Origin of the sequence: Aquimarina sp. Aq78 (assembly GCF_900299525.1) — a bacterium.
Taxonomy (GTDB): Bacteria; Bacteroidota; Bacteroidia; order Flavobacteriales; family Flavobacteriaceae; genus Aquimarina.
Map to the genome: position 1 here is coordinate 1 of NZ_OMKA01000031.1, position 57,671 is coordinate 57,671.

At 33.1% G+C, this 57,671-nt stretch carries 55 protein-coding genes and 1 tRNA gene; 14 read left to right on the top strand and 42 right to left on the bottom strand.

Annotated features, from left to right (window positions below; genetic code table 11):
* Positions 1–439 (top strand): T9SS type A sorting domain-containing protein (locus DG435_RS23085; RefSeq protein ID WP_159098272.1); only part of this gene is annotated, 439 nt, incomplete at its 5' end.
* Positions 440–529: 90 nt separating this feature from the next.
* Here the strand turns inward: DG435_RS23085 and DG435_RS23090 are convergent.
* Genes DG435_RS23090 through DG435_RS23105 form a run of 4 tightly spaced genes read right to left on the bottom strand, consistent with a single transcriptional unit; the run spans position 530 to position 4,563 of the window.
* Positions 530–1,933 carry a zinc-dependent metalloprotease gene (locus DG435_RS23090; RefSeq protein WP_106790639.1) on the bottom strand — a complete coding sequence of 468 codons (1,404 nt, stop codon included), beginning with the start codon at positions 1,931–1,933 and terminating at the stop codon, positions 530–532.
* 1 nt (position 1,934) lies between these two features.
* Positions 1,935–2,681: a hypothetical protein gene (locus DG435_RS23095; protein WP_106790640.1), complete on the bottom strand. Its 747-nt coding sequence runs from the start codon at positions 2,679–2,681 to the stop codon at positions 1,935–1,937.
* A 29-nt stretch (positions 2,682–2,710) separates the two neighbouring features.
* The gene (locus DG435_RS23100; protein WP_106790641.1) at positions 2,711–3,511 is read right to left on the bottom strand and encodes a hypothetical protein; all 801 of its coding nucleotides are present in this window, start codon (positions 3,509–3,511) and stop codon (positions 2,711–2,713) included.
* A 32-nt stretch (positions 3,512–3,543) separates the two neighbouring features.
* Entirely contained in the window at positions 3,544–4,563 is a 1,020-nt protein-coding gene (locus DG435_RS23105; protein WP_108840679.1) for a hypothetical protein, read from the bottom strand.
* A gap of 166 nt (positions 4,564–4,729) precedes the next feature.
* Between DG435_RS23105 and DG435_RS23110 the strand changes: the two genes are divergently transcribed.
* The 3 genes from DG435_RS23110 to DG435_RS23120 all read left to right on the top strand — a co-directional run bounded on the left by DG435_RS23110 (position 4,730) and on the right by DG435_RS23120 (position 8,206).
* A complete protein-coding gene (locus DG435_RS23110) occupies positions 4,730–5,101 on the top strand; it encodes a BlaI/MecI/CopY family transcriptional regulator (protein ID WP_024772519.1) in 372 nt (123 codons plus the stop codon).
* A complete protein-coding gene (locus DG435_RS23115) occupies positions 5,098–6,990 on the top strand; it encodes a M56 family metallopeptidase (RefSeq protein WP_106790643.1) in 1,893 nt (630 codons plus the stop codon). Before DG435_RS23110 ends, DG435_RS23115 begins: the two co-directional genes overlap by 4 nt.
* A gap of 115 nt (positions 6,991–7,105) precedes the next feature.
* Positions 7,106–8,206 (top strand): DUF4407 domain-containing protein, encoded by a 1,101-nt coding sequence (locus tag DG435_RS23120; protein ID WP_106790644.1) that lies wholly within the window; start codon positions 7,106–7,108, stop codon positions 8,204–8,206.
* A gap of 254 nt (positions 8,207–8,460) precedes the next feature.
* Here the strand turns inward: DG435_RS23120 and DG435_RS23125 are convergent, their stop codons facing one another.
* Positions 8,461–10,668: a leucine-rich repeat domain-containing protein gene (locus tag DG435_RS23125; protein ID WP_106790645.1), complete on the bottom strand. Its 2,208-nt coding sequence runs from the start codon at positions 10,666–10,668 to the stop codon at positions 8,461–8,463.
* 426 nt (positions 10,669–11,094) lie between these two features.
* Between DG435_RS23125 and DG435_RS23130 the strand changes: the two genes are divergently transcribed.
* Together DG435_RS23130 and DG435_RS23135 are read left to right on the top strand one after the other, a co-directional pair.
* Positions 11,095–12,741 carry a helix-turn-helix domain-containing protein gene (locus tag DG435_RS23130; protein ID WP_106790646.1) on the top strand — a complete coding sequence of 549 codons (1,647 nt, stop codon included), beginning with the start codon at positions 11,095–11,097 and terminating at the stop codon, positions 12,739–12,741.
* A 132-nt stretch (positions 12,742–12,873) separates the two neighbouring features.
* A complete protein-coding gene (locus DG435_RS23135) occupies positions 12,874–13,053 on the top strand; it encodes a hypothetical protein (RefSeq protein WP_106790647.1) in 180 nt (59 codons plus the stop codon).
* Positions 13,054–13,127: 74 nt separating this feature from the next.
* On the opposite strand, the gene DG435_RS23140 is transcribed toward DG435_RS23135, so the two are convergent.
* From DG435_RS23140 to DG435_RS23160, 5 genes are all read right to left on the bottom strand, one after another.
* Complete coding sequence (locus DG435_RS23140; RefSeq protein WP_106790648.1) at positions 13,128–14,375, bottom strand: FAD-binding oxidoreductase; 1,248 nt, start codon at positions 14,373–14,375, stop codon at positions 13,128–13,130.
* An 80-nt stretch (positions 14,376–14,455) separates the two neighbouring features.
* Positions 14,456–15,466, bottom strand: a complete 1,011-nt coding sequence (locus tag DG435_RS23145) for a 4-hydroxyproline epimerase (protein ID WP_106790649.1) — start codon at positions 15,464–15,466, stop codon at positions 14,456–14,458.
* Complete coding sequence (locus DG435_RS23150; RefSeq protein WP_106790650.1) at positions 15,459–17,195, bottom strand: DUF885 family protein; 1,737 nt, start codon at positions 17,193–17,195, stop codon at positions 15,459–15,461. The genes DG435_RS23145 and DG435_RS23150 overlap by 8 nt, the downstream gene beginning before the upstream one ends.
* A 41-nt stretch (positions 17,196–17,236) precedes the next feature.
* The gene (locus tag DG435_RS23155) at positions 17,237–18,820 is read right to left on the bottom strand and encodes an aldehyde dehydrogenase (NADP(+)) (protein WP_106790651.1); all 1,584 of its coding nucleotides are present in this window, start codon (positions 18,818–18,820) and stop codon (positions 17,237–17,239) included.
* An 89-nt stretch (positions 18,821–18,909) separates the two neighbouring features.
* Positions 18,910–19,836, bottom strand: a complete 927-nt coding sequence (locus DG435_RS23160) for a dihydrodipicolinate synthase family protein (RefSeq protein WP_106790652.1) — start codon at positions 19,834–19,836, stop codon at positions 18,910–18,912.
* 137 nt (positions 19,837–19,973) lie between these two features.
* Here DG435_RS23160 and DG435_RS23165 point away from each other — a divergent pair, with 137 nt between their 5' ends.
* On the top strand, positions 19,974–20,834 hold the full coding sequence (locus tag DG435_RS23165) for an AraC family transcriptional regulator (protein WP_106790653.1): 861 nt from the start codon (positions 19,974–19,976) through the stop codon (positions 20,832–20,834).
* On the opposite strand, the gene DG435_RS23170 is transcribed toward DG435_RS23165, so the two are convergent.
* The 22 genes from DG435_RS23170 to DG435_RS23275 form a co-directional block, all read right to left on the bottom strand.
* The gene (locus tag DG435_RS23170; protein WP_159025404.1) at positions 20,831–22,078 is read right to left on the bottom strand and encodes a phytanoyl-CoA dioxygenase family protein; all 1,248 of its coding nucleotides are present in this window, start codon (positions 22,076–22,078) and stop codon (positions 20,831–20,833) included. The two genes, DG435_RS23165 and DG435_RS23170, sit on opposite strands and share 4 nt — an antisense overlap.
* A gap of 8 nt (positions 22,079–22,086) precedes the next feature.
* Entirely contained in the window at positions 22,087–22,506 is a 420-nt protein-coding gene (locus DG435_RS23175; protein ID WP_106790655.1) for a DUF3995 domain-containing protein, read from the bottom strand.
* Positions 22,507–22,573: 67 nt separating this feature from the next.
* Complete coding sequence (locus tag DG435_RS23180; protein ID WP_106790656.1) at positions 22,574–23,062, bottom strand: hypothetical protein; 489 nt, start codon at positions 23,060–23,062, stop codon at positions 22,574–22,576.
* A gap of 239 nt (positions 23,063–23,301) precedes the next feature.
* Positions 23,302–23,799, bottom strand: a complete 498-nt coding sequence (locus DG435_RS23185) for a GNAT family N-acetyltransferase (protein WP_106790657.1) — start codon at positions 23,797–23,799, stop codon at positions 23,302–23,304.
* Positions 23,789–24,232, bottom strand: a complete 444-nt coding sequence (locus DG435_RS23190) for a MarR family winged helix-turn-helix transcriptional regulator (RefSeq protein ID WP_106790658.1) — start codon at positions 24,230–24,232, stop codon at positions 23,789–23,791. Before DG435_RS23190 ends, DG435_RS23185 begins: the two co-directional genes overlap by 11 nt.
* 86 nt (positions 24,233–24,318) lie before the next feature.
* Complete coding sequence (locus DG435_RS23195; RefSeq protein ID WP_106790871.1) at positions 24,319–24,684, bottom strand: cupin domain-containing protein; 366 nt, start codon at positions 24,682–24,684, stop codon at positions 24,319–24,321.
* Between the two features lie 155 nt (positions 24,685–24,839).
* Positions 24,840–25,244 (bottom strand): OsmC family protein, encoded by a 405-nt coding sequence (locus DG435_RS23200; protein WP_106790659.1) that lies wholly within the window; start codon positions 25,242–25,244, stop codon positions 24,840–24,842.
* Positions 25,245–25,266: 22 nt separating this feature from the next.
* On the bottom strand, positions 25,267–25,872 hold the full coding sequence (locus DG435_RS23205) for a TetR/AcrR family transcriptional regulator (protein ID WP_106790660.1): 606 nt from the start codon (positions 25,870–25,872) through the stop codon (positions 25,267–25,269).
* 320 nt (positions 25,873–26,192) lie between these two features.
* Positions 26,193–27,962 carry a DNA mismatch repair protein MutS gene (locus tag DG435_RS23210; protein ID WP_106790661.1) on the bottom strand — a complete coding sequence of 590 codons (1,770 nt, stop codon included), beginning with the start codon at positions 27,960–27,962 and terminating at the stop codon, positions 26,193–26,195.
* A gap of 113 nt (positions 27,963–28,075) precedes the next feature.
* Positions 28,076–28,432 (bottom strand): MmcQ/YjbR family DNA-binding protein, encoded by a 357-nt coding sequence (locus DG435_RS23215; protein ID WP_024772499.1) that lies wholly within the window; start codon positions 28,430–28,432, stop codon positions 28,076–28,078.
* A 9-nt stretch (positions 28,433–28,441) separates the two neighbouring features.
* Complete coding sequence (locus DG435_RS23220; protein ID WP_106790662.1) at positions 28,442–28,846, bottom strand: GNAT family N-acetyltransferase; 405 nt, start codon at positions 28,844–28,846, stop codon at positions 28,442–28,444.
* 6 nt (positions 28,847–28,852) lie between these two features.
* Positions 28,853–29,470 (bottom strand): DUF4230 domain-containing protein, encoded by a 618-nt coding sequence (locus DG435_RS23225; RefSeq protein ID WP_106790663.1) that lies wholly within the window; start codon positions 29,468–29,470, stop codon positions 28,853–28,855.
* Between the two features lie 48 nt (positions 29,471–29,518).
* Complete coding sequence (locus DG435_RS23230; protein ID WP_106790664.1) at positions 29,519–29,890, bottom strand: hypothetical protein; 372 nt, start codon at positions 29,888–29,890, stop codon at positions 29,519–29,521.
* Positions 29,891–29,995: 105 nt separating this feature from the next.
* Positions 29,996–30,352: a DUF4260 domain-containing protein gene (locus DG435_RS23235; protein ID WP_106790665.1), complete on the bottom strand. Its 357-nt coding sequence runs from the start codon at positions 30,350–30,352 to the stop codon at positions 29,996–29,998.
* A gap of 2 nt (positions 30,353–30,354) precedes the next feature.
* Entirely contained in the window at positions 30,355–31,101 is a 747-nt protein-coding gene (locus DG435_RS23240) for a cyclase family protein (protein ID WP_106790666.1), read from the bottom strand.
* Positions 31,102–31,131: 30 nt separating this feature from the next.
* Positions 31,132–32,268: a radical SAM family heme chaperone HemW gene (gene hemW / locus DG435_RS23245; protein WP_106790667.1), complete on the bottom strand. Its 1,137-nt coding sequence runs from the start codon at positions 32,266–32,268 to the stop codon at positions 31,132–31,134.
* Between the two features lie 61 nt (positions 32,269–32,329).
* On the bottom strand, positions 32,330–32,887 hold the full coding sequence (ruvC, locus tag DG435_RS23250) for a crossover junction endodeoxyribonuclease RuvC (RefSeq protein ID WP_074407176.1): 558 nt from the start codon (positions 32,885–32,887) through the stop codon (positions 32,330–32,332).
* Positions 32,888–32,941: 54 nt separating this feature from the next.
* Positions 32,942–33,421, bottom strand: a complete 480-nt coding sequence (locus DG435_RS23255; RefSeq protein ID WP_106790668.1) for a hypothetical protein — start codon at positions 33,419–33,421, stop codon at positions 32,942–32,944.
* A 57-nt stretch (positions 33,422–33,478) separates the two neighbouring features.
* Positions 33,479–34,648, bottom strand: coding sequence for a tetratricopeptide repeat protein (locus DG435_RS23260; protein ID WP_106790669.1), 1,170 nt, complete (start codon positions 34,646–34,648; stop codon positions 33,479–33,481).
* Positions 34,638–36,305, bottom strand: a complete 1,668-nt coding sequence (locus tag DG435_RS23265) for a M56 family metallopeptidase (protein WP_106790670.1) — start codon at positions 36,303–36,305, stop codon at positions 34,638–34,640. Before DG435_RS23265 ends, DG435_RS23260 begins: the two co-directional genes overlap by 11 nt.
* Positions 36,306–36,310: 5 nt before the next feature.
* Complete coding sequence (locus DG435_RS23270) at positions 36,311–36,670, bottom strand: BlaI/MecI/CopY family transcriptional regulator (protein ID WP_106790671.1); 360 nt, start codon at positions 36,668–36,670, stop codon at positions 36,311–36,313.
* A gap of 169 nt (positions 36,671–36,839) precedes the next feature.
* Positions 36,840–37,292, bottom strand: coding sequence for a hypothetical protein (locus tag DG435_RS23275; RefSeq protein ID WP_159025405.1), 453 nt, complete (start codon positions 37,290–37,292; stop codon positions 36,840–36,842).
* Positions 37,293–37,462: 170 nt separating this feature from the next.
* Between DG435_RS23275 and DG435_RS23280 the strand changes: the two genes are divergently transcribed.
* The 3 genes from DG435_RS23280 (at position 37,463) to DG435_RS23290 (ending at position 40,421) form a co-directional block, all read left to right on the top strand.
* A complete protein-coding gene (locus tag DG435_RS23280; RefSeq protein WP_074407182.1) occupies positions 37,463–37,963 on the top strand; it encodes a DUF456 domain-containing protein in 501 nt (166 codons plus the stop codon).
* Positions 37,964–38,404: 441 nt separating this feature from the next.
* A complete protein-coding gene (locus DG435_RS23285) occupies positions 38,405–39,277 on the top strand; it encodes an AraC family transcriptional regulator (protein ID WP_159025406.1) in 873 nt (290 codons plus the stop codon).
* Between the two features lie 271 nt (positions 39,278–39,548).
* A complete protein-coding gene (locus DG435_RS23290; protein ID WP_159025407.1) occupies positions 39,549–40,421 on the top strand; it encodes an AraC family transcriptional regulator in 873 nt (290 codons plus the stop codon).
* 211 nt (positions 40,422–40,632) lie between these two features.
* Here the strand turns inward: DG435_RS23290 and DG435_RS23295 are convergent, their stop codons facing one another.
* From DG435_RS23295 to DG435_RS23330, 8 genes are all read right to left on the bottom strand, one after another.
* Complete coding sequence (locus DG435_RS23295; RefSeq protein WP_106790675.1) at positions 40,633–43,512, bottom strand: M4 family metallopeptidase; 2,880 nt, start codon at positions 43,510–43,512, stop codon at positions 40,633–40,635.
* Positions 43,513–43,845: 333 nt separating this feature from the next.
* Positions 43,846–44,577, bottom strand: a complete 732-nt coding sequence (locus DG435_RS23300; RefSeq protein ID WP_106790676.1) for an SIMPL domain-containing protein — start codon at positions 44,575–44,577, stop codon at positions 43,846–43,848.
* A gap of 265 nt (positions 44,578–44,842) precedes the next feature.
* Positions 44,843–44,916, bottom strand: a tRNA-Asp gene (locus DG435_RS23305).
* 86 nt (positions 44,917–45,002) lie between these two features.
* Positions 45,003–45,932 carry a DUF58 domain-containing protein gene (locus tag DG435_RS23310; protein ID WP_106790677.1) on the bottom strand — a complete coding sequence of 310 codons (930 nt, stop codon included), beginning with the start codon at positions 45,930–45,932 and terminating at the stop codon, positions 45,003–45,005.
* A 142-nt stretch (positions 45,933–46,074) separates the two neighbouring features.
* The gene (trxA, locus tag DG435_RS23315; protein WP_024772480.1) at positions 46,075–46,392 is read right to left on the bottom strand and encodes a thioredoxin; all 318 of its coding nucleotides are present in this window, start codon (positions 46,390–46,392) and stop codon (positions 46,075–46,077) included.
* 187 nt (positions 46,393–46,579) lie between these two features.
* Positions 46,580–47,266 (bottom strand): hypothetical protein, encoded by a 687-nt coding sequence (locus DG435_RS23320; protein ID WP_106790678.1) that lies wholly within the window; start codon positions 47,264–47,266, stop codon positions 46,580–46,582.
* Positions 47,267–47,546: 280 nt separating this feature from the next.
* Positions 47,547–51,932 carry a DNA polymerase III subunit alpha gene (dnaE, locus tag DG435_RS23325; RefSeq protein ID WP_106790679.1) on the bottom strand — a complete coding sequence of 1,462 codons (4,386 nt, stop codon included), beginning with the start codon at positions 51,930–51,932 and terminating at the stop codon, positions 47,547–47,549.
* A 215-nt stretch (positions 51,933–52,147) separates the two neighbouring features.
* On the bottom strand, positions 52,148–52,987 hold the full coding sequence (locus tag DG435_RS23330) for a DUF6252 family protein (protein ID WP_106790680.1): 840 nt from the start codon (positions 52,985–52,987) through the stop codon (positions 52,148–52,150).
* A gap of 344 nt (positions 52,988–53,331) precedes the next feature.
* On the opposite strand from DG435_RS23330, the gene DG435_RS23335 reads away from it, so the two are divergent.
* Genes DG435_RS23335 through DG435_RS23345 form a run of 3 tightly spaced genes read left to right on the top strand, consistent with a single transcriptional unit; the run spans position 53,332 to position 55,187 of the window.
* Positions 53,332–53,874: a 30S ribosomal protein S16 gene (locus DG435_RS23335; protein ID WP_106790872.1), complete on the top strand. Its 543-nt coding sequence runs from the start codon at positions 53,332–53,334 to the stop codon at positions 53,872–53,874.
* A 15-nt stretch (positions 53,875–53,889) separates the two neighbouring features.
* Positions 53,890–54,414, top strand: a complete 525-nt coding sequence (gene rimM, locus DG435_RS23340; protein WP_106790681.1) for a ribosome maturation factor RimM — start codon at positions 53,890–53,892, stop codon at positions 54,412–54,414.
* 59 nt (positions 54,415–54,473) lie between these two features.
* Positions 54,474–55,187 (top strand): tRNA1(Val) (adenine(37)-N6)-methyltransferase, encoded by a 714-nt coding sequence (locus tag DG435_RS23345; protein WP_106790682.1) that lies wholly within the window; start codon positions 54,474–54,476, stop codon positions 55,185–55,187.
* 107 nt (positions 55,188–55,294) lie between these two features.
* On the opposite strand, the gene DG435_RS23350 is transcribed toward DG435_RS23345, so the two are convergent.
* Positions 55,295–55,612, bottom strand: coding sequence for a hypothetical protein (locus DG435_RS23350; RefSeq protein ID WP_106790683.1), 318 nt, complete (start codon positions 55,610–55,612; stop codon positions 55,295–55,297).
* 441 nt (positions 55,613–56,053) lie between these two features.
* On the opposite strand from DG435_RS23350, the gene DG435_RS23355 reads away from it, so the two are divergent.
* Positions 56,054–57,232, top strand: coding sequence for an acyl-CoA dehydrogenase family protein (locus tag DG435_RS23355; protein WP_106790873.1), 1,179 nt, complete (start codon positions 56,054–56,056; stop codon positions 57,230–57,232).
* A 190-nt stretch (positions 57,233–57,422) separates the two neighbouring features.
* On the opposite strand, the gene DG435_RS23360 is transcribed toward DG435_RS23355, so the two are convergent.
* Positions 57,423–57,665 (bottom strand): hypothetical protein, encoded by a 243-nt coding sequence (locus DG435_RS23360; RefSeq protein ID WP_106790684.1) that lies wholly within the window; start codon positions 57,663–57,665, stop codon positions 57,423–57,425.
* Positions 57,666–57,671: the final 6 nt, after the last annotated feature.

Sequence of the window (57,671 nt, forward strand, 5' to 3'; positions counted from 1 at the left end):
TACGAATTGGAATGGTAAATCAGGCTACATAGGATTTACTTTTAAAATTAGTGGCAATACACATTATGGATGGTTTTATGCTACTGTAGCAAATGATGGATTATCATATACTATATTGGATTATGCATATAACACTAATGCAGGTCAAGGACTTACAACCAAAAGGCCGGCGGCAGCAGGTCCAGAAAAAGCAGAGAATTTGGTTAAGGTATACCCTAATTCATTTACCGAAACTACAAATATTGACCTGACAAAATTAGGTAAAGAAAGGTTTACTATGAGTGTATACGATCTTTTAGGAAGACGTATTTATCATAAAAAATATGACAGAAATCCTGGGGTACTTCCTTTTGGAGGAGCAATAACCGAAAAAGGAAATTATTTTGTAAAAATAACATCAAAAGGAGCTTCAGAAATACACACGATTGTAAAAAAATAACCTAATAAACCTGGTTATAGATTAGATAATATGAAGCGGGTGTCAGTTACCAATACTGCACACCCGCTTTTTTATTTAGAAATAAATTTGTTATCGTTTGATCAGTAATTTTTTAGAATATATTTTACCTTGATTATCGTCAACGATAACATAATAAAGTCCTTCTGCTAATGAATTTACATTAATTTCTGAATTTCTAGACAGTACTTTCTTGTGTACTTGTAGTATTCCTATTGTATTGTAAACTTTAATAGAAACCTCTTCTTTTGATAACACACCGTCTAAGGAAACAGTAAATGTATTATCCGCTGGGTTAGGATGTAATTTAAATAAAGTTTTGCCTGCTACAGCAGAAGAAGTTTGCGTAGTTTCTAGAACTACCTCTTTTTCAGGATGTATCGCTATTTCTGTTCTACTGGTATTACAATCCTCTATTTTTGCAGTAAAACGAGATCCATTTTTGGCTCTGAAACCAGATTTAAGTACTAATTTTTGACCACCCGTATACGTTGCAATTCCTCCATTAGCAATTGTATTTGTAGCTGTCAAAGTATTTGAAGCTTTTTGAATATCTGTAGTTCCAGATGGAACGTTTTGAGTAACCGTTAAATTTTCTGGACAATTATTACCACAATCTACAACAGCATTTTTAAGATGAGTTAACGTTGCAATTGCATTACGTATACGTTGCCCTTGACCAGCTGTAAAAAGCGACATGCAATCAGGATGTGTATAAGCCATAATGATTCGCTCATTGGGATTATAACTGTCTCCATTGGCATCAGTACCACTAGAAGTCCATGTACATGCCGGATGGTTTACATTAAATCTAAGATGAGGATCTGCCGGAGTATCAGCTACATAATCTCCACAAGTAGTACCGTTGGATCCGTTTACCAATTCGGCACATTGTCCGGTATCACTTCCTCCTTCATTCACAGTTCCATGATGAGTATGCCATAAAAATAATACATGCCCCATCTCATGCGAAATAACGCTAGATCTTACTAATGATCCAAAGGGAGCTTTCCAATAACTTCCGGACACCCAGAATTCTGAGGATTCTCCAACACCATTTGCTCTGCCTCCAGCACTGGAAGCATCATCAAATATGTACACATCGATCCCATCGGTATGATTATTTACACTATATATTGCGGTTGTAGGACTGCTATAGTAGGTATCATTGTCGATGTAGTCGATAACATTATCCCAAGCAAATGAAACCCCATGAGGATTAAAATCTTGATTTAGGATATCAATTGCCTGATTGGTTTGTGCGACACTTTGGCCACCTGTTGCATTACTTCTTCTAATGACATGTACATATAAGCGTAAACAATAAGAATCAGCAACTTTAGCACTTCTTAATGCCGAGGCATATGCGTTTTGATTAAAACTTTCTGATGGCGTAAAACAAAATGTCTGTGCTTGTATTTTCGAAATAGCTAATAACGCTATTACTACTATTAGGTTTTTTAAAAATGTTTTCATGTTATTTTTTTAGTAGTTGGTTTTCCTTTTCTAACAGCTCTATTCTCTTATTCATTTGGATAATATATAAGGTAAGTTCTTCTATTTTTTGAAGAAGCTTAGCATCCATTTCTCCTAAGAAAATTCCATTTTCTTGTACTTCTGAAGCGCTGGGAATATCCTGTAAATGTCCCTTTTGGTTGATATGATTTTCAACTTCTTGAAGAGTAGGTAATTTGTAATCGTCATAGAAAACAAAATCAGACCAAGTCCCAGCTTCTACAACCATTTCTCTTGCTCCTATGGATCCTTCAACAGCTAATCTATGCGATCCGGTATTTGTTGTTCCTATTCCTACATTTCCTGTTTCTCCATCTATAGTCATTCTAGTGATGCCGCAACAGGTATTAGTTCCTCCTATTTGAAAATTCATCCTAGCTGGATAATTGCCAGGTGTAAAGGCACCTGTTGTAGTAACCGCTATTCGTCCTATTTGTACGTTTGATTGTCCATCAAATCCAGAATAAATGATTGTCCCTAATAGTCTATTTGCCGGAGTAGATGTTGGTGTAGTTGAATTTCCTCCCGTATTTAAAAAATACAAATGAGGGTGTCCTCCATTAAATAAACCTTGTCTAGTTGTAATATTTAAAGATGGATATTTATTGTTTAACTGATTGATGTATATTTTATCATCAACAGTTTGCTGACTGTAGCAAGTCGTTTGAATTGTTATGATTAGTAACAAAATGTTTAATATTCTTTTCATCTGTTATTTTATTAAGTTTAATTAGACTTTTATTTTTTAGATTCTATTAGCTTTTCAAGCTGATCTAATCTTTCCTCAATAGATTTTAATCTTTTGATTTCTTTTTCTTGTTGAATAGTGTAAAGCGTTAATTCTTCTACTTTCTGAAGAAGTTTTGCATTCATCTCTCCTATCGAAATTCCTTTTTTTAATACTTCTTTTTCTGAAGGAATATCTTTTAGATGTCCGTTTGTTTTTATATGCTGTTCAACTTCTTCTAAACTCGGTAGTATATAATCAGATTTGAATACAAAATCTGACCAAACATTGGGCTTTACTACAACTTCTTTAGTTTTTGTGACTCCATCAATGGCTAAATTTCCTCCAGAAACTCCAAGAGTGTTATTATCTCTTAAAATAAGCCTCATGTCATAGTCGGTAGTAGGATCATTAGAGAAATCAAAATAAGGAACTCCATTACCTCTTAGTTCAATAGAAGCCCCTTGATCTGTATTTATAATGGCTCCGGTATTTCCCCAACTAATGCTTTGCCCTGTAGATAGTTTATTACTCATTTTAATATCACCTCCTTCAAAAGAAAGCAAGTCGTTATTCCTAAGTATTAACCTCATATCATAGTCGGTAGTAGGGTCATTAGAGAAATCAAAATAAGGAACTCCATTGCCTCTTAGTTCAACAGAAGCACCTTGGTCTGTATTTAGAACAGCTCCTGTGCTTCCCCATTTGATTTGCTTAGTCACAGTAAGTTTGCCATTAATAATTTGATCTTGAGCCGTAAGGTTAAGTACAGCTATAAAAAAACATAGAATTAAACTTGATAATTTTTTCATCGTTTTGGTTTTAAGAGTTATCGAATGAATTTTTATTTGCTAAGATTTTCGACTTTATTTTGAAGAGTAGATATCGTTTTTCTTAAAGTTTTGAGCTCTTCATCCTGTTGAATTGTATAGAGCATTAATTCCTCTATCTTTTCGAGTAATTTTGCTTGCATATTCCCTACTTGAATACCGTTCTCTAACACTTCTTTTTCACTCGGTATATTGGGAAGATGCCCTTGAGTTTTAATGTGTTTTTTTACTTCATTTAAAGAAGGTAATTTGTAATCAGAACGAAATACATAGTCAGGCCATGGTGAAGCTTCTACTACAACCTCTTTGGCTCTAATATTACCATTTACAGCAAGTTTATAACCTCTGGTATTGGTAGTTCCTATACCAACAGTTCCATCAGTATCGATAATCCTTAAACGTTCGACTCCTTTGGTTTTTAAAATAAGATCGTTATTATAAGAAGAAAATGCATTTGTAGTTGTGTATACATCTTTGTTAAAAATAAACTTTGGCATATCGGTATAGATATGTGCCCAACTACTGTTAAGAGGCCCAACATCTATATATCCAAAAGTTCCATTAACTCGTAATGCTCCTCCTGCAAGATTTCCTCTAATGCTTCCATTAATATGGAGTCTAGTTTGAGGATTAGAAATACCGATACCCATATATCCGTTTTCATCTTTAATCCTTAAACGTTCAGTTCCTTTGGTTTTTAAGATTAGATCATTGTTGTAAGAAGAAAATGCATTTGTAATAGTGTATACATCTTTATTAAAAATAAACTTTGGCATATCGGTATAGATATGCGCCCAACTACTGTTGAGAGGACCAACATCAATGTACCCATAGGTTCCGTTAATGCGCAGTGCTCCTCCTGCTAGGTTTCCTCTGATGTCTCCGTTGATATGTAGTTTGGTTGCTGGATTAGTCACTCCAACGCCTACATTACCACTTAGGCTGTAAATGGTGTTCTGATTGTCGTAATTGTGTTGTGCATGCAAACACATGGTGATACAGAGTATCACCAATGAAGATAGTACTTTTTTCATTGAGTATATATTTAAATGGTTAATGTTATAAAGTTAAAATTTCCCCGTTTCATGACAATGTTTTAAATGTGAAATAAATGTTATAATGATGTTTTATAGGGTGGTTTTTTTGTTATTCTAAATTTTTATTCTACATTTGTAGAGTTAATTCTAATAACGTAGAGCAATGCAATTATCAAAAACCGAAGAACAACTAATGCAATATCTCTGGAAATTAGATAAAGCCTTTATGAAGGATTTATTAGACTCTTTTCCAGAGCCTAAGCCTGCGACTACTACTGTAGCTACGCTCTTGAAAAGAATGATTGATAAAGGTTTTGTAAATTATACGTTATATGGAAAATCAAGAGAATATTATCCATTAGTAAAAAAGACAGATTATTTTTCTAAACATGTAAATGGACTGATCAAGAATTTTTTTAATGATTCAGCATCGCAGTTTGCATCATTTTTTACGTCAGAAACCAACTTATCTACTACAGAATTAGAAGAGCTTAAAAAGATAGTAGATAAACAAATTCAAAAACAAAAGCAATGATTATATATATAATAAAATCATCTCTTTGTTTAGTTCTATTATGGTCATTTTACAGGCTGTTTTTGGAACGAGAAAATATGCATCATTTTAAAAGATTTTATCTTCTTTTTAGTTTGATTTTTGCATACACGATCCCTTTAATTACTATTACTTATGAAACAGATATAGTACACAATCAAGAAAACTTACAACAATCTGTAGATCATTTGATTATAACTGATAATCCGCAGGTAGAAGCTACATCATCAAACTATCTTTCGGTAATAGTATGGATCATTTATGGGGTAGGTGTTTTGATTTTTGCAGTTAGGTTTATAAAAAATATGTATCATTTGATTAAGAAGGTAAGAAGAAATGAGAACCTGAAAGAGTTCTCGCACATTAATGTACTTCTTACGAATTCGATTATTCCACATACATTTTTACATTACATATTTGTTCCTAAAAAAGAGTTTCAGAAAAATGCTATTCCACAAGAAGTATTATTACATGAGAAAACACATGTTCGACAAAAGCATACTCTAGATATTCTGTTTGTAGAGATTTTTCAGATGATTTTTTGGTTCAATCCAATATGGTTTTGGGTAAAAAAATCAATTAAGTTAAATCATGAATTTCTTGCTGATCAAAAAGTATTGAAGCAACAGTTTTCAATACATCAATATATGGATCTACTCGTTAATTATCCAAACAGTTCTCATCAAACTGCGTTAGCGAGCCCTATCAATTATTCATTAACCAAAAAACGAATCGTTATGATGTCACAACAATTTTCTAAAACAAAGACTGCAACTCGGTTGCTGCTATTTTTACCAATTCTTTTTGCTTGTATTCTTTTATTTAACAATAAGATGGTAGCTCAACAAAAAAGTACTACAATCAGCACTACCGTAGCACCAACTCACCCTGATAAAAAAATCAAGATTAGAGTTAGTGGAGAACAAATTAACATTAATGGAATTACCACTGATTTATCTGGTGTGGCTGCCGTTATAGATAATGCTACAAAACAGTGGAAAGACCATGAGTTAACAGAGTTTCAATTTAGTGTCAAACTAGAAAACACGAATGATAAGTTTCTCAAAAAACTCAATAAGGTATACCGAAAAACAAGGTTGTATAAAGCTAATCCAGATGGACATGATCTTATTCCACCTTCACCTCCGGCACCACCAAAAATGAGAACAAGTGTCGTTCCTGGACCTCCTCCTTCTCCTAAAGCACATAAAAAATTAAAAGCTCCAAAGCCTCCAAAACCACTTAAGGCACCAAAAGTGTCAAAGCTTCCTAAAGCACCTTCTTATTCTCATGCAGAATATGAAGAAATTGAAAGAGAAGCAGAGCTTGCTATGCAAGAAGTTGAGGTTGCAATGGAAGTCGCAGAAAGTGAAAGAGAAACCTTGATGGAACAAGTAGAAGTAGAAAGAGCCTTGGCAATGGAGCGGGCAGAAGCATCAAGATATGAAGCAGAAGAAGTAAGAGAAATGGCGATGGAACAGGCTGAGAAAGCCAGAGTAGTTGCTATGGAAGAATCAAATAGGGCTCGGGAGCAATCGTATAAGATAAGAGAAGAAGCAATGAGAAATGCTGAAAGAGCAAGGTTTGAGGCCGAAAAACAGGTAATGAGCCATACTAAAATGGCTCGAGAAGAAGCTAGACTGGCTATGCAACAAGCCGAGAAAGCAAGAGTGATGGCACGAGATAATGTTGAGAAATCAAGAAGGCAGGCAGAACAAGCTCGTAGAAAAGCTATGGACGAAGTTAAAAGAGCTCGCAATGTAGTAAGAAAAGAAGCTATCAAAGAGAGAAAAGAAGCGCGAAAGCGTATACAAGAAGCCAGAAAAGAACAACAAAGAGCTCGGGAAAAAGCACAAAAAGAGAATAATTAACAGATCAATTTTCTGATAATTTTAAGAACGAAAACTCCCCTTAGGGAGTTTTTTTGTGCAACATATCGCTATAAATCAGCGTTATATTTATAATCAATCAAAAAACCCTTAGATGATGTTAAAACGTTTTTTTATTTTATGCTCCGGCGCAGATGCCGATATATTAGCAGATAGTTCTGATGGAGAACAGAATAAATATGCTGGTATCGGAGCAACAGTTTTCTTTACTGCAGTAATGGCTTTTATTGCTGCTAGTTATGCCTTATATACCGTATTTGACACTTATTTTGCAGCCATCTTCTTTGGCTTAATCTGGGGACTATTGATCTTTAATCTGGATCGATTTATTGTATCTACTATTAAGAAGAAAGATAATTTTATGGATGAACTCTTACAAGCTTCACCAAGAATTATTCTGGCCGTTATAATAGCTGTTGTGATTTCTAAACCATTAGAACTAAAGATTTTTGAAAAAGAAATTGATCGTGTTTTGCTTGAACAGAAGAATGATTTTACTTTAGCTAATCAAGAGCAAATTGCAACACAATATACTCCGGCTATTGCTGCAATTGATTCTGATATTAATACACTTAAACAGGAAGTAACAACCAAAGAAACCGAGGTTAACGATCTTTATGAAACCTATATTGCCGAGGCAGAAGGAAGAAAAGGTACAGAGATTATTGGAAAAGGGCCTGTATATAAAGAAAAACGTGAGAAACATGATGCAGCTTTGGCAGAATTAGCCGAATTGAAAAATGCGAATGCAGAGAAAGTTACTGCTTTAGAAATTCAAAAAACAGAATTGGCTACCGAATATGATGATCAAGTGGCTACATCACAACCTGTTATTGATAATTTTGATGGATTAATGGCTCGAGTGAGTGCTTTAAATGAGTTACCCTGGTTGCCTTCATTTTTTATCTTTTTATTATTCCTAGCAATAGAAACCTCGCCTATTTTTGCAAAATTATTTTCACCCAAAGGAGAGTATGATTTTAAATTAGAAGATGTAGAAAGTGAAATAAAAACATGGGTTGCACAGAAAGAAGATCAGCGAAAAGTACTATTAGAAACAGATCATACGATTAATGATAGAGTATATGGTGATCTTTCTGAAGAAGAGGAATTATATGCATATAAGAAAAAGATTGCTCGAGAAATGATGAAAAAACAGCAAGACGCTTTTTATAAAAAGCAAACAGGAATTTTATAGGTTTTCCAGTTTAGATAAAAAAACAGACCTCACAAGCTTATACTATGGCTCGTGAGGTCTGCTCGTTTAACATTGCTCTATATAAAAATGATTAGTCTATACCATCTGTAGAAAAAAAGGTTGTGAATATGTATTCTTCATCATATGACAGGCATTTTTACAAATTGCATTTGTACTTCTAACTCAACCTCTTTTCCTGATCATTTACAAATAATAGCTAATAACACAACCTCTTTTCTTTAAGTAGTATCGATTTAGTTTTTAATAAATTTAGTGGTTAATAATCCTTTGCTAGATTGAAGATGAAGAATGTACTGGCCAACAGGTAATCCTGTAACATCAATCAAAACAGAATTAAGACCCATTAATATATCATTTGTACCTTTTGGAATTGGAGCAGCAAAAGGATCTTCTCGTATAAGTTCTTCTCTAGGGTCAACGATAAATTTAACGACTACTTTCTTTACAATTTCTCCAGAAAGTCTTAGTATCGTTACAGTTGCATTTCCTGTAGTTGTAGGATCTTTTGGGGTTATTGCTAAATAATTGCTTGCTGGATTTGGCGAAAGTATAAAGTGATTATCAAAAGCACTTGTTTTGGTAGGTTTACAACTAGTATTGACGTTACATGTAGAATAACCTAATGTAAATCGTATATAGCTGTTAATCTCGTTTAAAAAAGATACCGAATTAACACAAACAAAATTTAGTTTTGGGCATCCATCTAAGTAAAGACGTCTGGCATGATGAACTACGCCAGAGAAATGCTGGTAACTTTGGTAAAAAGAGTGATTTCCTGTTAGATATGCTTCTCTTAAATTTGGATTGTTGCTAATGTTTAATTTATTTACAGATTTACAATTTCTAATATCAATTTTGGATATTAAGTTTCTACTAACATCCACAGTTTCTAAATTAGTATTTGATGTAATATCTAATGTGGTTATTTGGTTATTAGACAATTGTAGTACTTGTAAATTTATACTGCTGTTTAGAGATATTTGCAATAATTGATTGTTATCAAGAGTAAGATAGCGTAATAGAACTTTATTTCTAAGGTCAATAGAGATTAGTTTATTATTGGCTAGATCTATCGTGTTTAATTGATCATTCTTATTAAGGTTTGCAATAGTAATTTGATTGTTTTTAAGAAGAAGAACCTTTAGATTTGTAAAATGCTCAATCCCGGTAATATCAGTGATATTTCTATTTTCAAGATTGATATGAGTAACTTTTTCTGCTTCGTCTTCAGAGATTTCATTATCACTGTCAATATCATACTTTGATACGAGTCCAGCTTTAAAATTTGGATCATTAAAATTAATGATTTTAGAAGTAGGAGCTAAGCTACAATCACTACTGATAACACAATTATAACCTAATGCATTAACTCTATTTTGTATGTAGGCAGTATCAGAATAGTATTTGTGTAAGCAAATAAATTCTAGTTTTGGACATTTTTCGACCTTAATATATTTACTTAGGTAACGATGTGTTAAAAACATGGTTTTTAACTCGCTATTATCGTTCACATCTAGATATACAATTTTACAATTTCTTGCATCTAGCCTAGTTATCTTGTTTTTTGAACAGTTTAAATTGACCAGATTAACATTTTGAGAAAGATTTATTTCTGTCAAAGCATTAGAACTTATATCTAATCTTTCTAGATTTGGATTCCCAGTAAGATCTATAGATGCTAATTTGTTTTTCTCAACGTTTATACGTTTCAATGTTGAGGTTACTGGCAGATTTATATTAGTTAGTAAACTATTTCGGACATCTAAATGGGTAAGCACTGTATTTTTAGAAGCATCTATAGATGTTAGTAAGTTGTTACCGATATTTAACTCATCTAATTTTGTGTTTTTAGAGACATCTAATGTTGTTAATTGATTTCCCCATACATATAACCTTGTTAAATTTAGGTTTTTAGTAATACTTAATTCTACCAACTGGTTGCTCCATGCATGAAGTATTGATAACCTAGCGTTATGATCTATGTTAAGTCTTTTAAATTTATTACTTATTACTTTTAGTTCAAATAACTCCACATTTTTAGATACATCCAGTTGTGCTAACTGGTTATTATTAGCATCTATTCGTTCTAATTGTGTACATGTGGATATATTTAGATTAGTCAACTGATTTTGGCTAACATCCAAGTATTGTAGTTTTGTGTTTTTTGTTAGATTTAAAGAGGTTACCTTATTCTTAGGAATAGTAAGGTGTTTTAGATTTATAAAGTGCTCTATTCCGGTAAGATTTTCAATATTCTTATTTACAGCTTTTATGGATACAGCTTTTTCTGCTTCTTGCTTACTTATATTTACGTCATTATTGGTATTTATTGATGATGCCAGTAAAGCATTTTTAAAATTAGCATCGGGAATATGAATATTTTGAGCATGAGAGGTTAGGGTAAGACATAGTAGTATACCCAAAAAGATAATTTTTTTCATAAGTATGAATGAGTTAGTTTTAGTTTGATAAATTATTAAATAGGATTTGTTTTTTAGGCTTTGTATTGAGGATGTTTTTTGATTATCTATATCAAATTTTGTGTAGGTCTGTTGTTTTAATTTGAAACAAAGATAAAGGCGAAAACTACACTATAACAAGAGGAGTAACTTAGGATTTATAAATCTTGACAGGTATATTTATAAATCTTAACCATTGTTTTTAGCTTCAAAATGCTTTTTATCAGAGTGTTTGTTTTTTCAAGAAGATTTTATGATTTGTTATTAAAATTATACTCTATTTATATGGTTATCCCTTATATTGTTAACAACTTTTAACTAGGCATTTTGAATATAAAACTGAAGAGCATCTATCGTATTATTTTAATTTTTATAAGCTTGATCTTTCTCCCGAACAAAGGAGTAGGTATGATAACAAAAAACAAGATTAGTGAAAAGCAATATTCAGTTTCAGATTCTTTAAATCATAAAACATTTGATGAATTACGATCGCTCTTTATTAAACACTATAAAGATTCAGTTTTTATAAAAAAATTATCGAATACATATCTTACCAGAGCAAAGAAAGACAAGGATAGTATTGAGATAGCAAATGGATATCAAATATTCTTTGAAATGAATATAAATAATCCAAAAGTGGCTTTGGCATACACAGATTCTATGATTGATGTTACCAAAGGCGTAAAAGATGAGTTTTATCCAGCAAGGGGCTATCTTTTAAAAGGCTATCTTTTGCAAAAACTAGAACGGTACAATGAAGCTTTAACCTCGTATTTGATTTCAAAAAAACATGCAGAGATCAATAAGAATATTGGTCATATTATTGCTATAACACATAATATTGCAATACTTAAGACCATCTTAGGAAAAGATGAAGAATCTTTAGAAATCTATAAAAAAAACTTAGACCTCTTATCGACTCAGGATACTATTAATAAATTCAGATCACATTATATAGCTACTCTCTGTAAGCTATCGGATAGTTATAATTTATTTAAAAAATATGATACTGCGCATTTCTATTTGAAAAAAGGGATTACATCTACTCTATCAGGAGATATTCCGCATTTTTATTCTGAGTTACTTTCATCTTATGGGATTAATAGTTATTATAGAAAAGAATATAGTACAGCACGGGATAGCTTAAATAAATCTCTTTCTCTATCCAAAAAAAGCCCCTATACAAATGTACTTGTTACCTATTTATATTTAGGAAAAACACTTTTACAACTAGAAAAGGAAGAAGAAGCTATTGGATATTTAAAAAAAATAGACTCTGCGGTACATGTTTCTAACTATATCTTAGAAACCCGAGAAGCATTTACGTTGCTCATAGATCATTATAAAAAGGAAGACGATAAAGCGAATCAATTAAGAATCATGGAAAAACTGATAAAACTAGATAGTGGTTTTTCTGTAAAGTATAAAAAGTTACATATAGATATTGAAAAAAAGTATGATAATGTACAACTTATTAAAGACAAAGAAATATTAATAGATAGCATCAAAAATCATAGTAAAACAACCATATATCAGTTATGGGCTTTTGGAGGAGTAATCATTGTATTGATAAGTCTAGGATATTTTTATTATTATAAAAAAAGAAAGAAAAACTATGAAAAAGTATACCAAGAGAAATTAATACATGCAGAACATCTAAATAAAAAGAAAACACAGAAAACAAAAGATGTTGAACTAGCACCAGAATTAAGAGACGATATTTTAAAAAACTTAGAAGAGTTTGAAAAAAATGAAGTCTTTTTAAAAAACGATTTAACATTATCTATAGTTGCCAAAAAACTAAAAACCAATTCGACATACTTATCCAGGATTATCAATATGGATAAGCAAAAAAACTTCGCAAATTATATTAATGATTTACGTGTTGAATATTGTATAGAGCAAATAAAAAATGATAAAAAATTTAGACATTATTCTGTTACATCTATGGCAAAAGAGGTAGGATTTAATAATATTCAGTCTTTTGTTAAAGCATTTTATAAAAAAAATGGTTGTAATCCTGCTGAATACATAAAAGAGTATGGTGGTGAGTGAGTTATGGGGCTTCAATGCTTGATAAATACCACTAAATATTTATAAATCTTACCCAGAACATAAAGGGATATGTCTAACAATTAGTGTTTGTTAGTTACATTTACATTATAACAAAGTTCAAATTAACTCATCATGAAAACGAATAAAAAAGTAAAACTCGAATTAAAAAAAATTAATGTAACCAAACTTACCGATTCTAATATCGCCAGAATAAAGGGAGGAAATAAGGAAGACTTTATTAGAGTTGACGGTACAGTTGGTAGTTTAATATCTCGTATTATAAATGGCGTGAATCATTCATGTAATAGATAATAAAATTTTATTATCTATTACGAATATTATTTGTAGAAAATAAAAACCTTCTTTGACTATTGAAACTTCTTTGATTAAAACTTACGATCAGGATGATAAGCTTCTAGATTCAAAGAAGGTTTTTGATCAGAAATAATTTCTGAAACCAGTTTCCCTGTAGAGGTTCCCATAGTCCAGCCCATCATAGCATGCCCTGTAGCAATAGTAAGATTGTTACAAGTATTAGATTTACCGATATATGGTAACCCATCTGGAGAAACAGGCCTAAGGCCAGATGTAGCTGCCTCTTTTTCTGCATTAGAAAGTTTAATATCGGGATAGTATCGCTGTGTGGCGTTTGCGATAGTTTCAACTCTTACCTTATTAATCTTATGGTTAATACCCGCTATTTCCATAGTACCGGCAAATCTGGTAAATCCCTGCATTGGGGTTACTGCAATTTTAGCTTCAGTTAGTATAGCCGGCATGGTTATTCCTAAATCTCTTTCAGAATTTATACGGTATCCTTTTCCGGCTTCTAGTAATAGTTTGATTCCTAGTTTTTTACTTAACAAATTTGACCATGATCCTGCCGCTAATACAAACTCATCTGCTGTGTATGATGTATTCTTAGTATGTATCGAAGTAATTTTATTGTTCTGTATACTAATATCTTCTACCTTTTTATTTTTGTGAATCGTTACCCCCGAAGCTTCAAGGAAAGCTTTCATTTCATCCATAAAGGTTTGTGGGGTGGTATGCCAATCACATTCATACAATACTGCTCCTTTTGCTTGCAATTGTACATTGGGTTCCATTTGTTTTAATTCGTCAAATGAAAGCTCTTTTACGGGCAATCCTTCTTTGGTTGCCATCTTACCAACATGAATTTCTTCTTCGAGCATTTTTTCGGTTTGACAGATCATTAAAAGTCCCTTTTTTTCTAACTGAAACGAAAAATTTTCATCAGATCTGATTTCAGAATACAAATCTCTACCTAATACTGCAATATCTTTAATGGCAGCAATACCTTGATTTACATTTTTTACCGAGCAAGACTTGTTAAATGCCCATGTCCAACGTAAAAAATCTGAATTGAGACGAGGCTTTATAAATAATGGGCTAGTGGGGTTAAACATCCATTTTAGTCCTTTTTTCATTACACCAGGTGCCGCAAGAGGGATAATATGACTTGGAGAAAGATAGCCCGCATTAACGTAAGAAGCACCAGAATCCATTGCAGATTGATCTATTATAGTAACATGATGTCCTTCTTTATGTAAATAATATGCAGAACATAATCCTATGATTCCGCCTCCTATGATAATAACTTCTTTACTCATAATTGTATACACTTAGACTAGCTTAGCGTGGTATTCTGTTATGTTTACTAAGTTTTTTATTATGTTTTATTTAGAATTGACTAAATAACCTGAAACCCATGTGCATAGGGATCATCTTCATCATCAATAATGATAGTGTTGTATCCATAAACTTTTGCCCATCCTTGAATACTTGGAATGATAGCTTTTATGTTACCTAGTTCTGTTTCTTCTTCGACTCTACCTATGAATGTACTTCCAATAAAACTTTCATGAACAAATTCTTCTCCTTGTTGTAGTTTTCCTTTAGCATATAATTGTGCTATTCTTGCAGAGGTTCCTGTTCCGCAAGGAGAACGGTCAATAGCTTTATCTCCATAAAAAACGGCATTTCTACCCGACGAATCTGGGTTGATAGGATCTCCTGTCCAAAGCATATGACTTACATCTCTGATCGTATCATTTTCTGGGTGGATAAATGCGTTGGGGTATTTTTTGTTAATACGTTCCCGAACCACTTGAGAGTATTGGATTAGCTTACTTGCAGTAAAATCATGAACCCCGCTAAAGTTTTTTTGAGGATCTACAATAGCATAAAAATTTCCACCATAGGCAACATCAAAAACGAGTTCTCCCAATTCTGGGCATTCTATAGTTAAACCCTCTGCTGCCAGATATGATTTTACATTTTTGAGTTTTACCCAATCTACTTTTTTATTTGTTTGCTGGTATTCTATTTCTACCAGTCCAGCCGGAGCTTCCATTCTAATTTTCCCTGGGGTTTTGGGTTGTATTAAACCTTCTTCTATGGCTATGGTGATGGTTCCAATAGTACCATGTCCACACATAGGCAGACATCCAGACGTTTCTATAAATAGGATAGAAAAATCATTATCGGGGTGGTGTGGTTCGAATAAAAAACTGCCACTCATCATATCGTGCCCTCGAGGCTCATACATTAATCCTTTTCTTATCCAATCATATGTTGTAAGAAAATGCTGACGTTTTTCGCTCATCGTTTTTCCAATTAGATCAGGTCTGCCCGTCGTAACAACCCTCACTGGGTTTCCGCAAGTATGAGCATCGATACATTTGAAAGTGGTTCTAGCCATTTTTTGTTTTTTCGATATAAGTGTTAATTCTGTTTTCTAAAATTGAAAGCGTAACAGTACCCTGCTCAAGGACTATTTCATGAAATTCGCGAATGTCAAATTTACTTCCCAATGCAGTTTCAGCTTTTTTACGCAGTTCTCTAATTTTTAATTCACCAATTTTATATGACAAAGCCTGACCTGGCCATGAAATATATCGATCGGTTTCTGTATGTATTTCATGTAATGATAATGCTGTATTCGAAGACATAAAATCGATAACTTGTTCACGTGTCCATCCTTTGGCATGAATCCCTGTATCTACTACTAAGCGACATGCACGCCACATTTCATAGGTTAGTTTCCCAAATTGCTCATAAGGTGTAGTATACATCCCCATTTCCTCTGCCAGAAACTCAGAATATAATCCCCAGCCTTCTCCATATGCAGATAGATATAAATCTTTTCTAAACTGTGGTATACTATCACCTAATTCGTTGTTTAAACTGCCTTGCAAATGATGCCCAGGTACAGCTTCATGTACAGTAAGCGATGGTAGTGTGTATAATGTTCTGCTAGGCAAATCATACGTGTTCACCCAATAATACCCCGGGTCTGTGCTATTAGCTTCTGTCCCTACGTATCGACCACTAGTGTATTTTGGAGCAATTGCATCTGGTACAGGGGCTACTCCATATGGTTTTCTGGGTAATGTCTTAAAAAAACGAGGCAGCTGTTCATCTGCTCGCTTAGCCATATCTCGGGCAATCATAAGCAGTTCTTCAGGCGTTTTTGCATAGAATTGCTCATCGGTACGAAGGAATTTAAAAAAATCTGCAAAACTACCCTGGAAATTAAGCTCTTTTATGATGATCTCCATTTGAGCTTTTATTCTGGCAACTTCTTTTAATCCGATATTATGAATCTCGTCTGCAGTATATGTAGTACTCGTGGTATAAAAATTTATCTTGTTTTGGTAGTAAGCCTTGCCGTTTGGAGTTTGAGATACACCAATGGCTGTTCTTGTCTTAGGTAAATATTCGGTTTCAAAGAATTTTTTTATTCTTTTAAACTGTGGAATAACCTTGTTTTTAATTATTTCTTTCGCGGCATTACGTACCGAATCCTTTTGAGTTTGAGTTAAAATCTCTGGTAAACTTTTAAAAGGAGAATAAAAATAACTGTTTTTAACACTATCAACGATATGGTCATTATATGTTGATTCATATCCTTTAAAAATGACTCTTGGTTGAGAAACTCCTTTTTCAAGACCTCCCCGTAAGTTTATAAAATGCTGATCTACAAATTCTGGGATTGCATTAAGTTTGTTCAGATATTTTTTGACCTGCTTGTAATTGGCAAATGGCCTAACCATATAATTGAGATTACTATGAAATCCAGAGTCGGATAATAAAGGATTAAGATACCCCTCGAACTCATAAAAATCAACAGTTCTCTGCAAAGTAAATTTTAATAACTCAAGAGATATTTTATCAGTCTCCTTGAGTAGTGTAGCATCAATACCATTTAGTTCTTCTATCTTTTTTTGTGCAAAATCAGCTTCTTTTTTGAAATACTCTTTGGTAAAGAGACCTAGAGGGTATACATCTTCATCATAACCTTTTCTTTCTTCAATTTCTGCAATAATTTGATGTAATGAAGCTGATGGGTCTTTCTCTTTCTCTTTTTGTTCATTACAACTAAAACAGAAAAGCAATATTAGAATTGCTATGATTTTAAAAAATTTCATTCTAAACAGGTATTAATTTTTTTAGTATTGATTATAAAAAATCAGATTTTAGAATCTGTATGCTTACCATCAACCAATCTTGAAATCCGTAAAGAGTTTTCATTCTTAAGTTCGTTTGGTAATAAATTATTTGGCCAACTTTGATAGCTAAATGGACGTACCCAACGTTTAATAGAATGAATACCAACTGCTGTAAATCTACTATCTGTTGAGGCAGGATATGGACCACCATGTAACATAGAAGGGCATACTTCTACTCCTGTAGGAACACCATTAAAGATGATTCTTCCTACCCTGTTTTGTAATGCATCAATAACTGTATTGTATTGTAGCGCTTCTTCGTTTTCTGCTATAATGGTTCCTGTAAGTTGTCCTTCTAAGGTATTGATTATAGTTTCTAATTGTTCAACATCTTTACATTGCACAACCATAGAGAATGGCCCAAATACTTCTTGATGTAAGGTTGTATTTTCTAAAAATGTTTTTCCTTCTACTGTGGTAACTGTTTGTCTTGCATAATTCACGGCAATATCACTATCAAGCTCTGCGGTGACAGATAATCCATTTTGTTGCAATGCATTTGTTTTGTTTCTTTCAAAATTTCCAATAATGTTGGGATGCAACATACATGAAGGTTCAATTTTTACAATTTCTTCAGAAAGTGCTGTTATAAAATTAGTTAAGGCTTCTCCTTTAATACCGATAAGCAAACCAGGGTTTGTACAAAACTGTCCGGCTCCTACTGTTATTGATTTTGCATAGGTTTTAGCTAAATCGACTCCTTTGGTAATTGTTGCTTCGGGTAACAGGACTACAGGGTTTATACTTCCCATTTCTGCAAATACCGGAATTGGTTCTGGTCGTTTTGAAGCCAAATCAAATAGTGCTCTACCTCCTCTAATGCTTCCTGTAAAACCAACTGCTTTTACTGCAGGATGTTCTACTAATTGAACACCTACTTCAATTCCTGAACTATTAAGATTAGAGAATACTCCATTTGGCATCCCTGTTTTTATAGCAGCTTTGATAATTGCAGCAGATACTAATTCTCCAGTTCCTGCATGCATTGGGTGTGATTTTACAATCACAGGGCATCCTGCAGCAAATGCGGCAGCAGTATCACCTCCAGCTGTAGAATAGGCTAAAGGAAAATTACTTGCTCCAAAAACAACAACAGGTCCTAAAGGAACCAGCATTTTACGAATATCTTGTTTAGGAATAGGGCTACGATCTAAATCGGCAGTATCTATAGAAGCTTCTACCCATGAACCCTCGGCTACCAGATCGGCAAAAGTCCTTAATTGCCCTATAGTTCTACCTCGTTCACCTTTTGCTCTTCCTTCTGGTAAACCAGTTTCTGACCTATATGTTTCTATTAGAAGATCGTCTAAAGCCAGAATCTCATCAGCAATTGCATTTAGAAATTCTGCCTTTTTAGCACCAGAAACCTTTCTGAAAATTTCAAAAGCTTCTGAAGCTAATGATACGGATTTTTCGATTTCTTCTTCTGAAGCTTCAAAAAATGTATGTTCATTTTCAATATTTAGCTTAGGGTTAAAAGTTGTGTAGGTTTTATTTCCTATAGCCGAGAGCTGATTTCCTATATAGTTTTTACCTGTTATCATAATTCTAAATGATTTAATGTGAAAATAGATCAATTTCTAATGAAAGAATGATGCCATCTCTATTATTTTTGATTACATCATTTTAGAGATTAATCTATTAATTCAATGTTTTTGTATTCGGGTAATTGTGGCCTTGTTTTTAAACCAGTTTCAATAATTTCCAATACTTTTTTACGTTCATCTCCAACAAGTGGTAACCTGGGAGGACGTACATGTTCTGTGCCGATTCCGGTAGCTACTTCTGCTAGTTTTATATTTTGCACTAATTTAGGGTTTATGTCTAACTCCAACAAGGGTAAAAACCAACGATAAATAGCAATAGCTTCTTTAATTCGACCTGCTTTTTGAAGTTCATAAATAGCTACAGTTTCTTCTGGGAAAGCATCTACTAATCCAGCAACCCAACCATCAGCACCCATTAGTAAACTTTCGAGAGCTAATGTGTCTACTCCACTCAGAATTTTTAACCTGTTGCCAAAGCGATTTTTAATTCGTGTTATATTAGAAATATCTCTTGTAGATTCTTTTACTGCCTGTATATTATCCAGTGCTAATAGCTCTTCGAACATATCCAAAGAGACTTCTATCTTATAGTCGACAGGATTGTTGTAAATCATTATGGGTAGATCAGTACTTTTAGCTACCTCTTTAAAGTAAACTACAGTTTCTCGATCTCCTGCTTTATATCGCATTGGTGGGAGCATCATCAAACCACTAGCTCCATCTTCTTTTGCTTTTTTTGCAGCTTCAATAGCACCTTTTGTAGTTTGTTCTGCAATATTAATAATAACTGGAACTTTGTTTTTAACGATATCAACTGTGGTTCTAACCAAAATTCTTTTTTCGTCATCACTCAATGTACTTGCCTCACCCAAAGTCCCGCCTAGTATAATTCCGTGTACTCCAGCTTCAAGTTGTGCATTGATATTAATTTCAAACATTTTTAAGTCTAGTGTATCCTCTTTGGTGAATTTTGTAGTCACTGCAGGCATTACACCTTTCCAATCTATTACCATATTTAAAATTTTATTCAAAGATATTATGAAACCGATGAAAGATACATTGAGAAATTATCTATATGTGATACTATATTACCTTTTATTGTTAATATATGCATAATTATGATTAATATTGATTCATAGATGAATTAGAAATGAAAGCATTACCTTTTAAAATACCAAAATCCTCGACTGACACTTTAATTGTACAGGAAGATAAGGAAGTTGTTTTTTATGATAAATTTCATCAACATGAGGAGATACAAATATCAATTATAATATCGGGAGAAGGGAGTTTAATTGTTGGAGATACTATAACTGATTATAAGGCTAATGATATTTTGATTTTTGGAAGTAACGTTCCTCATGTATTAAAGAGTGCTTCTTCTGCAGTAAAGTCTTATATGATCTCACTTTTTTTTACCAAAGAGTCTTTTGGAAATCTATTTTTTAAACTTCCTGAGTTTAATGATTTGTCAGGATTTTTTAGAAATTCGGTATATGGGATTAAAGTATTCTCTAAAAAGGAAAAATTAAAAAAACAATTTCTAAAAATTGTTGAGAAAAAAGAAAAACTAGATCGGTTTACCATTTTTTTGAAGATTTTAAAAATACTGAAAACATCAAAAACCGAAACCATATCATCTTTCATTTCAAAAAGGGCGTATACTGATAATGAAGGAAAGAGAATGGCTAAAGTTTTTCAGGTGGTGATGAATGAGTTTAATAGAGATTTTTCTCTAAAAGAAGTTGCTGATTTGGCTAATATGACACCAAATGCTTTTTGTCGATATTTTAAGCAACGAACCAATAAAACGTTCTTTCAGTTTTTGATCGAGGTACGAATTGAGAATGCCTGTAGATTAATATCCAGAGAATCGGACATCACCATTTCTGAAGTTTCTTATCGTAGTGGTTTCAAAAACCTCTCTAACTTCAATAGAAAATTTAAGGAGATTAAAGGAATGACTCCTTCAGATTATAAAAAAAGATTACATGAGCCAAGTTTTGGTTAATCATGACTTCTTTTAGGATAGGGATATTCTGCTATACTATTATTGGTCTTTGGATGTTTAGGATTACCACACACGGGAATAGAAGATTCTTTATGTACATTATATGGGATACCACCACTTTTGGTTGGTAATACAGAAATTGACTCATGTTTGAATATATGAACATCTGATCGGGTATATCTTCCTGCCAAAGCCAAACGCACACGATCATCAGAAGTATTTGCATAAGATGCATGAGTGTTTAAAGAAGTAAAAATGATTGCTTCGCCTGCTTTCATTTCCAGATCTCTAATGATGACATTTTCAAAAAGAGAGGGCACCTTTTTTTTTATCTTTTCGAAAACTAATTGTGCTTTTTTGAAATTGCCTGTAGTATACCAAATGGTTTTTAAGGTTTTGGTAATTTCTGAGTAGGGCAGGGACATTAAATAACCAGATAAATCATCCTGAATATTAGTTACAATTCTTTCAAAACGGCCATCACGAAAAGAGCCTTCTATCATGCGTAAGCATCCTGTCTCTTTATTGGTATCTCTTAGAGCAATCCATACAGATAATTGTGCAATAGCTGGATGTGTAAGACGAGTGGGTTCTAATTTTGGCTTTTCATCAGATTCTCGAAAAGTACCAGTTTGATGCCAAAATGTACCTTCCTGTCCTGGTTTTTTTTCAAAAAACTGGGATCTCCAACATAATAAATCATCACCTAAAATACTTTGAAGAGGCTGTGATAATTTGGGATGTTTTAATACATCCCAAAGCCTTCTGTATTTTGATCCCTGAAAAAAACCTAGATAATTTATAGAGTAATCACCAGATGCTTTTAGCGAATTCAAAATATCTTTACCAAATATAGTAGTTTTATGAAAGTGTTTTTTAAATAGGTCATCACTTTCATTTGCAAGGTTTTCGGCTTCAATAGTGTCTAATACACGAAATGGCCCATGAATACCACTGTTTATAAATTCATCTATTTCTGGTTGCGTAAGATAATGTTGTCCAAATTCTTTTTTTCTTTTACGTCCTAATATATCGAATTCACCTAAATCCTCATCAATATTTGCAAGTAAATTAAAGTTTTTACCAAATAAGAATCTGATAGGTTTAATGATACATTTGAATATGGTAATTAAAATAGCAGCAGTATGTATTTTTAATTTCTGTAACAAATTTAATTTTGTCTTTGTCCAGTAATCATCCAGGCTTTCATAGCCGTCCATCATTAAATTATCTTTTGTGTTCACTTGTTTTATTACTTTGTTATGGCTATTATCAATCCGATTGATCCCATAATTAGACACAACGGAGAAAAAAAGATAGTGTCTAATCTACCAAATTTTGTTTGTTTTATTCGTTTAAAAAAACCAACATATTTAAAGTCCCCCAAAGCTCTGAGTATAAAAATAGAAGGGATAATCCATTTTACATATTTCAGGAGCCATTTAGGCAACTCATAAGCTATAAGACCAGATTCGAGTACATAAAAAAAACCAAAAACAGTTAGTCCAAGTGCTACTATAGCACTATCAATTTTTTTGGGATTCAATACACGTTCACCACTTTCCTTAGTTGGTAATGAGGCTTCAAATCCAAATGTTCCTCCGACAACCCAATTAAAATGAATAATCCCAAGGATAAAAAAGATAAGACTTAGTAGAATAGGTAATATCATTGGTATTGATTAATTATATTAACTAGAGGAGACGGTATATATTCAAAGATATAACTCATGTTTGAGACTAAAAAATAATAGGTATTTCAAAACTTATTGATTCCCCTGCTTCATCACCGTCTCCTTCTCCAGGATCGTTGTGAACTATAAGTTTACCGGTTTTTATATTTTTTGAATCAAATGTTAAGGTGGTCGAAAACATTACAGGGCCACTTTTCATCCAATCACCATCAGCGCTTAATATACCTTTTGCCAATTCATTTCCTTTGTCGTCAATTAGCTCGATCCATCCAAGCTCCCCTTCATTGGCATACCAAACCCCTTCAGAATTCACTTTTATTTTGATGGGTGAATTTATTCGATCATTTGGCTTTATGTTTAGTGTTGGGTATTTAGGTTGTTTTGGTTCCTCTTCTGTTAGTGTAGTATTTTCTTTATCTATTTGTTGAGGTGTAGGGGTTTTATTTTCCTGAGGGGTCGAATTGTTTTTACAAGAATGCAGAGAAATATGAGCGATACAGATTAGTACTATATAGTTTAAGTTTAAGTTTTTCATATCATTATTTATTTACTATGATGTTTTGACTATAAAAGCATTACTACCTTAGTGCCGGTATTTCTTAGTTATACAATTGTATGAAAATTTAATTGAACTATAGACTCGAGTGATATATAAAATTTCTGAAAAGGAGGGTAGGTTAAATCATTACTGCCAAAAAGGATAGAATTAATGATAATTTATCATTACCGTTGCTTAATTTCTTTAATTGGTTTTTATTAAAATTTGACTTTAACTCAAGGTGTAGTTGACAAATCATAGCGATTTTCTATCAAAGGTTTCTCAAAAGCAATTGATTTTTTTGACTCTGTTAATTTAAATCCATGCTTTGTATAAAGCGAAGCAGCAGCGGATAATTCATGAGTTGTCCATAGATAGGCAGATTGATATCCTTTTTTATAAAAGAAATCCATAAAAAGGGACATTAATTTTTTTCCAAGTCCTAACCCTCGATATGCTGGTTCGAGGTAGAAATATCGAAGTTGGGCGGTTTTATTCTCTCTGTGCATCAATAAAACAAAACCAACAATCTTGTCATTATGCTCACATATCCAGGCTCTATCTATTTCGGGATTGTAATTTTTATAAAATTCATGCATTCCCTCCCCCACATAGGTTTCGAATGCTACTCCATAGTTATATTCTTCACCATATAGTTTGCCATGACGATGAATGATATACCCCAAGTCACCGGGTTTGATAGTTGTTCTGATAGAAATGTCATTAATCTGCATTTTGATTTCCTTTTTTGGTTAATAAAATTTCTATTTTTTTATATAATAGAATTAATTCTTCTTGCTCTCCTTTGTTAAGATGTTGAATTATCTCAGAAATAGCATCTGATGAGCGCTGGTTAAGGTTTAAAAATATTTTTTCACCATTTTCTGTGAGCTTTAGGTATGATATTCTATGATCGTCTTGTGATTTTATTTTATTGACGATATTTAGGGTAACCAACTTTTTTATCAAGCGACTTAAGTAACCTTCATCAACCTGAATAATCTCTTTTATTTGTCGAGCTGTAATTTTAGGATTATGATAGATCTCGTACATAACCCGAACTTCTGAAAGTGAATATCGACTTTCTAATATGTGATTATTGACTACCCCGATGATTCTAGTATAAAAGCGATTAAACCCACGGATTTTGTTAACTATGTTTTCCATAGTATAAATATAATAAATACTTGCCTATAGCAAGTATTTATTATAAAATATTTTAAACTAATGAGTTTGCATTTACAATAGATTTTTCATGATTCTAATTGTTGTTCTTGGATATTTTTGGTGATTTCGGATTTTACTTTTCCTGTATGCGCTGCTGTTTTGTTTTCTATCAGCATGATTTTGCATTCTTCTATTGAGGAAACCCTATGATTAACACCACGTTTTACAATAAACAGATCTCCTTGATTCATGGTAAAAGGATCTTGTCCTTCTATTTCAAAAAGAAGGCTTCCTTCAATGATATAGAAGAGCTCATCTTCATGTTCATGGTTATGCCAGGGAACTTTATCACCTTTTATTTTTGCCAGCTTAACGTAAGTATCATTAACTTCTCCAATTATTTTTGGAGAGAAGTAGTCTGTAATGTCCTTAAATTTTTCTATTAGTTTCATATACTGCATTAATTTTGAATACTATAATTGATCGTTATTACTTATAAATATTATGGTTTTTACATCAATAGCTACTTGTCCTGATTTCCTTTCAGGGTTGCTTGACTAAAAGAGGCAATTCTTCCCCGGTGTGTCTTTGTTGTACATAACTTATTTCATTTTTGATTTACTTTAAATCCCATACCTTCTTTAATGGTGTTAATTGATAAACAACCCATTTCAGCAATTCTGAGTAATTTTTTAAATACTATAGGATCACTGCATTTTTTATAGGATACATCAAGGCGTATGTCTGTAAAACGTTTAGGTAAATCTTCGCTTTTGATTGCAATTACATCCACTTGAAAACCTTCAATTTCTAAATCTCTAGATTGTGCTGCGGCAAAAAATGTACTACAGAAACAACCTCCAATACCTGTCAATAAGTATTGCCCACCCATTAATCCATTGCCGCCACCACCTTGGCTTAGAGGACGATCTACAATGACTTTTACGGCCTCATTGTTTAATTGCATTGCTGTATTTGATATTTGTTCTAGTGTAATTTGAATTGTTTCCATTTTATTTTTTTTGATTAAAAGATTATGCTAATTGCTCAATGTAGTTTTTTACAGCTATAAGATATTCGTCTAATATTTTATCATCATCATATACTTTTCTAATACCTCTTACGCCTTCAAAGGCACTTATTAGAAAAATAGCTGTTGCCGATGTATCAATATTTTTTCTAATTTCACCTTTTATTTTGCCTTGCTCTAATAGATTGATCATAACCAGTTGCCAATTATCGATTATACCCCTGAGCATTTTCCTGAATGAATTTTCGGAATATCCAATTTCATTAATTAAGTTGTTTGCTGGACAACCTAAATCTTTTTCCAAATCAGAATAGCCTTCAATACGCTTAATAAAAACATCACATAGCAATGGTATTACGGGCGCATCATCAGGGTTTTTGAGAGGGACAACCATCCTTTCATAGACTCTTTTTCTTACGGTAAGATCAATTACTTTTTCTCCAATATTTTTCTTGCTGTTAAAGTGATGATAAAAAGCACCTTTAGAAAGCCCCGTACCCTTTATAATTTCTGGAATACTGGTCTTGTTATAACCATGCTTGTAGAATAGCTCAAAAGCATTATTAATGATTAAATTTTGGGTTTCTTTAGATTTTATTTTTTGATCCATATAACAAATATACAAAAAAACATTCTTATCAGTATGTTTTTGTTGAAACTCATATTTTAAAAAAATATGTAGATAGAACTATACTATTTTTTTAATTTCTATTAGTAATAATAATTAAGAGTATTTGTATTCTTTTACGGTACTATCAAAAAACCTGAATAGAATTGGGATGCACGTTTTTTTGATTGAAGATATTGTGCTTTCTTATAAATTTAAGAATGCTCTTTATTAGAAAGGTTAAGAAAATACTTTTGTAATTCGGTGGGTTACATAAAGCTTTTGTATTGTTAAATTCTATTATTCTAAGGTGTTAACCTTAATTATACAATTCCCATCTTTTTTAACAGGAATGAGGCATTCATATTTTGACAAACCCCATCTTTAAATTTATAATCAAAGTATAGTTCATCATTTACGATTTGAGCATCAAAAAATCGATTTTCTACTTGATGTAGCTCTGATGCAATCTCACATAGACTTAAGTCATGGGTTGCTATAATACCTGTTGCTTTTGCTTTAACCAGTTTTTCTACAAATTTACGGGATCCTGCAGCTTTATCTTTGCTATTGGTACCTTTTAGGATTTCATCAAGAATGATAAAGTACTCGTCTTTTTCGAGGGCATTTACAATTTTTTTAAGCTGTGTTAATTCTGAAAAGAAATAAGAAGCATCATCACTTAATGAGTCTGATGTTCTCATACTACTAATCAATTTGATAGGGCGATATTCGCATGATTTTGCGCAAATAGGCAATCCTATGTTAGACATCACAATTTGTAAGGCAACGGTACGCAAAAAAGTACTTTTCCCAGCCATATTAGCCCCTGTGATGATTAAAAACTGCTCTTTGTCTATCGTAATGTCATTATCTATTCTTTTATGAGCATTAAGCATAGGGTGACCCAGTTCTTTGGCTTTGAGTATACTATTGTCTGATGTTATCTTTGGATATATATAGTCGGGGTGATTAAAAGTAAAGTTTCCAAGGGAATTATAAGCATCAAAAAAGGCAATAACCTCGAACCATTGTGCTACTTTATCGTGATTTTTGGCGATCCATTGTTCGATACGATAACTCTGTAGAATATCCCATAATATTAGTCCATTGGCAAGAACCCCGAACATCATATTATTGCGTTGATCAAAAGCATTAAGAATACTGGCAAACTGTTTTAGGGTTTGCGAAGCTTTTTCTCGTTCGCTAATTACCAATTGTTGTTTTTCTTGTAATAAGACAGCCTCAAAATTTGCATGTTCAATTTTATCTACGAGCTTATAATACTGTTCAAAGGTATCTTTTACTTTATTGGCATTGCTATATAACTTGTTGATTTTCTTAAGTTGTGTCCCGGTTATTCCCAGGCCAATAAAAAACCAAACCAAAAACATAGTAAAAGTGATTATATCCAGAAATAGTAATGTTAATAATATCAACGAAATACCAGAGACTATTGCAGGAAGTATACGCATAATCTTGGGAACAAAAGCGCTGTAATTTTGCAACCACTTTTGTATTAAAGAAACTGAAACACTTACATTAACCATTGATGCAATGGCACTAAATTCTTGTCTCCATTCGGGGAGTTCTGAGACATTTTTTATAGCTTCTTGTTTTTTCTCAATATGATCTATAGCATTGGCGCTAAGTATGGTTGCTAGTTTATTTTTTCCAGCCAGAGTAGTTGTACGGTTGGCATATTGAAAAAAAGACTGCTTTCCAAACAGGTCGATATCATGACTATAAGGGTGTGTAGCGTCGATATATTCTTTTCCTGGAGTAAGGTTGGTTACGTCTCCTTTAAAAACGTCAAGCTCCAGTGTATTGATATCAATTAGTTTTTGCAGTTTATTTTTAGAATACGAGAGATCGGTATGCCGGTTTACTAAAAAAATAAAAGCAACAGTCCCTATAACAATACTACCAATGATAATCTGGGTATTAGGGTACCCAAAATATATGCCGGCTACTATCGCCAAAAAAACAAACAGACGTATGGTGCTGGAAATGGTGAGTTGTTTTTTTATTTTTTTTAGTGATACAGTATGAAGAGAAATTTGCTCTTTATAAAATTGTTGTGGGTTGTTCATTTTGTACTTATCAAATAAGAATATTGAAAACCTCTCTTTTAAAAGGATTAGAGATACAAAACTCCTTTATTATCCCTCGAGAAGGTAATTAATGATTCTACTATTTTTTACTATTAAAGATTTTCTAATTCTTGTTTTACTTTTTTGGTCAGACCGCTTACTACTAAGTCATAAGAGTGATTGATCAATTCGAGTATCATATTAGTAGGTAAACCACCAGAAAAGTTAACAGTATTCCAATGTTTTTTACTCATATGGTACCCAGGAGTTATTTCTGGGTGATATTCACGAAGTTCGATAGCACGATCAGGATCACATTTTAGGTTTACACTAAAAGGCATTCGATCTAATCCTGTTAAAGCAAACATTTTACCCATTACTTTAAAAACCAAAGTGCTTTCATCAAAAGGAAATTCTTCTGTAACTCCTTTTTTTGATAAACAATATTCCCTGAATGCTTCGATGTTCATTTTAAAAGTTTATATATTTAATTTCCCCATCACCCATGAAGGGTTGTCTATACTATCGAACCCAAATTGTTGATATAGATTATGAGCATCTTTTGTGAGTAGCATCCATCTTCGAATAGCTTGCAGTTCTGGATGATCCATTATTGCTTGCATTAACTGCTTCGAATATCCATTTCCCCGTTGTTGTTCGATAATAAATACATCCATTAAATAGGCAAATACTACATGATCTGTTAACACCCTTGTAAAACCTATTTGTCTTTCATCAAGATACAGTCCAAAACACATCGAATGTTCAATAGTGGTCTTCACTTGTTCTTTAGTTCTTCCTGTTGCCCAATATGAGCGAGTTAAAAACTCATGGATAAAATTGATATCTAATTTTTCTTTATCGGTAGAAATAACTATGCTCATTGTTCTTTATTCTAACTGTTTTGAATCTTGATTATTGTCGTCGATTTTTAAAGCAGAATAATCTAATGTCCATCCAATAGATTCTGCAAGAGTTTCCATAAGTGAAATAGCTGTCAGGGCTTCCTTTTTTGCAGATTCCATAAGTCCACTCTGGGGGATTTTATCTTTTATAAATTGCTTAGCTTCTTTGTTAAGATCTGTAAGGTCACCAGAGGTAAAAGGATTTAACCAGCCTTCTTTTTTGTCATAGTACTTAAAATCAGTTTCTATAGTTAAGAGTTTTGGTTGCGGAAAATGAGTCAGGACAATTCGCTTATTTTTGGTATCACTCTCTAGTGCTATCTGGGATAAATCAAATCCTACATATGCTTTGGCTTCAATAATGATTAATGCTTTCTTGGTTCCCGATAGTAATTTGAAGAACTTTTCTTTTACGCTTTCATAATGGTAGATTTCAGCAAAATCACCTTCAACAGTAACTAATTTACAAACGCTTTTAATTTTTTCTTTAAGTACAACAGACTGTGTTCGTACAGATGATTTATTTTTAGCAGCACTAAATCTTGCAAAAATAAAATATGCTACAATAGCTCCCCCTAAAAGTCCGATAAACAATAACTCCATGGCGTAAAGATATGAAGAATATCGTTTAAGAAAATAGAGGTATTTATATTAATTTGGGACTAGAGAAAATCCTTCTTTAATCAAACGATCGATATGAGTTTTATCTACTTTTATAGTAATTGTAGGACCAGAACATACCTCACAGGCTTCACACATTGCCAATTCTTTTGTGATATTTTCAAAATCTTTAAGTTCAATATTTAAGTCTTTTAGGTAGTTGTAAACTTTATTTTCTAATGTATTTCCTTCTGAATGTAACCAGGGTTCTTTACATTGTTTAGGCGTTATTTTAAGTTTTGCCAAACTAGTATTGAGATCTGGTTCTTTGGTATCATCACCAGAACAGGAGAATGAAAAAGAAGCTAATAAAAAAAGAATACTAAAAATTTTTAATGAGTAAGAGAATGGTGTTGTTTTCATGATTTTTGAACTTTTGATCTATTACCTAGATGAAATGTTACCAAAAAAGTTGTCTTTGGATGTTGTTATATTTTAGTTAAAAGTTATATAAGAAATAACTTTGTTCTATTCCTTTTCGCCTATTTCACCTAGATGTGTGAATTTGAACCCTTTTTCATATTTCAAGCCGTATCCCAGAATTCTATCGAAAGCAGCGTGCGAAAAAAGAACAACTCCAGAAAGCTGTAATAGTTCGTTAGAGATGTATATTCCTGTAATATATATCAAAACTGCAATCCCTTTATGATGAAATATATTATAACTTAATGCTCCAATTTTATTATTTATAATGTATCCTAACATTCCGATATCGGGTAGGAGGAATAAAGCCAAAAATAACCACCAAGGATAGGACAGTAAACTAAATAAATAGATTCCTAATCCAAGCATTGCAATTTCTTCGAGCTTTAGGGTTGTTTTCATTTTTACAACATTTTATACAAAACAGGTTTACTTGGGGAGGCGTCGTTTACAAAGGGTGCTATCTGAAGATTAAGAAGATATTGCCCGTCTGGGATTTTGGTGTCTACATAAATCATTTCTGTGATTGTAGCATAATGTCGAGTTGCTTTGGGATAGCCCCAGAAGGCCTTGTGAGCCAATAATTTTCCATCATCTTTTTCTTTATCAACAGATGGCAGATCAATAAGAAGATGTTCTATGTTCAACTTTTTTAAATACCTGGCAGCTTCCTCTGTAAGAAAAGGCCAGTTGGTATTAGAGTAGTGTTTATTACATTTATCTTCTGTATTAGGAAGCGTTCTTATAATTAATGCTTCTGGTTGTACAGAGGTTATGGCATTTTTAATATGATCTATGGTAATTATATAATCTTTCCCTTGCTTTTCTGGTAGAATAGAAATGACTTCAGCTATAAAAAAGTACTGTTTTAATACATCATTGATACTATAGAATTCGGGAGTGATATGGCCAACGCATTCGGTATGAGTACCATGACCATGAGGGTTAAAATAAATATTATTAAAGTTGGTTGAAGCACCTTCGGATACTTTTCCGATCCATTCTCCATCTGTTACAGGCTCAATTCTGGGGCGATCGATATACCATGCATTCACATTTTCTTGCGATGCTCTTAAAGGAATGGATATATCTAACGGTTTTGAAAGATCAATTTTGTAAGACTGATTATTGTGTTTTATTGTTGTAATCATATGTTCTTCCAACTATTTTTAGGGAGAAAATCACTCTAAATTTAGTAAGAAAAGATCACTTGCAATACCATCACTTAAAAACTTTCCTTTTTTGGTTACAAATAATGTATCGCTATCTAAACATAAAAGATGAGTATTGATATGTTTTTGAGCTTGTTTAAGGAGGTGTTCTTTGTGTTTTTTTCCGAAATCCTTTTCTATTTTTTGCAAGGATACGCCCCAAATGGTACGTAATCCTGTCATGATATATTCATTGTAGGCATCGGTAATAGTTAAGTCTTCAACCTCCCTGGGGAGTAGATTTTGCTGTAAGGCTTTGATATATTTTACATTGTTATTAATGTTCCAACTTCGTTGTTTTCCGTTATAGGAATGTGCAGAGGGTCCAATACCCAGATAGCGTTTCCCTTGCCAGTAAGCAGTATTATTTTTACTGAAGTATCCGGGCTTACCAAAATTGGATAATTCATAATGCTTAAAACCTTCTTTTTCTAAGGACTCTACGAGGATTTCAAAATGTTTTTGCGCCACATTATCATCAATCGAAGGGATTTCTCCTTTTTCGATCAATTTTGGTAATGCAGTGTTAGGTTCTACGGTTAAGGCATAGCAAGAGATATGCGGTACTTTAAAATCCAATGCTAATTGGATATTTTGTTTCCATCGATCTATTGACATATTTGGGATACCATAAATCAAGTCTATCGAGATGTTATCAAAGTAGCGAGTCGCCATAGAGAGGCATTTTTTAGCTTCTTTAGCATTATGAGCACGATTCATCATTTTGAGATCTTTTTCAAAGAAAGACTGGATACCTATGCTCAAACGATTTACGTTACTTTTGGCTAACAATTCTATTTTCTCTTCGGTAAGATCATCTGGATTGGCTTCGATTGTAATTTCTGCTTTATCAGCAACTTGATAATATTTGTAAACTACATCTATAATACGTTGCAACTCATCTATAGATAGTACAGTTGGTGTACCGCCACCAAAATATATAGTCTTGATGGTTTCATTGATATTGACTTCTGGTTTTCGCAATTTAATTTCATTGCATAGCGCAGTAATCATGTCATCTTTTTTCTTCATCGAAGTCGAAAAATGAAAATCACAATAGTGGCAAGCTTGCTTGCAAAAAGGAATATGAATATAAATACCGCTAATATTGTTAGATTTTAGAATTAGGATTTATAGATTTGAAATCATCAAAAACCATAATTTGTAGTTATTTTTTCACCCGTTTTTCGTTCTGTTTTACAAAAGCGGCCCAACCTGTATAGCTTTTACCCACAATATCGGCTCGACCCATATTATAAAAATGGCATACCGCTGCAGCAAGACCATCGGTAGAATCCAGATTTTTAGGAAGTGTTTTGAGCTGTAAGAGGTTTTGTAACATTTTGGCCACCTGTTCTTTACTTGCATTACCGTTACCTGTAATTGCCATTTTAATTTTTTTTGGAGAATATTCGGTAATAGGTACTTCTCGACTAAGCCCTGCTGCCATGGCTACTCCCTGGGCTCTCCCCAGTTTAAGCATTGATTGTACATTTTTACCAAAAAAAGGAGCTTCTATCGCAATTTCATCAGGGTGATAAGTGTCGATAAGTTCTACCGTACGTTCAAAAATAAGTTTTAGCTTTAAATAGTGATCATCATATTTACCGAGTTGAAGCTCATTTAATTGTAGAAAAGACATTTTTTTATTTTGAACTTTAATAAGTCCAAATCCCATAATTGTGGTTCCGGGATCAATACCTAGTATAATTTTTTCGTTACTCAAAAGAAAGGATATGTTTTATACTACAAAACTACGCAATTAAGAATAAGTACAGTTTTAATCTATATGTATTACCAAGGGAAGTCTATATAGTGTAGTAACAGGTGTGCTGCGCGTATGGGCAGGTTTAACCTCTGGCAGAGAACTAATACTTTTTTCTAAACTGTCTTTTAGATCTGGGATTTGTGCTTCTATGTTAGGTGGCAATCTGAAATCTTCGAGTATAATTTTTCCTTCATTGGTTATAAGTAAAGGAACCCATATCGTATCGTTAATGGCTTCTTTTACTGTAATGGTGTGTTTTATAAGGTAGTTATGTATATGTTGTGTGATTGTATTCTGAAAACATTGTTCTAGTTCTTCTTCAGATTTTCGCTTACAAACTGCGAATAGTGGAGGTTGTTCTACTTCGTTCCAGTTTAGTTTTTCTAGTCCTTCTTTTATGATATCATCTTTATGCTCTTTTTTAAGCACAAAATCTTTACATGAAAACAACGTAAAAGCCAATAGACCTATATACCAATTCCTTACACTCATTATGCGTAGACTATTTCGGATAGCCAAACTACATAAAATTTTTAAGAGAGAGAAGTATTACTTGGTTTTGGTCTTATTTTGGATTTCTTCTTCCAGCTGAGCTATTCTTTTTTTGACAATCATATTAAAATAATCTTTTTTATCAGTATCAAACTTTTCGAGATAATTGTTGTAATATTTTAGCTTAATTTCAGGGTCTTGATAGTAAGCATCTGCAAACATTGCTAATTGATAGTGAGCTCTAGTATTGTTAGGATCTTCTTTAATTGCTAGTTTGGCATACTGTATCGCTTTTTTCCATTTTTCCTGAAAACGATATATCAATGCAATAGAAAGAAGATCTTCTTCTAGAGGAGTATCTTTTAGTGCAAGTGCTTTCTTGTAATATTCTAATGCATTGTCATATTTTTTGAGCTGTTGATAAGCATATCCAAGTAATGAATAGGTGTTCGGGGACTTGTTGTTATATTTTAGTACTTCATTAAAATGAGAAATCGCCTTTTTATATTCATGAGTTTTACTGTAGCACAATCCTAGTTTAGAATGTATAAATTCGTTTTCCTGATTTAGTTTAAGCAGTTTTTGAAAATAGGGAAGCGCGTTATCATAATCTTTGCGAAATAAAAAATTCTGCCCCAAAACACCAATGAGTTCAACATTTTCAGAATATGAGCGCAGGCCTATATTTGCTGTTTTCAAGACCATATCATAATTCCTTTTTTTTAGGTAGTTCTTTGAGATTTCAAAACAACTTTTTTGATGCGTACTATCTAGCCGAAAAGCTTCTTTAAAATAAGAGATCGCCAGTGTGTCTTTCTGCCTTTTTTTAATTACCCCTAATCGATATTGAAAATCAGGATTTTTTGGATGTTTTAAAACAAGGTCTGTATACATGCTATCTGCTTTTTTTAGTTTACCAGTGATCATCAATAACTTGGCGTATTCTAATTTTACAGAAGTGGTAAGGTTCGTGGTTTTTAATACTTGTTTGTAGTACGATAATGCATCTGTATAAGTCCCTTTGGCTCTATGTGATTTTGCGATTTGTAATAGGGTATATTGATCTTTAGGCACTATTTCCTGATATTTTTTAATCGCATTAGTGTAATCCCCAAAATTATATAAGCTATCAGCTATGGTCAAGGCCGAAGGCTGGGCTTTGGCTTGAATGATTAAACAAAATACTAGTAGTAATGATAGAACTGTACGCTTTTTTTTATTTGCCATTTATTCGTTGGATGTATAAATCTTCATTGTATTTTTCATTCATGTTAGAACGAAGCATTTTCTTAGCTTCTTCCTGAGTATCGTATCTTTTGAGATACAGATAAAAATATCCGTCTTTTGGATTTTTATAGAATTTCGAGTTTAACCCTCTTGTTTTTAATTCTTGTAGACGCTCATCCAAATATTTTTTATGCTTAAAGATATTAGTAATCAAATAATATCCTGATTTAATGTACTGAGTTTTCTTATCAAGAAGTGTTTCTGTTAGTGCAGGAGCGCCTCTATTATTTGTTAGGAGCTTTTTTTGGTTTTCACTTTTATCCTCTTTTATCTGGATTATAATGGGTAATGAATATAAAACTGCTACTTTCTTACCTTCGTGTTCCCCGGGGATCATTGGTGGTATTGAGCTAATCACCCTTCTGGCTTCAGTTTCAAGAGCAGCAGATGGTCCACGAGCCTGAATATCAGTGATTGTTCCTGTGCTGTCAATTTTAAAGCGGACGTATATACGATTTATACCTGGTTTTGCATAAGGTTGTATAGCTTTTATATTGAAATTAGTGTTTACAAATTTCTTGATTTCATCAGAAACACATTTTTTTATTAGACTCTTATCTGTGATCTCTTTACATGTTTTTGTTGTAGGGATTTTATCGATTAGAATAAATGGAATTCCTTTTTTAGTATTATAATCAGAAGAGCCTTTTTTTTCTGCTTGTAATTGCTCTATTCCTTTTATGGTAGGAGTTGTAATTTGTTCTTTATCAAAAAAATTATCAGAAGTTTCTTTTTCCGAAAAAGAAGTAAAAACTAGCATGAGAACCAGTACAGGTATAATGGCCAGATACTTATATTTGGCGATCGATTGTGATTGCGATTTTTGTAACATAAAGATTCGTTTTTTAAGTAACGAATGATCATAAAATTGATTGATAAATTTTATGTTTTCAGTATCAAAAACACTAGTTAGTAATTGTTCGCAATATTTTCTCTTTCCTAGTATTTTAATGCTTTTTGCATCTGCAATAAATTCGTGAAGAGTGTTTGTCTTAGATTGGTACACATATACTAGCGGATTAAACCAAAAGATAGTTTTCAAAAATTCAAACCACAATAAATCCAAAGAATGCTTTTCCTTGAGATGAATGATTTCATGAGTGATAATCTGTTCTTTTTCTATATCTGATATTTGATCTCCTAAGTATATTGTGTTCCAGAATGAGAAGGCATCTTTGCTATTAATTAATGTATAGACAGTATAATTTTCTATGCGATTAAAACCTGAACACTTTTTTAATTGCCTAAGTTTTACAATTTTCCGGATGAATAAAATGAGCATAAAAAAGGCTCCAATTCCATAACATAACTGCCACCAATTCATATTTCCCGTTGGATCCGAAATGTATAATGCAGAAAAAGCTTCTGCTCCGGTTTGCTGTCCTATAAATACTGTTGGTAGCTGAAAGATGTATTCCTTAGGGATATTTTCTCGTATGCTTTTGATCTTTATAAAGGGCAAAATAAAAGAAAGTAGAGAGGTGCTTAATAAGTACAATCTGTTTAAAGAGAAGAATGTATCTTTTTTATGAAACACGTCATAAAGCACTAAAAACAGGACTTGAGAAATAACAGTTTGTAGTAGATAGTAGAGCATAATTTCTATTTTTCTTTATCCAATTCTTTTAAGATATGTTCCAGATCTTTGATATCCATATCATTCTTTTTTACGAAAAAAGAGACCATATTTCTAAAAGACCCATTAAAATAATTGTTCATTAACTTGTTAAGAGATTGATTGCTATACTCTTCCTTTTTAACAAGAGGGAAGTAGATGTAGCCTTTGCCTTTTTTACGATGAGAAACAAATTCTTTGTTTTCCAGGATTCTGATAATTGTAGAAATAGTGTTGTATGCAGGCTTAGGATCTGGCATTTGCTCAATAATAGAAGCAACATTGGCTTCTTCTAGTTGCCATAACCATTGCATTACTTCTTCTTCTGCTTTTGTGAGTTGTTTCATCTATTTGCTGTTGTATTGTGTTTCCGCAAAGGCGAAAATGATATAACTAAAAACTTAGTTATATAAAACAAATATAACTAAAAAATTAGTTTAAACTAATTTTTTAGTTGAAAAGATCAAAAAGTTGATTGTGTGTATTTAAAAAAGCAGGATTCAGAATTTTTCAGAATTAATCGTTACCCGTGATTCGTTTTTGCGAAGGTAGGTTGATCTCTGTTGCTTGTATTTCGAATACAATAGGTAGAGTGTATATGTCTTCAAAAACTTCTTTCTCTTCTGTAGAAGTCTTTTCTGATCTGAGAATTGCATACGGAAAAGATTGTAGCGTTTTTATGGCTTCCAGTTCTAACTCTATAGATGATGATTTTGCCTGGATATCAACTATTCGACCAATTTGATCAATTTTAAATCGGGTGTATACTCGATTAGAACCTGGCTTCGCATGGGATGTTATTGCTGCGATATCATAATTAGCATCTACAAATTCCTGAATTGTATTAATGATACAATTTCTTCTTATGCGTTCGTTTGTTGAATTGTTACATTTTATAGAAGGATTATCTTGAGAAAAGGATGTAGAAAACATTAGTAATCCAATAGATACTATTAAAATGGATCGCATAATTTTGGGGTAGTTTTATAATCAATTAATGATTTATTTGTGTTTGCGTGAACAAAAAAAATAAATAAAAGTGTATTAAAATGTATATAAAGAAACTAATAGATGAAAGGCATAGTTAATTGATATTGGCGTAACAAATCAGAAACATTATCGTCATATAAATAAAGAACATGGATATAGCATTAATCATCATAGGGTTTTTATTCTGCCTCCTGGGGTTGGTAGGAAGTTTTCTTCCTGTGTTACCTGGGCCATTTACTTCGTGGATAGGATTATTGATTATTCATCTTACAGATGCAATCCCACAAAACTGGACTTTTTTAGGAATTACACTAGGGATATCGATAGTAGTTTGGGTTCTTGATTATATTGTACCTGCATTAGGCACAAAACGATTTGGTGGTACTAAATATGGAATGATAGGTAGCTCTCTTGGTCTTATTATCGGGATCATATTTATGGGCCCCTTCGGTATTATAATAGGTCCTTTTGCTGGCGCATTTATTGGGGAGCTTATAAAAGACAGTAGCGAATCTTCAAAAGCATTAAAGGCTGCTTTTGGTTCTTTTATTGGTTTTTTGGCAGGTACATTTCTTAAGTTTATCGTATCTGTTGGGTTCCTCATCTTCTTTTTTGTAAAAGTATGGGAGAGTTGGGGAGAACTGTTTTAAATTCTTATATCTATATCATAGCTTTCTGAGCGATAATCTTGATCATAAATATTCATTTTGATATATAAGCCTATATATCCTATATAATAATACCCCCATATACCGGTTATCTATAAATATAAGATATGCAAAAGATGTATTACAGGTTTTGTTGCGTATTTGGTATAAATTTTGTGAAAAAAACAAGTATTTTGCAAAAACACACACAAAACTCAACTTTTTTTTATGGACACGATATTTATTTTCTTTTTAGTCTTGGGTATACAATCCCTGATAGTTGCTTTAATCTTACTTTTTTATAAATCCAAAAAACAAAAGGTAAATAGATATTTAGGGTTTTTTTTCATTTTTCTTAGTATAGAATTGTTTAGCTACGTTTTGATGCGAAATACTGATCAATTTATAGCATCTTATAACCCTTTTCGGTTTAATTTCTTGAACATGGTTTTTATTTATTTCTATGCTGTAGAGACTGCGGGTATTGAAATCAAGAATAAGTATCGATATTATATTCCTGGTATATTAGAATTTTTTATTCTGTCTTTGATTTTTGTTAAAGTAAATAATACCCCGGATTTAGTATATTCTCGTAATACCATAATGTTTTTGTATTCTTATATAATTTCTGCCTCGATTTTTATTGCATATATGTGTATAAGAATACTATTTGTTATTAAGGATCATACTACTTTTTTGCCCTTCTTTTACGCAGATACAAGATATAAATCTCTGTTATGGTTAAAGATATTCTGTATTGTATTTATTATTTATCATATAATGGCATTGGCATCTGTGATTGTTTTGTCAGAATTTAAGTATATGACAACGATATCTGATGGTTTGTCTTTATTGTTATTGTATTATTTTACCATAGGAAGTTTAATACAAATTAACATTGTTAATATCACATCTAAAAACGAGGTAGAATCATCAAAACGTAAACAAGAAGAAAATAAGGAAATTTATAAACGAGTTTCCAAAGCAATAGAGCGATGTATGATAGAGAAAAAAGCTTTTCTGGATCCGGATATGACGTTAAAGGCTTTTGCAAAAAGAGTGGGAGAGTCGAGTCGTCTTATTTCTAAAACTATTAATGAGATGGAGTATAAGAACTTTAACTTGTATCTTAATCATTACAGAGTTGAAGAATTTAAAACACTTATAGAATCAGAGAAATATCAAAAATATAGCAATACGGCATTGGCTAAGGAGGCCGGATTTAATTCGAGAGCTTCTTTTTATAAAAACTTTAAAGATATTGTAGGGATTTCTCCTTCAGATTATTTTGAGAGTTTAAATCAGGATACCATATAGGTTTTTTTTAGTTCAAAAAATCATTTTTTTAACGCATCAATATTTTTTTTAAATAATGGATACTTTATTTATATTCTATTTGGCTTTAGGAATACAATCCTTGATCGTTGCCTTGATTTTATTTTTTTATAAATCCCAGAAACAAAAAGTAAATAAATATTTAGGGTTTTTCTTTATCTCTCTTTGTATTGAATTGCTGAGTTTTGTGTTGTTGTGGGACATGGAGGAAATGTTCAAATCTTACAATCCGTTCACATTCAATTTTTTGAATATGGTCCTCGTTTTTTTCTATGCTACAGAGACTGCAGGTATTGAGATTAAGAATAAGTATCGATATTATATTCCTGCTATACTAGAATTTTTTGTGTTTTCTATACTCCTTATAAAAGTAATTGGGAGTCCAGACCTTGCGTTTTCTATGGAGTATATCTTGTTTTTATATTTTGATTTGTTTTCTTCCACTGTTTTTATAATCTATATGTGTGTGAGAACGATACTGGTTATCAAGGATCATAATAAGTTTTTACCTTTCTTTTATACAGATATAAAATATAAATCTTTAGTATGGTTAGCTGTATTTTGTATGGCATTCATTGTTTATCACTTAATTGCATTTGGTGCTGTGATTACTTCGTTTGAGGGTGAGTATATACGATTTGTACTTGATGGCTTGGCTTTATTATTGTTGTATTATTTGACCATAGGAAGTTTGACACAAATTAACATTGTTAATATTACGTCTGAAAGCGAGGTGAAGTTGTCAAAGCGCAAACAAGAAGAAAATAAGGGAGTTTATAAACGAGTTTCCAAAGTAATAGAGCGGTGTATGGTAGATGAAAAAGCTTTTCTGGATCAAGATATGACTTTAAAAACTTTTGCAAAAAGAGTAGGAGTGTCAAGCCGTATCATTTCTAAAACTATTAATGAAATGGAGTACAAGAACTTTAATATGTATCTTAATCATTATAGAGTTGAAGAATTTAAAACGTTAATAGGATCAGAGAAATATCAAAAATATAGTAATACTGCATTAGCAAAAGAAGCTGGTTTTAATTCGAGAGCTTCTTTTTATAAAAACTTTAAAGATATTGCGGGTATTTCTCCATCAGATTATTTTGAGAGTTTAAATTCTGATGTTGTTTAATTCTGGAGAGAATTGACTTATATGTTTATTCAATGATAGATACATAGTGTTTATGTTTTTGATGATCTTACTTAAAGTTTGAATGTCAATGCCTAATTAGCTAAGAAATTAAAATAAAACCGCCTGGAAATATTTCCAGGCGATTCTTTCTGCTAAAATCTAAGTTGAGTTAGAAGAGTTAGCTGATATTCATAACTACACAAATAACTTACTATTTAATAATTACTTTCTTTACATCTTGATTTCCTCTCTTTACAAAGTAAATTCCAGAATTTAATCTAGATACATCAACCTTTATAGTGTTATTTCCTAAAGTTGATTTTACTTCTTTGTTGTATACTACTTTTCCTAGTATATTAACAATTTTGATTTGAGAAGATACATTGTCTAAAGACTTGAAAGATATGTTAAGATCTTTCGATGCTGGATTTGGGTACACATTAAATCCAGTAGTTTTGTTTAGGTTGTTTCCGAATGCTGAGGCAAAAAAAGTAGCGTCACAAGAACCAATAACTACCCAACCTGTAGCAGTTAATTCATATATGGTACCAAAGTATTTTACTTTAGACCCAACAGGATACGTATTTCCTGGTTGATAATCTGGGATGTTATCGCAGTTATTACCATTGGTGTCTTCTAAAGTAGTAAAGCTTATCACAGCAGAATAAGGAGCATCTACCTGATTACCACCAGTTGTTCCACATTGACCACGTTGTTGCCAACCTGTGTTAGTAAACTCAAATAAATACCCCTGGTAAGTAACTTTTGCACCAACTTGATATGTCTGACCTGCTTGATATGCCGGTACACCAGCACAAGGATCTGTACCACCATCTGTAGAACAGGTGTATTTTACTCTTGCTTCATATTTGGTATTTGCTGCTAAACCTGTTAGGTTAGTAGTAGCGCCAGAAACTGTAGAAGTTGTATACGAAGCATCTGCAGCTTTTTTATACTCAAAAGTATAGTTTGATACTCCATTTATAACCGTCCAGCTTACTGTTGCAGAATTAATAGTTATATTAGAAGAGTTAACTCCTGTAACGGCGTTACAATCACCTCCACCACCATCTGCAGCAGTAGTAAATTTCACTACAGTTGAGTATGGTGCAGTCTCACCATTTGCACAAGTATATTTTAAACGTACTTCATATGCTGTATCAACGGTTAATCCGTCTAATGTTTTGCTAGTGCCTGTTACAGAAGATGTAGTATACGATGCATCTGTAGCTTTTTTGTACTCAAAAGTGTAGGTAGAGATACCTGTAACTGCGTTCCAGTTAATTGTAGCACCATTTTTAGTAATGTTAGATGTTGCTACTCCGCTTAAAGCAGAACAGTCACCACCGCCACCATCACAGTTTGCATTACCAGTAAATTTAGCACCTACACCTACAGCGTTCATCGCATTAGTCACCACTTTTATTTCGCAAGAATTAGCACCATATAAATCTTTAGCCGCATTAATTACTGCATTTCGAGCTTGAGCATATTTCGAGCTTCTTGTTAAGTAGTTTGTTAAAGAACGATAAGCAATTTTTCCTGCTTTTTCGATACCAATACCTTCTATATCATAATTAGTTCCGCTATCATTAGATGCTTTTGCTCCTTGAGATACAATATAGAACCAATGATTCATTACACCACTATTGATGTGTACTCCACAATTATCATTTTGGGAACTAGGTTGGCACCCTTGAGTTTGTAACCAGTTTGTTCCTCCATACGTATCTGGCTGTCTATGTAATTTAGGATTAGAGAGGTCTCTTTTAAGTCTTGAGTCTGGATGTTTGTCTCCTAGTTTCCAAACCTTAGCGTCTACCACTTTGTTAAAAGTATAATATTCTACCAAAGCTCCAAACATATCACTATAGGATTCATTTAAGGCTCCAGATTCTCCTTGATATACCATGGCTCCAGATTCTTGAGTAACCCCATGTGCCATTTCATGACCAACTACATCTAATGGAGTTACTGGTGTACCTTGAAGTTGTTTGGTATTTCCAAAATACATCCAGGTACCAGACCAAAAAGCATTATCATCACCATATCGACCTGCTCCATTTACATATATGTTGATATTACCTCCTCTATTGTCATAACTAGAGCGGTTAAATTCATTTTTGAACATATCCCAGGTTTTCTCTGCTCCCCAATATGCAGCTGTTCTGTGGTTTTGCTCTCCACCAATTCTAAAATCTTTAGTTTGACTCGAATAGATAGAACGAGAGTTTGTAGGTTCAATTATTGCAGTTTCTGAAGCATTTACTTGTAGTTGTGCTCCTTGCATGTCATACAAAGCGAGCTTTCTGTTACCAGATTGTCTCATCTCATATCGACCACCACTTTGTGTAACGGTAATATTTTGAGGGCCATAATACCCGGTATCTGTAGTGCCATCTACGTGATGTATCTTTTCTTCAATAAAAAGGATATCACCAGTTGAAGCATCTACAAAAACTTCTTTACGTCCAAAAGGCTCAACAGAATACATGTCGAATTTGTATGCTAACCTCAATGCATCGGCATTCATTGCATTGTTTTTAGTGATGTAAACTAATTCGCCTTCACCACTTACTTTCTCATCATTGAAAGTTTTGTTGTTAGTTCTGGGAGCTCTGGCTTCCCAAACGTATCGTTTTGCTTTGATTACGTCTTTTGCTTTTTGTAATGCTTGATCAGAAGATAGCGTACTGCTTTTTGCAAAAGATTTAGCTGGTATTGCTGTAAACCATTCTCCGTTGGCAGAAGTTACCTGCCCATTTTTAACGTGGATTAAATACATAGAACTCTCTACAGGAATCCCATTAATAGATTGTTGTAAACGGTAATGGGTAAACCCTAATTTGTCTTTGATAACATCAGAAACGATAACTCCTTGTCCCGATACTGTACCAAAGTGTTCTGTCATAAAATTCTCTGGGGAAGAGAATGATGATTTTTTTGCTGCGTTTTGAGTAGCATCAAAATCGATAGCATTGGGAGCCATTCCATTGCCCCCTTTTTGAACAATGTTATACTTCTCCTGTCCATAGGAAGAAAGCATAAGCATCATTGCAAATGCAATTAAGATGTTTAATCTTTTTTTCATAATTGTTGATTTTGAGTTTGTATATTAAGCAGACGAAAGTATTCTAAACGAAGTCTCAGATCAACAAACGCCTGTCCTAAACTATGATTAAGACGGCTTATGTAAAACATTAAGACACCTTAATAGTCTCGTTATTAAGGTGTTGTGAAATTTGAGTAGAAAATGAAGGGAAGGTAGGTTTTGGTAGTTTTTTAAGATAAAACTGTGTTTAGTGCTTGATGTTTTAACACTTTTTGTAAAAATAATGTCTATTCAAAGCATCTGGATTTATTTTTTTGTAAGAATATGTAGATCAACTTCTTACTTTTCTATATCAATATCAGTACAGAAAAATTATTTTAATGTGTAGATGAGTTTTGTGGTGATAGCAGCTGTCTTTTCTCTCGAAGAAGTGTTTAGTGCACCGCCCCAGGAATGATCTTCTCCAGAATATTTACCAGTTATTTGAAAAATACCCATTTTGGCAAGAGTTAGTTCGCCGAGTGTTGATCCAGAATTCTTAGCTATTTTCTCTGCTCTTAATTGTGCATTTTCGGTTGCTTTTGAAATCATTTCGATTTTTAACTCTGCAAGTTTTGTATAGTAATACCGAGGTTTTTTTGAAGAAAACTGAACTCCTTTGTTTAATAACATTGTGATCTCTCTGGATATTTTTTCAACCTTTTCAACTTCGTTAGAGTTTATTTTTATGGTTTGTGATAGTTGATACCCAGTAAAGCTTTCACCAAGATAATTGCCAGTATTAGAGTAATTTGGTTTTGTGATACGATCGGTTGTTACTGCATCAAAAACTACAGTCTTTACATCGATACCGTTAGAACTTAAATAATCAGTAACTGTTTTTTTATCTTCTTTAAGGTCTTTGTATGCTTGTTGTAGGTCGATATTAGCTTTGGTGAACTCTCCTTCCCAAACGATGAGATCCGAAGTGAAATTGGTCGTACCATGTCCCGTAACAGCAATTGTTCTTTTGGGTTTATTGCGATTCATATAAGCATTTCCTAAAACTATAGAAGAAACGACAATAGCTAACGAAAATAAAACAGAACTAATATTGGTTTTCATTTTTTTAAATTTTACTCAAGGTCTAAGGTAGGTATAAAAAGGATGTCAAAATCCCCCGAATACAGGGATATTTAACTGCTACATGTTTTAGGTTAGATCTGATAAGAAGAAGATTCTTTCCTAAATTAAAAAAAGCCTCTCCAAATTTATGGAAAAGCTTCTCATCGGTTTACTACTAAACCATTCTCACATTAAACGTGAGACAACACAACATTTTCTTGCTAAAAAAAGCCTCAACAAAGATTGAGGCTTTTTTGCAATTTTGCGGTCTGGACGGGACTCGAACCCGCGACCCCCTGCGTGACAGGCAGGTATTCTAACCAACTGAACTACCAGACCAAGGCCTTATTGCGGATGCAAATATACACCTCATTTTATTACCCGCAAATGTTTTTTTTGTTTTTTTTGCCTTTATAATATTTGGCTTATGTAAATTTCTGTCTTTCAACAAAATAAGTGGTTAATATTTTATCAAAATCTTTTGTGGTATCAGCCTCAACATATTTTATACCATATTGAGCGCATTTCATTTTTAGATCATAAAAATAAGAAGATACTGCTTTTTGATAATTATCTTTTATATTATCTGCGTATAGGTTAATATGATCGCCTGTTTCTACATCTACAAATCGGGTAGGTCGGTTACTAAAGTCAAAATTTAATTCTTTCTCACTATCAAACGTATGAAAGAGAATAACCTCGTGTTTGTTGTATTTAAGATGTCTAAGAGCTTCAAATAATTTTTCGGGATTAGATGTAGCCTGTAACATATCAGTGAACAAAAAAATCAATGATCGCCGATGTATTTTTTCGGCTATCAGGTGTAAAAACTTAAAAGTATCTGTATTCTTGCTTTTAGAAGTGCTTGTTATGGTTTTATTTAATTGATTAAGTAACATTTGATGATGCCTCTCACTACCTTTTTCTGGAGCATAATAATCATATTCATCACTATAAATGCTTAACCCAATGGCGTCACGTTGCTTTTTAAGGATATTCATCAAACAAGCTGTGGCTAAAACCGAAAAGCTAATTTTATTTAATGAACCTAGACGATGTTCTTTTACATGAGGGTAATGCATAGAAGAAGAATTATCGATAATAATATGACACCTCAGGTTTGTTTCTTCTTCATATCGTTTGGTAAATAGCTTATCTGTTTTAGCAAAAAGTTTCCAGTCTATATGTTTAGTGCTTTCTCCATTATTATACACTTTATGTTCTGCAAACTCAGCAGAAAAACCATGAAAAGGACTCTTATGCATACCCGAGATGAAACCTTCTACAACTTGCTTGGCAAGTAATTCCAGATTAGTGAACCCTCCGGTTTTATTAATCTCTTTTTGAATGTCCATAGGTAATATTCTTTTATAAAAAAGCGAAGATCAGTATCCTTAATTTTTTAATGATAACAATATACGTATTACAAAATTAGTATTCATAAAAAAAGGTTTGACTTATAAGTCAAACCTTTTTTTATTTTTTAATGATAGTTTTTTACATCAAAGAATCTAATGCTTCTGCATATACATTCTTAGGAGAAACTCCTACTTGACGTCCTACTACTTCTCCATTTTGAAAAACCAATACTGTAGGAATATTTCTTACACCATATTTAGCAGCAAATTCTTGATTCGCATCAACATCTACTTTACCAACAACGGCTTTTCCGTCATATTCTTCACTAATTTGTTCGATGATAGGGCCTACCATTCTACATGGACCACACCAAGCCGCCCAAAAATCAACCAATACAGGTTTGTCACTTTTAAGTACTACCTCATCAAAAGTAGCGTCTGTTATTTCTAGTGCCATAGTTATTTATTGTTTAAAAAATTCTTGTTATTTTAATATTCACAAAATTAGTCAATAATTCTGCCAAAGCTTACATCAGTAATATTTGTTTTGACTATAGGGTTATTTGATTTTCTGATACCAAATATAATATGAAAGTATTACTTTATAGCAAATTACATCTCAAAAATGATAGGTAGAAGTTGAATTATTTTAGAATTTTAAGTTGTTTGGATAAATATTGTATTGAAACCAGATGAGAAAATAATACAATAGGAACGACTACAGATGCCAACCACACGAATGGGAAATAGAACAAAGCGACATTAGGCTGGTCAAAAGCAAACTGCTGAAACTGAAAAGGAAAGGAAAGTATGGCATTTATTACTATAAATAATAATAGTGATAAGCATATCAAATTCCAGCCTAATAGAAATTTTGGAGAAAGAATTTTATGTATATACCCAAAATAGTATACAAATGGAGCCGTTATTCCTGCAAGGATATCAAAATTTCTACCCGAAAAAGTCATGAGCTCTGGTATTGATTTGTGTAAAAATAACCAGTATAAAACTAATTCTACAGGTATCCTTATGGTATGAAGTATTGTGAGTATTTTGATATCAAGCTGACTAATGAATGTTTCCCCTTTTTTTGTAAAAAACAAGAAAACAACAAGTAATAAAGGAGGGATAATTGCTAGACTAAAGCGAGGAGGTAATGAGGTGTCTAAATAAAAAGATGAATATCCCAGTATCGCCTGTATACTCGCCCATACTATAATGAGAAACAAAACTCTTTTGGAACTATGAGATGCTATATAAAATAAAAAGACACTAATGCAAGTGGTGGTGATAAAGATAATTGAAATATAAGGAGCTAAATTTTCTAACATAACAGGGTTTTATATCTAACAAGATTGTTGTTTGTTCTAACACTATGGGTAATTTGTGTTTAATGCTATTTTGAATATACATTCAGAACAAATGTAGCAGCTTTCTAAGCTAAAGTTCTTGCCTTATGGCAAGAAAATCAGATAGTAAGAAGTTTTGGTGATTTTGTTGGTATAAGAAAACCAGGTTCGATTTAATAGCTATTAAGTACCTGTCTTTTTTTTATAAATTTAATCAATTATACGCGATAACTTCTATGTGTAAATAGTAGGGTGTTGTGTTTTAGTTTAATTTATAATATATGGATTCATCCTCAAGAGCAACAAGTAATTCTGGAGAGATATTTACTTTTTGTTTTCGACTGGGCATGTGCAGTTTTAACTGTTCGGCCATTTCATAGATTACAAAATTGAGCGTATGATTTCCAGTATGCTCTGTTAGCAATTCTTTTAAGTCATCTATTCTAGAATCAGAAAGCTCATTAATATCCATTTGAATTGTAAGCTTTCTTGCATAGGTTTCCATTACATCATGCAGTAATTGAAAACTATTAAATTGTATTCTGGGATCTCCTTTTTTACCAGTATCACGGTTTACCCAACCTTCTTTAATAAAAGCTTTGGAATATACAAAGGTGCTTTTTACCAAGAAAGGACGATGTTTTAGGTATTCTTCGCCAAAAATTCTGAATTCGTGAGCTGTGTTATAATCTTCTATCATAAAAGTAGCCCAGCCTTTACCATTTTTGGATGTACGATGTTCTACGTTAGAGATTACTCCTCCAAAAGAGATTTCACGATTAATATTACCTTCGAGATCCGCAAAATTGAGCAAGGTGCCATTGCAGAAATATTTCATTTCATATTTAAAATCATCTAAGGGATGACCAGAGAGATATATTCCTACGACTTCTTTTTCACGTGCTAATTTTTCCATTGTTCCCCATTCTTCGCAAGGCGGCACAATGGGTTCGGGGATTTGTACATCACTAGCTTCTCCAAATAGACTTACTTGTGAAGAGTTTTCACTTTCCTGAAATTTGGATCCATATCGTACTGCTTTTTCTAAGAAAGTAATACCGTCTCCCTCTTCATGGAAATATTGTCCTCTATGAGTTTCAGAAAAGGAATCAAAACCTCCGGCTAAAGCTAAACTTTCAAATGCTTTTTTATTAGCTGCACGAAGATCAATACGTTTGGCAAGGTCAAAGATAGATCTGTATGGTCCATCTTCTTTTCGGCCTTCTACTATGGTAGCTACAGCACCAGTTCCTACGCCTTTAATGGCTCCCATTCCAAAACGAACAGCTCCATCTTTGTTTACCGAAAACTTACGATAGGATTCATTTACATCGGGTCCTAGTACGTCCAGTTTCATACGTTTGCATTCCTCCATAAAGAAGGTAACCTGTTTGATGTCGTTCATATTATTAGAAAGCACAGCCGCCATATATTCTGCTGGATAGTGTGCTTTTAGATATGCTGTCTGGTAAGCAATCCAGGCATAGCAGGTAGAGTGAGATTTATTAAATGCGTAGGCAGCAAAAGCCTCCCAATCTTTCCATATCTTTTCTAGTTTATCTTCTGCATGACCTTTTTCTGAAGCTTGCTTTATAAACTTAGGCTTCATCTTATCAAGAACTGCCTTTTGTTTTTTACCCATTGCTTTACGTAGTACATCGGCTTCACCTTTGGTGAAATTTGCCAATTTTTGTGAAAGCAACATCACTTGCTCTTGATAAACCGTAATTCCGTAGGTTTCTTTTAAATACTCTTCACAAGCTTCAAGATCATAAATGATTTCCTCTGTACCATGTTTTCTATTGATAAAACTAGGTATATATTCTAATGGCCCAGGACGATATAAGGCATTCATTGCTATAAGATCGGCAAAAACAGTAGGCTTAAGTTCCTTCATGTATTTTTGCATCCCGGGAGATTCATATTGGAACACCCCTACAGTTTCTCCTCTTTGGAAAAGAGCATAGGTTTCTTCATCATCAAGAGGGAAGTTTTCGGGATCTAGTTCTACTCCATGTTTTGCTTTTACAATCTTAACAGTGTCCTTAATTAGGGTTAATGTTTTTAATCCCAGGAAATCCATTTTTAGTAGTCCTGCATTTTCAACTACTGAGTTGTCAAACTGTGTACAGTACATTTCAGAATCCTTAGCTAATGCTACAGGGACGAATTTGGTAATATCATCTGGTGTTATGATAACTCCACAAGCATGAATTCCGGTGTTTCTAACAGAGCCTTCTAATACTCTGGCTTGGTTAAGTGTTTCTGCTTCGAGATCACTGCCTTCGGCGATATTAAGAAGTTCATTAACTTTTTCTAATTCGTCGCTTCTAAATTTTTTCTTTAATGTAGCTTCGTCCACACCAAAAATCTTTCCGAGTTTTGACATGTTAGGGATGAGCTTTGCAATACGATCTGCATCACCAAGCGGAAGATCTAATACTCGTGCGGTATCTCGTATTGAAGATTTGGCGGCCATTGTACCATAAGTAATGATCTGTGCTACCTGGTTGGAACCGTATTTTTCAATTACATAGTCCATGACACGGCTTCGGCCTTCATCATCAAAATCAATATCAATATCAGGCATACTTACACGATCTGGATTTAAGAAACGCTCAAAAAGCAAATCGTATTTAATAGGATCAAGATTAGTGATCCACAGACAATAGGCTACTGCAGATCCAGCGGCCGATCCACGTCCGGGACCTACAGAGACATCCATATCGCGAGCGGCGCGAATAAAATCTTCTACAATCAAGAAATATCCTGGGTATCCGGTTTTTTCAATTACCTGTAATTCAAAATCCAGGCGCTCATCGATTGAGGGAGTTATATCTCCATATCGTTTTTTTGCACCTTCATAAGTGATATGTCTTAAATATTTGTTTTCGCCTCGTTTACCTCCATCGATCAGATCTTCTTCGGATCTAAATTCTTCGGGGATATCAAATGCAGGTAATAATACATCTCTAGCAAGTACAAAAGGCTCAATTTTATCTACAATTTCCTGGATATTTATGATCGCTTCTGGTAGATTTTTGAAGAGGTTTTTCATCTCCTCCTGAGATTTGAAGTAATATTCCTGGTTTGGTAGACCGTATCGATATCCTCTACCACGACCAATAGGAGTAGCTTGCTTTTCTCCGTCTTTTACACATAAAAGAATATCATGTGCATTAGCATCTTCTTTTTCGCAGTAATAAGTATTGTTGGTAGCAACGGTCTTAATATTATGTTTTTTTGCGAATTGAATTAATACCTGGTTTACTCTATTTTCATCTTCTTGATTATGACGCATAATCTCAATGTATAGATCATCGCCAAATTCTTGATGCCACCATAGTAATGCTTCTTCTGCTTGTTTTTCTCCAATATTAAGGACTTTGCTAGGGACTTCTCCGTATAAGTTTCCGGTGAGAACAATGATGTCCTCTTTATATTGTTTGATAACTTCTTTGTCAATTCTGGGAACATAATAAAACCCATTAACAAAAGCAGTTGAGGACATTTTTGCCAAATTATGGTATCCGTTTTTGTTTTTGGCTAATAATACAATTTGATATCCGTTATCCTTTCTCGACTTGTCTGTGTGATTTTCGCAAACAAAAAACTCACAACCTACAATAGGTTTTATCTCTACACCTTCTGGTTCTTGCCCATTTTCTATTGCTTCGGCATTGGCTGCTTTTATAGCTGCATTGTGATTAGAGATTCCCTGAACAAAATGAAAAGCTCCCATCATATTGGCATGGTCTGTCATGGCAACAGCATTCATTTTATGCTGTGCAGCTACTTTTATTAAATCAGGAATACTGGTTGTTGATTGTAGTACCGAAAACTGGGAATGATTATGCAGGTGGGTAAAGTTAACTTCGTCCAGAGCTGCAATATTATCATCAATCTCTTGCTGGGATAAGTCAGAACCTTCTTTTTTAGAAAGTGCTTCTTGAATTTTCTGAGAAGCTTTTTTAAGATTGATATGTTTTAACCCTATTAACTGAATCGTTTCAGGATTAGTTTCTGCAAAATTTTGAAAATAATCTGGTTCTACATCAAGTTCCTCGATTGTAAAAACCTGTTTACGAATCAATTCAAAAAAACATCGGGTAGTGGCTTCTACGTCAGCAGTAGCATTATGTGCTTCGCCAAAGGCAGTTCCAAATAGATGTTGATGAAGTTCTGTAAGTGTCGGGAGTTTAAATTTACCACCACGACCACCTTGAATTTGACACAATCCTGCCGTGATTTCGGTACAGGTGTCTAAAACAGGAAGCTCCTGTAGATTATTTTCTACGCCAAGACGATAGAATTCTGCACCCATAATATTAACATCAAATCCAACATTTTGTCCGACTACAAATTTGGTTTTGGATAGAGCAATATTGAACTTGTCTAATACTTCTTCTAATGTAATCCCATCTTGAGTTGCTAACTCGGTCGAGATACCATGAATTTTTTCTGCATCATATGGGATATTAAACCCATCAGGTCGTACAAGGTAATCTTGATGTTCGATACAGTTTCCCATAGCATCATGTAACTGCCATGCAATTTGTATACATCTTGGCCAGTTATCGGTATCGCTAATAGGGGCGTCCCATCGTTTTGGTAACCCGGTGGTTTCAGTATCAAAAACTAAGTACATAAAAAGAGGTATTTCAAGAAAATTATCCCTTACAAAGGACTTTCAAAAATAACCAAAATGATACTTTGATTTTCGAAAAGTTATCCAGAATTATTAACCATGGTTTTTAGTGTGGTCGATATAAGAAGATAGGGGTATGAAAAAAGCGATCATTTCATAAATAATCGCTTTTCATGAGCAAAGTCGAGTAAGGTAATTATTTAGGGGTAATTAAATTAATAACCAAAATCAAAGGAGCCTTGTGATACTTGAGAACCACTTCTGGTTTCAAATTCAAAACTTCCACTAATACATTTGGTCTCGATATCGTGATTGGTAATAACAAGGGTTCCTGACAATGCAGAAGACTTATCATTATTTACTTCATAAGAGGCGCTATAATTTCCAGATCCGGTTAATGGATATGTGCCTGGTGTTACATCTGCCATAAATACAATGTTAACTTCTTCGGTTTCATTGGTAGCAGTAATGAGAATAGAAGCATCATCTACACCAAATAATTTGGCAGTATGATCATCAGTAATCATTTCTGTATTATTAACCATAGCGGTTAAAGAAGCATTAAGTAAACAAGGGTTAATTTCCTGAGTTACTTCTTCTTCAATTGTGCCATTTTCTAAAGGTAATCTATAAAACCACCCATTATTAAAATCTATTGGATTGCCATTATCATCTTTAAGGTCTTTAAAATGAAAATTACCAGAAATTTCATTATTATATATTTCTGTTATTGACACTTCACCTTCGGTTTCTCCGTCTTTAGAAATGAATTTTGTTTGATTTTTTTGAAAACTAACCTTACTTATGGTTTGAAGAGCTGTCTTATAAGTTCCAACATTAGTAGATGTAGTCGTAAAGCTTATAGATTTATCTCCCGAGCTTCCTGATATTACCAATGTACCATCATCATAAATAACTGCTTTTTTTATAGATGATCTAAATAACTCACCATCAATTTTTGCTTGTAAAGCTGGTGTGTTTATTTCGATATCTGTAGAGCATGAAGTTAAAAAAAGGCAGATTACTGCCAATAGAGGGGTAATTTTTTTAATCATAGGCTTGGGGCTTTAGTATGATTTTCTTACGGCAAAACCGTAAAAATATGTTTACACCTACAAACATATAATGAAAATATTAAGAAAACAACTTTTTCATCGAAAAAAAGCATATTTTATCGATGAAATACACAAAACGGTATTTTTTTCTCATAAAAACTATAATATAAAGGTGTTTTTCCTCATAAAAACAGGGTTTGTGAATCAATTTTCTATGTATTACTTATGTAAATGATTATTTTACAGAGAATAAACTTCTATTTATTGATTTCAATTGATTAAAAATAATTACCTTTGCGGCCTTAATTATGAATAGGGTCGAGTACCCAAAAATTAATTTATATATGCCTGTTAAAATTAGATTACAGAGACACGGTAAAAAAGGAAAGCCTTTTTACTGGATCGTAGCAGCAGATGCTAGATCAAAAAGAGATGGTAGATTTCTTGAAAAATTAGGAACTTATAATCCTAATGTAAACCCTGCAAGTATTGATTTAGATATTGATGGAGCTGTAAAGTGGTTACAGAATGGTGCACAACCAACTGATACTGCAAAAGCTATCTTATCTTATAAAGGAGCTTTATTGAAAAATCACCTTGCTGGTGGAGTAAGAAAAGGTGCTTTAACAGAAGAACAAGCTGAAGAAAAATATCAGGCTTGGGTATCAGAGAAAGAAGGATCTGTTGATGCTAAGAAAGATGCATTAGCAAAAGCTGAAGCAGCTGAAAAAGCGAAAGCTTTGGAAGCTGAAAAAGAAGTGAATGCTAAGCGTGAAGCTGCTGCAAAAGCAGAAGAAACAGAAGAAACTGCTGCTGAAGCGGAAGAAGCTGTCGAAGCTACTGCTGAAGCAGAAGTAACAGAGGAAGCTAGCAACGAAGAAGAATAGTTGTAATTATTCACGATGAAGAAAGAAGAATGCTTCTATCTAGGTAAAATCGTAAGTAAATTTAGTTTTAAGGGAGAGGTATTGGTTAAACTAGATACCGATGAACCCGAAAGTTATACAAAAATGGAATCAGTATTTGTTCATTATAACAATAATCTGGTTCCATTTTTTATTGAAAAATGTTCGCTACATAAAAGTGATTTACTACGTATAAAATTTGAGGATGTAGATTCTGAAGCAGATGCAGACGACCTCATGAAAACAGAGCTATATTTACCACTTACACTATTACCAAAACTTGAAGGAACTCAGTTTTATTACCACGAAATAATTGGTTTTACTATTATTGATAGTGTTTTTGGAGAAGTAGGAATTATTAAAGCTATTAACGATACAACGGCTCAAGCCTTATTCGAAATTGATCGTAATGGTACCGAGATTCTTATTCCTATGAATGATGAATTTATTGATAAAATTGATAGAGAATCAAAAACGATTACTGTTCATACTCCCGAAGGACTCATTGATTTGTATCTTTAATTTTATTTTATCATCCCGATAAATACCCGGGCTTTTGTTTCTCGATGAATGTTAACAGTATGACTAAGCCTTTTATATTTAAAGACTTTACGATCCATCAGGATCGATGTGCCATGAAAGTAGGTACAGATGGAGTGCTACTAGGAGCTTGGGTTCCTATTAGTAATGCTATAACCTCAATTCTTGATATAGGAGCAGGAACGGGAGTGATCGCTTTAATGACAGCGCAACGTTCTCAGGCAGAGGTGATTGATGCTATAGAAATTGATGCAGATGCTTATGAGCAGGCAGTCGAAAATTTTGAGGCGTCGTCCTGGGGAGATAGATTATTTTGTTACCATGCCTCCTTTCAGGAGTTTGTGGCAGAAATTGACGATCAATACGATTTGATAATCAGTAATCCTCCATTTTATGCAGAGGATTATAAAACTTCAGATACCAAACGGGATATGGCTAGGTTTGAAGATGCTCTTCCTTTTGAACATCTTTTAGTCGGAGGATCAAGACTGTTATCGGATAAGGGGCGATTCGCAATGATTATACCATATAAAGAAGAATCACGTATTATTGATATAGCTGCACAGGTAGCTTTGTTTCCGCAAAAAATCACTAGAGTAAAAGGCACACCAGCTTCAGAGATTAAAAGAAGTCTATTGTTGTTTGGTCGAGATCAAATGGATTTTGAGGTTGATGAATTGATTATAGAAACGCAACGTCATCAATATACCGATGCGTATATAAAGCTTACTAAAGCGTTTTATTTAAAAATGTAATTCATAAAAAAAGGAAGATATATATCTTCCTTTTCTAAATTCAATCACTCTACAGTTTAATTTATATCACCATAAATTAAAACTTTCTTTAAATATCATCAAAGGTTTTATCCCTTCTTAGAGATCCATTTTCCTTCTGCGTCACAGAAAACTTCCATTTCTTTATCACCTTGCTTCAATATTAATCTAAATTCTGAAGCATCTTCTTTGGCTCCTGCACTTTTTATAGTCGCACCAGCATAATCTTTTGCAACTGCATCAAGAACAGGTTGAGGTAAGTTTTCTACAGCTAGGTCTATATATTTTTCCTGAACGGGAGTAACTACTTCTGTATCATCATTAGAAGCTACTTCCTGAGCATTCATGTTTTGAGTTCCTACTAATAATCCAAAAGCTAATACCGGTAATACGAATAAATTTTTCATTGTTATTATAATTTTAGTTTTAATAAATTTTAATCTGTTATGTGTTTATACATAGAATAATTATGCCAGAAGAAATAAGAGATGTTAGTTTGATGTATAAATATCTGATAATTAGTTGTTTATAGTTTTTTAGAATTAATACTTTTTCTTTTGCTAGGTCTTATTTGTGTAGAAAAAAGAAGTGAACTGCGGAAATTATACACAAATTTTTTGGTAAACAGATACGGCTAATTTTAACCTTGGTAGAAAACTAAATTTACTTTGTTATCAAGAATAGATGCAATAAAGTAACGTATTTGGATAATTTTTTGATCAAAAGATATTAAATGCAATAGCAGAATGATCAATTTCTTTAAAAATGTCAAAAAAATTGCTTGCTTTTTTAGCATTACCTACATTTGTTTTGCACTTATATGCAGTAATTTAGAAAATATTTTAAAAATGAAACCAGACTTATTCCAGGCACCAGATTATTACCAGATTGACGAATTATTGAGTGATGAACATAAAATGGTTCGTGATGCTGCTCGTAGTTGGGTAAAACGCGAAGTATCTCCTATTATAGAAGATTTTGCACAGCGAGCAGAATTCCCTACGCAGATTATTAAAGGACTTGCAGAGATAGGAGCATTTGGACCTTATATACCCGAAGAATATGGTGGTGCTGGACTGGACCAGATTAGTTATGGTTTGATCATGCAGGAGATAGAGCGAGGAGATTCTGGTGTACGATCTACATCTTCTGTGCAATCGTCGTTGGTGATGTATCCAATTTGGAAATACGGTTCTGAAGAACAACGAAAAAAATACTTGCCTAAACTGGCATCTGGAGAATTTATAGGATGCTTTGGTCTTACAGAACCAGATCATGGGTCAAACCCAAGTGGGATGACTACTAATTTTAAAGATAACGGGGATCATTACTTACTTAATGGTGCTAAACTATGGATTTCTAATGCACCTTTTGCTGATATTGCGGTGGTGTGGGCCAAAAATGAAGAAGGAAGAATCCATGGGCTTGTAGTAGAACGTGGCATGGATGGGTTTACAACTCCAGAAACACATAATAAATGGTCGCTTCGCGCATCTGCAACAGGAGAGTTAATCTTTGATAATGTAAAAATACCAAAAGAAAATATATTACCAGGCAAAAGTGGGCTTGGTGCGCCGCTGGGATGTTTGGATTCTGCACGATATGGTATTGCCTGGGGTGCAATTGGTGCCGCTATGGATTGCTATGATACTGCACTAAGATATGCCAAAGAACGTGTTCAGTTTGATAAGCCTATTGGAGCAACGCAATTACAACAAAAGAAACTGGCAGAAATGATTACTGAAATCACAAAAGCACAATTATTAGCATGGCGATTAGGAGTATTGCGTAATGAGGGTAAAGCAACTAGTGCGCAAATCTCTATGGCAAAACGTAATAATGTAGAAATGGCAATTAAGATTGCGAGAGAAGCTAGACAAATTCTTGGCGGAATGGGAATCACTGGGGAGTATAGCATCATGCGCCATATGATGAACCTCGAAAGTGTAATCACCTATGAAGGAACACACGATATTCATTTACTAATTACAGGACTGGATATTACCGGGATGTCTGCTTTTAAATAAGAAGTTCTGAAACCTCTTATATCGAAGTTGTCTGAAAAATAAAAATATATGATTTGTCAATCTGAGCCTGTTGAAGACCATTTATTACCGGTTTTCTAATCATTTCGACAGGCTCAGATTGATATAAACATAAAACTATTCAGATTTTTTTGTGTGAAAATGATCTGATTTGACAAATCAGATTAAGGTTTTATCCCACAGAAGTGTGTAATTCTTTTGTACTTCTTTCTTTTGTAAAGAATCCAAATTTAAATCCTACAGCTTTTACATAGACATAACTCTGTAGACTGATGTCATATTCTAAAGGAGCATTTAGCTCCTTCATGATGTTGATGATACGATAGAGTTTTGTTTTTGAAATACCCAGTCGTTCTGCTAGTTCTACAGGATTTCCTGTAGCTTTCAAACGAATTAGTTGGTCGATTCGATTCATAAGCTC

Excerpts from the sequence above, each read along its gene's own strand:
- DG435_RS23090 (WP_106790639.1), bottom strand. The coding sequence starts at position 1,933 with ATGAAAACATTTTTAAAAAACCTAATAGTAGTAATAGCGTTATTAGCT.
- DG435_RS23095 (WP_106790640.1), bottom strand. The coding sequence starts at position 2,681 with ATGAAAAGAATATTAAACATTTTGTTACTAATCATAACAATTCAAACG.
- DG435_RS23100 (WP_106790641.1), bottom strand. The coding sequence starts at position 3,511 with ATGAAAAAATTATCAAGTTTAATTCTATGTTTTTTTATAGCTGTACTT.
- DG435_RS23105 (WP_108840679.1), bottom strand. The coding sequence starts at position 4,563 with ATGAAAAAAGTACTATCTTCATTGGTGATACTCTGTATCACCATGTGT.
- DG435_RS23110 (WP_024772519.1), top strand. The coding sequence starts at position 4,730 with ATGCAATTATCAAAAACCGAAGAACAACTAATGCAATATCTCTGGAAA.
- DG435_RS23115 (WP_106790643.1), top strand. The coding sequence starts at position 5,098 with ATGATTATATATATAATAAAATCATCTCTTTGTTTAGTTCTATTATGG.
- DG435_RS23120 (WP_106790644.1), top strand. The coding sequence starts at position 7,106 with ATGTTAAAACGTTTTTTTATTTTATGCTCCGGCGCAGATGCCGATATA.
- DG435_RS23125 (WP_106790645.1), bottom strand. The coding sequence starts at position 10,668 with ATGAAAAAAATTATCTTTTTGGGTATACTACTATGTCTTACCCTAACC.
- DG435_RS23130 (WP_106790646.1), top strand. The coding sequence starts at position 11,095 with ATGATAACAAAAAACAAGATTAGTGAAAAGCAATATTCAGTTTCAGAT.
- DG435_RS23135 (WP_106790647.1), top strand. The coding sequence starts at position 12,874 with ATGAAAACGAATAAAAAAGTAAAACTCGAATTAAAAAAAATTAATGTA.
- DG435_RS23140 (WP_106790648.1), bottom strand. The coding sequence starts at position 14,375 with ATGAGTAAAGAAGTTATTATCATAGGAGGCGGAATCATAGGATTATGT.
- DG435_RS23145 (WP_106790649.1), bottom strand. The coding sequence starts at position 15,466 with ATGGCTAGAACCACTTTCAAATGTATCGATGCTCATACTTGCGGAAAC.
- DG435_RS23150 (WP_106790650.1), bottom strand. The coding sequence starts at position 17,195 with ATGAAATTTTTTAAAATCATAGCAATTCTAATATTGCTTTTCTGTTTT.
- DG435_RS23155 (WP_106790651.1), bottom strand. The coding sequence starts at position 18,820 with ATGATAACAGGTAAAAACTATATAGGAAATCAGCTCTCGGCTATAGGA.
- DG435_RS23160 (WP_106790652.1), bottom strand. The coding sequence starts at position 19,836 with ATGGTAATAGATTGGAAAGGTGTAATGCCTGCAGTGACTACAAAATTC.
- DG435_RS23165 (WP_106790653.1), top strand. The coding sequence starts at position 19,974 with ATGAAAGCATTACCTTTTAAAATACCAAAATCCTCGACTGACACTTTA.
- DG435_RS23175 (WP_106790655.1), bottom strand. The coding sequence starts at position 22,506 with ATGATATTACCTATTCTACTAAGTCTTATCTTTTTTATCCTTGGGATT.
- DG435_RS23180 (WP_106790656.1), bottom strand. The coding sequence starts at position 23,062 with ATGAAAAACTTAAACTTAAACTATATAGTACTAATCTGTATCGCTCAT.
- DG435_RS23185 (WP_106790657.1), bottom strand. The coding sequence starts at position 23,799 with ATGCAGATTAATGACATTTCTATCAGAACAACTATCAAACCCGGTGAC.
- DG435_RS23190 (WP_106790658.1), bottom strand. The coding sequence starts at position 24,232 with ATGGAAAACATAGTTAACAAAATCCGTGGGTTTAATCGCTTTTATACT.
- DG435_RS23195 (WP_106790871.1), bottom strand. The coding sequence starts at position 24,684 with ATGAAACTAATAGAAAAATTTAAGGACATTACAGACTACTTCTCTCCA.
- DG435_RS23200 (WP_106790659.1), bottom strand. The coding sequence starts at position 25,244 with ATGGAAACAATTCAAATTACACTAGAACAAATATCAAATACAGCAATG.
- DG435_RS23205 (WP_106790660.1), bottom strand. The coding sequence starts at position 25,872 with ATGGATCAAAAAATAAAATCTAAAGAAACCCAAAATTTAATCATTAAT.
- DG435_RS23210 (WP_106790661.1), bottom strand. The coding sequence starts at position 27,962 with ATGAACAACCCACAACAATTTTATAAAGAGCAAATTTCTCTTCATACT.
- DG435_RS23215 (WP_024772499.1), bottom strand. The coding sequence starts at position 28,432 with ATGAACATCGAAGCATTCAGGGAATATTGTTTATCAAAAAAAGGAGTT.
- DG435_RS23220 (WP_106790662.1), bottom strand. The coding sequence starts at position 28,846 with ATGAGCATAGTTATTTCTACCGATAAAGAAAAATTAGATATCAATTTT.
- DG435_RS23225 (WP_106790663.1), bottom strand. The coding sequence starts at position 29,470 with ATGGAGTTATTGTTTATCGGACTTTTAGGGGGAGCTATTGTAGCATAT.
- DG435_RS23230 (WP_106790664.1), bottom strand. The coding sequence starts at position 29,890 with ATGAAAACAACACCATTCTCTTACTCATTAAAAATTTTTAGTATTCTT.
- DG435_RS23235 (WP_106790665.1), bottom strand. The coding sequence starts at position 30,352 with ATGAAAACAACCCTAAAGCTCGAAGAAATTGCAATGCTTGGATTAGGA.
- DG435_RS23240 (WP_106790666.1), bottom strand. The coding sequence starts at position 31,101 with ATGATTACAACAATAAAACACAATAATCAGTCTTACAAAATTGATCTT.
- DG435_RS23255 (WP_106790668.1), bottom strand. The coding sequence starts at position 33,421 with ATGAGTGTAAGGAATTGGTATATAGGTCTATTGGCTTTTACGTTGTTT.
- DG435_RS23260 (WP_106790669.1), bottom strand. The coding sequence starts at position 34,648 with ATGGCAAATAAAAAAAAGCGTACAGTTCTATCATTACTACTAGTATTT.
- DG435_RS23265 (WP_106790670.1), bottom strand. The coding sequence starts at position 36,305 with ATGCTCTACTATCTACTACAAACTGTTATTTCTCAAGTCCTGTTTTTA.
- DG435_RS23270 (WP_106790671.1), bottom strand. The coding sequence starts at position 36,670 with ATGAAACAACTCACAAAAGCAGAAGAAGAAGTAATGCAATGGTTATGG.
- DG435_RS23275 (WP_159025405.1), bottom strand. The coding sequence starts at position 37,292 with ATGCGATCCATTTTAATAGTATCTATTGGATTACTAATGTTTTCTACA.
- DG435_RS23280 (WP_074407182.1), top strand. The coding sequence starts at position 37,463 with ATGGATATAGCATTAATCATCATAGGGTTTTTATTCTGCCTCCTGGGG.
- DG435_RS23285 (WP_159025406.1), top strand. The coding sequence starts at position 38,405 with ATGGTTTTTATTTATTTCTATGCTGTAGAGACTGCGGGTATTGAAATC.
- DG435_RS23290 (WP_159025407.1), top strand. The coding sequence starts at position 39,549 with ATGGTCCTCGTTTTTTTCTATGCTACAGAGACTGCAGGTATTGAGATT.
- DG435_RS23295 (WP_106790675.1), bottom strand. The coding sequence starts at position 43,512 with ATGAAAAAAAGATTAAACATCTTAATTGCATTTGCAATGATGCTTATG.
- DG435_RS23300 (WP_106790676.1), bottom strand. The coding sequence starts at position 44,577 with ATGAAAACCAATATTAGTTCTGTTTTATTTTCGTTAGCTATTGTCGTT.
- DG435_RS23310 (WP_106790677.1), bottom strand. The coding sequence starts at position 45,932 with ATGGACATTCAAAAAGAGATTAATAAAACCGGAGGGTTCACTAATCTG.
- trxA (WP_024772480.1), bottom strand. The coding sequence starts at position 46,392 with ATGGCACTAGAAATAACAGACGCTACTTTTGATGAGGTAGTACTTAAA.
- DG435_RS23320 (WP_106790678.1), bottom strand. The coding sequence starts at position 47,266 with ATGTTAGAAAATTTAGCTCCTTATATTTCAATTATCTTTATCACCACC.
- dnaE (WP_106790679.1), bottom strand. The coding sequence starts at position 51,932 with ATGTACTTAGTTTTTGATACTGAAACCACCGGGTTACCAAAACGATGG.
- DG435_RS23330 (WP_106790680.1), bottom strand. The coding sequence starts at position 52,987 with ATGATTAAAAAAATTACCCCTCTATTGGCAGTAATCTGCCTTTTTTTA.
- DG435_RS23335 (WP_106790872.1), top strand. The coding sequence starts at position 53,332 with ATGCCTGTTAAAATTAGATTACAGAGACACGGTAAAAAAGGAAAGCCT.
- rimM (WP_106790681.1), top strand. The coding sequence starts at position 53,890 with ATGAAGAAAGAAGAATGCTTCTATCTAGGTAAAATCGTAAGTAAATTT.
- DG435_RS23345 (WP_106790682.1), top strand. The coding sequence starts at position 54,474 with ATGACTAAGCCTTTTATATTTAAAGACTTTACGATCCATCAGGATCGA.
- DG435_RS23350 (WP_106790683.1), bottom strand. The coding sequence starts at position 55,612 with ATGAAAAATTTATTCGTATTACCGGTATTAGCTTTTGGATTATTAGTA.
- DG435_RS23355 (WP_106790873.1), top strand. The coding sequence starts at position 56,054 with ATGAAACCAGACTTATTCCAGGCACCAGATTATTACCAGATTGACGAA.
- DG435_RS23360 (WP_106790684.1), bottom strand. The coding sequence starts at position 57,665 with ATGAATCGAATCGACCAACTAATTCGTTTGAAAGCTACAGGAAATCCT.